General features: G+C 59.5%; 52 protein-coding genes, 1 pseudogene and 1 riboswitch (1 of these 54 running past the window's edge). Of the genes and pseudogenes, 28 read left to right on the forward strand and 25 right to left on the reverse strand.

Features of this window, described 5'->3' with window-relative positions; all coding sequences use genetic code 11:
* Positions 1 to 301: 301 nt before the first annotated feature.
* From ACTQXM_RS06245 to thiM, 3 genes are read right to left on the reverse strand one after another with little or no spacing between them, the layout of a single operon-like run.
* Entirely contained in the window at positions 302 to 997 is a 696-nt protein-coding gene (locus ACTQXM_RS06245) for a thiamine phosphate synthase (RefSeq protein ID WP_441537307.1), read from the reverse strand.
* Complete coding sequence (locus ACTQXM_RS06250) at positions 994 to 1335, reverse strand: thiamine-binding protein (protein ID WP_427719764.1); 342 nt, start codon at positions 1333 to 1335, stop codon at positions 994 to 996. The genes ACTQXM_RS06245 and ACTQXM_RS06250 overlap by 4 nt, the downstream gene beginning before the upstream one ends.
* A 3-nt stretch (positions 1336 to 1338) precedes the next feature.
* Complete coding sequence (gene thiM, locus ACTQXM_RS06255; RefSeq protein WP_441041834.1) at positions 1339 to 2178, reverse strand: hydroxyethylthiazole kinase; 840 nt, start codon at positions 2176 to 2178, stop codon at positions 1339 to 1341.
* A 51-nt stretch (positions 2179 to 2229) separates the two neighbouring features.
* Positions 2230 to 2340: riboswitch (TPP riboswitch) on the reverse strand.
* A gap of 161 nt (positions 2341 to 2501) precedes the next feature.
* Here thiM and ACTQXM_RS06260 point away from each other — a divergent pair.
* The 4 genes from ACTQXM_RS06260 (at position 2502) to ACTQXM_RS06275 (ending at position 7056) form a co-directional block, all read left to right on the forward strand.
* Positions 2502 to 3410 carry an HAD-IIB family hydrolase gene (locus tag ACTQXM_RS06260; protein WP_441537308.1) on the forward strand — a complete coding sequence of 303 codons (909 nt, stop codon included), beginning with the start codon at positions 2502 to 2504 and terminating at the stop codon, positions 3408 to 3410.
* Between the two features lie 10 nt (positions 3411 to 3420).
* Positions 3421 to 4317, forward strand: a complete 897-nt coding sequence (locus ACTQXM_RS06265; protein WP_427796141.1) for a LysR family transcriptional regulator — start codon at positions 3421 to 3423, stop codon at positions 4315 to 4317.
* A gap of 148 nt (positions 4318 to 4465) precedes the next feature.
* Complete coding sequence (locus ACTQXM_RS06270) at positions 4466 to 5599, forward strand: 5-methyltetrahydropteroyltriglutamate--homocysteine S-methyltransferase (protein WP_441537309.1); 1134 nt, start codon at positions 4466 to 4468, stop codon at positions 5597 to 5599.
* A gap of 122 nt (positions 5600 to 5721) precedes the next feature.
* A complete protein-coding gene (locus ACTQXM_RS06275) occupies positions 5722 to 7056 on the forward strand; it encodes a uracil-xanthine permease family protein (protein ID WP_441537310.1) in 1335 nt (444 codons plus the stop codon).
* Positions 7057 to 7115: 59 nt separating this feature from the next.
* Here the strand turns inward: ACTQXM_RS06275 and ACTQXM_RS06280 are convergent, their stop codons facing one another.
* The gene (locus tag ACTQXM_RS06280) at positions 7116 to 7781 is read right to left on the reverse strand and encodes an alpha/beta hydrolase (RefSeq protein WP_441537311.1); all 666 of its coding nucleotides are present in this window, start codon (positions 7779 to 7781) and stop codon (positions 7116 to 7118) included.
* A gap of 136 nt (positions 7782 to 7917) precedes the next feature.
* Entirely contained in the window at positions 7918 to 9228 is a 1311-nt protein-coding gene (locus ACTQXM_RS06285; protein WP_441537312.1) for an NCS2 family permease, read from the reverse strand.
* Between the two features lie 193 nt (positions 9229 to 9421).
* Here ACTQXM_RS06285 and ACTQXM_RS06290 point away from each other — a divergent pair, with 193 nt between their 5' ends.
* The gene (locus tag ACTQXM_RS06290) at positions 9422 to 9841 is read left to right on the forward strand and encodes a peptide deformylase (protein WP_427794243.1); all 420 of its coding nucleotides are present in this window, start codon (positions 9422 to 9424) and stop codon (positions 9839 to 9841) included.
* A 244-nt stretch (positions 9842 to 10085) separates the two neighbouring features.
* Positions 10086 to 11051, forward strand: coding sequence for a choloylglycine hydrolase (gene bsh, locus ACTQXM_RS06295; RefSeq protein WP_427719772.1), 966 nt, complete (start codon positions 10086 to 10088; stop codon positions 11049 to 11051).
* 79 nt (positions 11052 to 11130) lie between these two features.
* On the opposite strand, the gene ACTQXM_RS06300 is transcribed toward bsh, so the two are convergent.
* The 3 genes and pseudogenes from ACTQXM_RS06300 to ACTQXM_RS06310 form a co-directional block, all read right to left on the reverse strand.
* Positions 11131 to 11292 (reverse strand): hypothetical protein, encoded by a 162-nt coding sequence (locus tag ACTQXM_RS06300; RefSeq protein ID WP_441537341.1) that lies wholly within the window; start codon positions 11290 to 11292, stop codon positions 11131 to 11133.
* Positions 11293 to 11330: 38 nt separating this feature from the next.
* Positions 11331 to 11474: pseudogene (locus tag ACTQXM_RS06305) on the reverse strand (KUP/HAK/KT family potassium transporter); the annotation flags it as partial.
* Positions 11475 to 11741: 267 nt separating this feature from the next.
* The gene (locus ACTQXM_RS06310; protein ID WP_441537313.1) at positions 11742 to 12653 is read right to left on the reverse strand and encodes a DMT family transporter; all 912 of its coding nucleotides are present in this window, start codon (positions 12651 to 12653) and stop codon (positions 11742 to 11744) included.
* Between the two features lie 118 nt (positions 12654 to 12771).
* Here ACTQXM_RS06310 and ACTQXM_RS06315 point away from each other — a divergent pair, with 118 nt between their 5' ends.
* Positions 12772 to 13629, forward strand: coding sequence for a LysR family transcriptional regulator (locus tag ACTQXM_RS06315; protein WP_441537314.1), 858 nt, complete (start codon positions 12772 to 12774; stop codon positions 13627 to 13629).
* A 202-nt stretch (positions 13630 to 13831) separates the two neighbouring features.
* Entirely contained in the window at positions 13832 to 15313 is a 1482-nt protein-coding gene (locus ACTQXM_RS06320; RefSeq protein WP_427719776.1) for an aminotransferase class I/II-fold pyridoxal phosphate-dependent enzyme, read from the forward strand.
* 226 nt (positions 15314 to 15539) lie between these two features.
* On the opposite strand, the gene ACTQXM_RS06325 is transcribed toward ACTQXM_RS06320, so the two are convergent.
* On the reverse strand, positions 15540 to 15950 hold the full coding sequence (locus ACTQXM_RS06325) for a peptide deformylase (protein ID WP_441537315.1): 411 nt from the start codon (positions 15948 to 15950) through the stop codon (positions 15540 to 15542).
* A gap of 270 nt (positions 15951 to 16220) precedes the next feature.
* Here ACTQXM_RS06325 and ACTQXM_RS06330 point away from each other — a divergent pair, with 270 nt between their 5' ends.
* Positions 16221 to 17570: an MFS transporter gene (locus tag ACTQXM_RS06330; RefSeq protein WP_441537316.1), complete on the forward strand. Its 1350-nt coding sequence runs from the start codon at positions 16221 to 16223 to the stop codon at positions 17568 to 17570.
* Between the two features lie 152 nt (positions 17571 to 17722).
* Complete coding sequence (locus ACTQXM_RS06335; protein ID WP_441537317.1) at positions 17723 to 18622, forward strand: hypothetical protein; 900 nt, start codon at positions 17723 to 17725, stop codon at positions 18620 to 18622.
* 390 nt (positions 18623 to 19012) lie between these two features.
* Here ACTQXM_RS06335 and pdxT read toward each other — a convergent pair whose 3' ends face one another.
* Entirely contained in the window at positions 19013 to 19600 is a 588-nt protein-coding gene (gene pdxT / locus ACTQXM_RS06340) for a pyridoxal 5'-phosphate synthase glutaminase subunit PdxT (RefSeq protein ID WP_441537318.1), read from the reverse strand.
* 20 nt (positions 19601 to 19620) lie between these two features.
* Positions 19621 to 20511, reverse strand: coding sequence for a pyridoxal 5'-phosphate synthase lyase subunit PdxS (gene pdxS / locus ACTQXM_RS06345; RefSeq protein WP_441537319.1), 891 nt, complete (start codon positions 20509 to 20511; stop codon positions 19621 to 19623).
* Between the two features lie 145 nt (positions 20512 to 20656).
* Here pdxS and pdxR point away from each other — a divergent pair, with 145 nt between their 5' ends.
* Together pdxR and ACTQXM_RS06355 are read left to right on the forward strand one after the other, a co-directional pair.
* On the forward strand, positions 20657 to 22087 hold the full coding sequence (gene pdxR, locus ACTQXM_RS06350; protein WP_441537320.1) for a MocR-like pyridoxine biosynthesis transcription factor PdxR: 1431 nt from the start codon (positions 20657 to 20659) through the stop codon (positions 22085 to 22087).
* Positions 22088 to 22632: 545 nt separating this feature from the next.
* Positions 22633 to 23505, forward strand: coding sequence for a hypothetical protein (locus ACTQXM_RS06355; RefSeq protein ID WP_441063709.1), 873 nt, complete (start codon positions 22633 to 22635; stop codon positions 23503 to 23505).
* 249 nt (positions 23506 to 23754) lie between these two features.
* Here the strand turns inward: ACTQXM_RS06355 and ACTQXM_RS06360 are convergent, their stop codons facing one another.
* Positions 23755 to 24315: a ferritin family protein gene (locus tag ACTQXM_RS06360; RefSeq protein ID WP_154517090.1), complete on the reverse strand. Its 561-nt coding sequence runs from the start codon at positions 24313 to 24315 to the stop codon at positions 23755 to 23757.
* 404 nt (positions 24316 to 24719) lie between these two features.
* Here ACTQXM_RS06360 and ACTQXM_RS06365 point away from each other — a divergent pair, with 404 nt between their 5' ends.
* The 6 genes from ACTQXM_RS06365 to ACTQXM_RS06390 all read left to right on the forward strand — a co-directional run bounded on the left by ACTQXM_RS06365 (position 24720) and on the right by ACTQXM_RS06390 (position 29791).
* On the forward strand, positions 24720 to 25235 hold the full coding sequence (locus tag ACTQXM_RS06365; protein ID WP_441537321.1) for an iron-containing alcohol dehydrogenase: 516 nt from the start codon (positions 24720 to 24722) through the stop codon (positions 25233 to 25235).
* Between the two features lie 8 nt (positions 25236 to 25243).
* Positions 25244 to 26623 (forward strand): aldehyde dehydrogenase, encoded by a 1380-nt coding sequence (locus ACTQXM_RS06370; protein WP_441055208.1) that lies wholly within the window; start codon positions 25244 to 25246, stop codon positions 26621 to 26623.
* 123 nt (positions 26624 to 26746) lie between these two features.
* On the forward strand, positions 26747 to 27073 hold the full coding sequence (locus tag ACTQXM_RS06375; RefSeq protein ID WP_117655201.1) for an HIRAN domain-containing protein: 327 nt from the start codon (positions 26747 to 26749) through the stop codon (positions 27071 to 27073).
* A gap of 18 nt (positions 27074 to 27091) precedes the next feature.
* A complete protein-coding gene (locus tag ACTQXM_RS06380; protein WP_441537322.1) occupies positions 27092 to 27271 on the forward strand; it encodes a hypothetical protein in 180 nt (59 codons plus the stop codon).
* Between the two features lie 51 nt (positions 27272 to 27322).
* Positions 27323 to 27883: a metallophosphoesterase gene (locus ACTQXM_RS06385; protein ID WP_427719591.1), complete on the forward strand. Its 561-nt coding sequence runs from the start codon at positions 27323 to 27325 to the stop codon at positions 27881 to 27883.
* A 150-nt stretch (positions 27884 to 28033) separates the two neighbouring features.
* On the forward strand, positions 28034 to 29791 hold the full coding sequence (locus tag ACTQXM_RS06390; RefSeq protein WP_441537323.1) for a DUF2130 domain-containing protein: 1758 nt from the start codon (positions 28034 to 28036) through the stop codon (positions 29789 to 29791).
* A gap of 79 nt (positions 29792 to 29870) precedes the next feature.
* Here the strand turns inward: ACTQXM_RS06390 and ACTQXM_RS06395 are convergent, their stop codons facing one another.
* The 3 genes from ACTQXM_RS06395 to ACTQXM_RS06405 all read right to left on the reverse strand — a co-directional run bounded on the left by ACTQXM_RS06395 (position 29871) and on the right by ACTQXM_RS06405 (position 34740).
* Positions 29871 to 32552 carry a DEAD/DEAH box helicase gene (locus tag ACTQXM_RS06395; RefSeq protein WP_441537324.1) on the reverse strand — a complete coding sequence of 894 codons (2682 nt, stop codon included), beginning with the start codon at positions 32550 to 32552 and terminating at the stop codon, positions 29871 to 29873.
* Positions 32553 to 32819: 267 nt separating this feature from the next.
* Complete coding sequence (gene trmB, locus ACTQXM_RS06400; RefSeq protein WP_154517108.1) at positions 32820 to 33701, reverse strand: tRNA (guanine(46)-N(7))-methyltransferase TrmB; 882 nt, start codon at positions 33699 to 33701, stop codon at positions 32820 to 32822.
* 118 nt (positions 33702 to 33819) lie between these two features.
* The gene (locus ACTQXM_RS06405) at positions 33820 to 34740 is read right to left on the reverse strand and encodes a class I SAM-dependent methyltransferase (protein WP_441547625.1); all 921 of its coding nucleotides are present in this window, start codon (positions 34738 to 34740) and stop codon (positions 33820 to 33822) included.
* Between the two features lie 219 nt (positions 34741 to 34959).
* Between ACTQXM_RS06405 and ACTQXM_RS06410 the strand changes: the two genes are divergently transcribed.
* From ACTQXM_RS06410 to ACTQXM_RS06425, 4 genes are all read left to right on the forward strand, one after another.
* Positions 34960 to 35676, forward strand: a complete 717-nt coding sequence (locus ACTQXM_RS06410) for a helix-turn-helix domain-containing protein (RefSeq protein ID WP_441044869.1) — start codon at positions 34960 to 34962, stop codon at positions 35674 to 35676.
* Positions 35676 to 36572: a DUF4097 family beta strand repeat-containing protein gene (locus tag ACTQXM_RS06415; protein WP_441537326.1), complete on the forward strand. Its 897-nt coding sequence runs from the start codon at positions 35676 to 35678 to the stop codon at positions 36570 to 36572. Before ACTQXM_RS06410 ends, ACTQXM_RS06415 begins: the two co-directional genes overlap by 1 nt.
* Positions 36573 to 36669: 97 nt before the next feature.
* Positions 36670 to 38577, forward strand: a complete 1908-nt coding sequence (locus ACTQXM_RS06420; protein ID WP_441537327.1) for an elongator complex protein 3 — start codon at positions 36670 to 36672, stop codon at positions 38575 to 38577.
* Complete coding sequence (locus tag ACTQXM_RS06425; RefSeq protein WP_441537328.1) at positions 38578 to 39453, forward strand: spermidine synthase; 876 nt, start codon at positions 38578 to 38580, stop codon at positions 39451 to 39453. It begins immediately after the preceding gene.
* Between the two features lie 204 nt (positions 39454 to 39657).
* On the opposite strand, the gene ACTQXM_RS06430 is transcribed toward ACTQXM_RS06425, so the two are convergent.
* The 9 genes from ACTQXM_RS06430 to ACTQXM_RS06470 form a co-directional block, all read right to left on the reverse strand.
* A complete protein-coding gene (locus ACTQXM_RS06430; protein ID WP_441537329.1) occupies positions 39658 to 42102 on the reverse strand; it encodes a DEAD/DEAH box helicase in 2445 nt (814 codons plus the stop codon).
* A gap of 116 nt (positions 42103 to 42218) precedes the next feature.
* Positions 42219 to 43517 carry an ATP-binding protein gene (locus tag ACTQXM_RS06435; protein ID WP_441537330.1) on the reverse strand — a complete coding sequence of 433 codons (1299 nt, stop codon included), beginning with the start codon at positions 43515 to 43517 and terminating at the stop codon, positions 42219 to 42221.
* Positions 43510 to 45270 carry a TerB N-terminal domain-containing protein gene (locus ACTQXM_RS06440; RefSeq protein WP_441537331.1) on the reverse strand — a complete coding sequence of 587 codons (1761 nt, stop codon included), beginning with the start codon at positions 45268 to 45270 and terminating at the stop codon, positions 43510 to 43512. The genes ACTQXM_RS06435 and ACTQXM_RS06440 overlap by 8 nt, the downstream gene beginning before the upstream one ends.
* Positions 45271 to 45358: 88 nt before the next feature.
* Complete coding sequence (locus ACTQXM_RS06445) at positions 45359 to 46075, reverse strand: DUF554 domain-containing protein (protein ID WP_154517132.1); 717 nt, start codon at positions 46073 to 46075, stop codon at positions 45359 to 45361.
* 88 nt (positions 46076 to 46163) lie between these two features.
* Positions 46164 to 47555 (reverse strand): hypothetical protein, encoded by a 1392-nt coding sequence (locus ACTQXM_RS06450; RefSeq protein ID WP_441537332.1) that lies wholly within the window; start codon positions 47553 to 47555, stop codon positions 46164 to 46166.
* Between the two features lie 39 nt (positions 47556 to 47594).
* Entirely contained in the window at positions 47595 to 47786 is a 192-nt protein-coding gene (locus ACTQXM_RS06455; protein ID WP_441547626.1) for a hypothetical protein, read from the reverse strand.
* Positions 47787 to 47835: 49 nt separating this feature from the next.
* On the reverse strand, positions 47836 to 48438 hold the full coding sequence (locus tag ACTQXM_RS06460; protein ID WP_441537333.1) for a hypothetical protein: 603 nt from the start codon (positions 48436 to 48438) through the stop codon (positions 47836 to 47838).
* A gap of 87 nt (positions 48439 to 48525) precedes the next feature.
* Positions 48526 to 49035: a hypothetical protein gene (locus ACTQXM_RS06465; protein ID WP_441537334.1), complete on the reverse strand. Its 510-nt coding sequence runs from the start codon at positions 49033 to 49035 to the stop codon at positions 48526 to 48528.
* On the reverse strand, positions 49032 to 49328 hold the full coding sequence (locus ACTQXM_RS06470; protein ID WP_154517147.1) for a hypothetical protein: 297 nt from the start codon (positions 49326 to 49328) through the stop codon (positions 49032 to 49034). Before ACTQXM_RS06470 ends, ACTQXM_RS06465 begins: the two co-directional genes overlap by 4 nt.
* A gap of 344 nt (positions 49329 to 49672) precedes the next feature.
* Between ACTQXM_RS06470 and ACTQXM_RS06475 the strand changes: the two genes are divergently transcribed.
* The 3 genes from ACTQXM_RS06475 to ACTQXM_RS06485 are packed head-to-tail and all read left to right on the forward strand — an operon-like array spanning position 49673 to position 53298.
* Positions 49673 to 51274 carry an FAD-binding oxidoreductase gene (locus ACTQXM_RS06475; protein WP_441537335.1) on the forward strand — a complete coding sequence of 534 codons (1602 nt, stop codon included), beginning with the start codon at positions 49673 to 49675 and terminating at the stop codon, positions 51272 to 51274.
* Positions 51275 to 51276: 2 nt separating this feature from the next.
* Positions 51277 to 52092: an electron transfer flavoprotein subunit beta/FixA family protein gene (locus ACTQXM_RS06480; RefSeq protein ID WP_154517150.1), complete on the forward strand. Its 816-nt coding sequence runs from the start codon at positions 51277 to 51279 to the stop codon at positions 52090 to 52092.
* Positions 52093 to 53298: an FAD-binding protein gene (locus ACTQXM_RS06485; protein ID WP_441537336.1), complete on the forward strand. Its 1206-nt coding sequence runs from the start codon at positions 52093 to 52095 to the stop codon at positions 53296 to 53298.
* Here ACTQXM_RS06485 and ACTQXM_RS06490 read toward each other — a convergent pair.
* Positions 53295 to 54107 (reverse strand): HD domain-containing protein, encoded by an 813-nt coding sequence (locus tag ACTQXM_RS06490; protein WP_441048478.1) that lies wholly within the window; start codon positions 54105 to 54107, stop codon positions 53295 to 53297. The two genes, ACTQXM_RS06485 and ACTQXM_RS06490, sit on opposite strands and share 4 nt — an antisense overlap.
* Before the next feature lie 514 nt (positions 54108 to 54621).
* Between ACTQXM_RS06490 and ACTQXM_RS06495 the strand changes: the two genes are divergently transcribed.
* From ACTQXM_RS06495 to ACTQXM_RS06505, 3 genes are all read left to right on the forward strand, one after another.
* Complete coding sequence (locus tag ACTQXM_RS06495) at positions 54622 to 55644, forward strand: 2-keto-3-deoxygluconate permease (RefSeq protein ID WP_427794188.1); 1023 nt, start codon at positions 54622 to 54624, stop codon at positions 55642 to 55644.
* A gap of 150 nt (positions 55645 to 55794) precedes the next feature.
* Positions 55795 to 56130 (forward strand): hypothetical protein, encoded by a 336-nt coding sequence (locus ACTQXM_RS06500; RefSeq protein WP_441537337.1) that lies wholly within the window; start codon positions 55795 to 55797, stop codon positions 56128 to 56130.
* Positions 56118 to 56813 carry the 5' portion of a GGDEF domain-containing protein gene (locus ACTQXM_RS06505; RefSeq protein WP_441547627.1) on the forward strand. 132 nt of this gene lie beyond the right edge of the window, so the window shows 696 of its 828 coding nt (coding positions 1-696); its start codon is at positions 56118 to 56120; its stop codon lies beyond the right edge, outside the window. The genes ACTQXM_RS06500 and ACTQXM_RS06505 overlap by 13 nt, the downstream gene beginning before the upstream one ends.

The following is a 56813-nucleotide window of genomic DNA, read 5'->3' on the forward strand; positions in this document are numbered from 1 at the left end:
CGATACAATACGGAGAGGCGCAGCGATGCGCTCGGCGGCCGCACGCCGGCCGAGTTCCGCGCCGCGCTGGGAAGGGCCGCGTAACGGTCCAAGAAATCGTCCGCAGTCCCCGCCCAGAACGGGACACAGTTTCCCAGACGGCGGATTCCGGAAAGTGCATCCCGGAATCTACGTCTAGACTGGGACACAGTTTCCCGCTGACTCTCTATATGGAAAACGCATCCCAGAATGGAGGTCCAAACTGGGATGCGCTTTGCGCTATTGAAGATATGAGGCTGCGAATCAGCTGCTCGGCCTATGCCTATGCCTGCTGCCAGGTGTCGACAAGCTCCTTGGCTGCGGCGTGGGGGTCGTCAGCGCTGCAGACGGCGCTCACCACAAAGAAGCCGTCGACGCCGGTGGCCTTGAGCTGCGGCAGATCGGCTTTTTTGACGCCGCCGCCGACCACGATGGGAACGGGGCTTGCCTCATGGAGCGCAGCCAGGTCCTCAAAGCTCTTGGTGATGATGGAGCCATCTGCCGCGCGTCCACAGTCGCGCTTGGTCTCGGTCTCGTGGAGCGGGCCGATGCCCAGGTAGTCGACTAGGCTCATGTCGGCGGTCTTGACGTACTCGAGCATTTCCTCGCAACGGGCCGAAAGGCCCACGATGGCATCGGGGCCCAGAAGCTTGCGGCAGACATCGACGGGAATATCGCTCTGGCCCACATGCACGCCGTCGACGGCGATACCCTGTTCGCGTGCGGCGAGTACGCAGTCCAGACGGTCGTCGATAAGCAGGGCGACCTTGCCGGTCTTGCCGGCGCGAGCGATAGCCTGCGCGGCGTCGCCCGTCAGCGCGATGATCTCGCGGGCACTTGCCACCTTGGAGCGCATCTGGATGCAGGTAAAGCCGGCATCCAGCGCCTGCGCTACCACATCGCCCACGGGACGTCCCAGCGTGTTTTCGGGGCCGAGTACCAGATAGGCCGAGATATCAAGGTTGTCGCGGATGCTCATCGTGCTTCCTCCTGCTTTTTGATCTGCGCTTCCATGCGCTCGAGTTTGCCGGTCATGGTGTCGGTAAACCCGGGTCGAATATCGGCTTTGAGCACGACTTCGGTGCGGATGCCCTTGCTTGCCAACACAAAGGTTGCGTCGCGTACGACCTGCATGACCTCGTCCCAGTCGCCCTCGATCTCGGTGAACATCGAGGTGGTGCGGTTGGGAAGGCCGCTCTCGCGAATGACGCGCACGACCTCGGCGACCTCGGCGGACAGCTCGTCGCCTGTGCCGCACGGGGCGATGGCTACGGCGACGAGCGTGTTCATGTCGGCAGCGGTTGCGGGTTCGGACATGGCTTATGCCTCCTCGAGCTCGAGGTGGTTATTCGCAATATCCTGAGCGGTCGCGCGGTAGAGTTCGTCGATAAAGGCGACCTTAAAGCTTGCCGGGGCATCGGCGACAGAGGCGGCACGCGTGCCGGCAACGTTGTAGACAGCGGTACCGCAGATGGCTGCCGTAAACGGATCGGCGGCGCAAGCGTACACGGCCAGGACGCCGCCCTGCGAGCAGCCACAGCCGGTAATCTTGGACATGAGCGGGCTGCCGCCGTGGGACTTGGCCACGGTCGTGCCGTCGGTAATCAGGTCGACTTCGCCCGAGACCACTACGGCGCCGCCGGTGTAGCGGGCGAGTGCCACGGCAGCGCCGCGGGCGGCGTCGACCGTATCGGTGGTATCGACACCGCGCACGCGGCTCAGGTCAGCCGCCTCGCCTTCAAGACCCCATAGGCCGGCGAGCGCGATGATCTCGGAGGCGTTGCCGCGCACGATGGCGGGCTTGTACTGCTTGAGCTCGTTTACCAACTGGGTGCGCAGACTACCGATGCCCAGGCCCACCGGATCGAGCACCCAGGGCTTGCCGGCGTCGTGTGCCGCCTTGGCCGCACGGGGAATCGTCTGCTCGTAGATGGGGAAGAGCGTGCCCATGTTGAGATAGATGGCGCCGCCGCCGGCAACGAGCGCCTCGCCCTCGTCGGGCAGATAGACCATGGCGGCCGAACCGCCTACGGCGAGCTGCGCGTTGGCGACAAAGTCGATCGTCACCGTGTTGGTGATGGAGCCGGCCATCGGGTTGGTGGCGCGAATCTCCTCCACGGCCTTGACCACATTTTGTTTAAGCTGTTTCGAATCAATCACTGCACATGCCTCCTTGGCATAGAAAAGGGGCGCTGTGCATAGACAGCGCCCCTGTAAAGGCGGCATGCTCCCTACGCCAGCATTAACTGACAGGTTCAAAGGATTGGGCCCCATGCCCTCTCAGCCTTGTGGTTTGCACCGCCGGCACTCCCGCATCGAATCTGTTGTTCCCTATACTAGCGCACCTGCCAAAAAGGGACAGGTTTATTTTGGTAGGTGGCAACTGGGGCGTCGCATTTTCCCAGATAAAACCTGCCAAAATAAACCTGTCCCTTATTGGCAGGTCGCTACAATGGATACGGTGAAAATGACTGGGGGACTCTATGATCAAACTTGTGCTGACCGATATGGACGATACGCTGATTCCAGCCGGGCATGACGGCGCCAGCGACTACGCCATCGAGGGCATTCATGCCATGCAGGCGGCGGGCCTGCACTTTGGCCCGGTTTCGGGCCGTCAGCCGTCCGCGATGGGCTGGATGTTTCGTAATCGCTCCGAGTGCTTCTCGACCGGTGCGTTCTGCAACGGCCAGGTCATGTTTGTCGACGGCGAGGTGGTAGCCTCGCATGCGACCGACAACACCGCCCTTATTCGCTTGGCTGACTACTTGGAGCAAGAGACCGATGATACCTATCTGAAGGTCTACAGCCTGGGCGATGACTATTGGGACAATGACGCCTATTGCGTGACGAGCGACCCCGAGCGCGTGCGTCGCGCTATGGAGTCGGGCGGCAACGCGTGGCTCAAAGGCGAAGAGGCCCCGTGCCGTCCCGTTGTCGGTGACGCGCCGGTGTTCAAGGCGAATATCTGGAGTGCCCGTTCGCGTGAGGGGCTCGCGGAGCTACGCGAGCGCGTTGCCGCCGAGGTGCCGGAACTCTCGCTTGTGTTTCCCAACAACCGAGTGCGCCTGTTTGACATTCTTCCGGCTGGTTGGGACAAGGGCTGTGCCACGCTGGAGCTGGCGCGTGCTTTGGGCCTAACGCCCGACGAGGTGGCGGTGTTCGGCGATTCCGATAACGATCTGCCCATGATTAATGCCGTTCCCAACTCCGTTGCAGTCGCCAATGCCAATGAGGCCGTCACGGCTGCCGCGCGTTGGCATATCGGCGCTGCGGCAGACGATGCGGTTGCCGGGGCTCTGCATCAGATTGCCGCCTGCGCCGCGACGGGGGAGATGCCGTCGTTTATGCGCCAGATGGGCGCGACGGGTCTTGGCGTCACGAACGTCTAGGGAGAAAGTCATGAAGCTTCAGCAGCTCAGGTATGTTGTTAAGGTTGCCGAATGCGGCAGCATCACCGAGGCCTCGCGCCGGCTCTTTGTGTCGCAGCCTTCGATTACCGCCTCGATTCGCGATCTCGAAAACGAGATGGGTGTGCACATCTTTGAGCGCACCAACAAGGGCGTCATTGTGTCCGAGGAAGGCGAGACATTCTTGGGCTACGCGCGCCAGGTACTCGATCAGGCCGATCTGCTCGAGGGCAAGTACAAGGGCGCATCCGAGCAAGTGCCGCACTTTAGTGTGAGCTGTCAGCATTATTCCTTTGCCGTTAATGCGTTTGTCGACGTGATCCGTGAGTTCGATGCAGCGCGCTACGACTTTACCCTGCGCGAGGAACAGACTCACGAGATCATCGAAGATGTCGCGCACATGAAGAGTGAACTGGGCATTCTGTACTTATCCGAACATAACCGCGAGGTTATCGAGCGCATGCTGGCGGCCAACGAGCTCGTATTCGAAGGACTCTTCTGCGCCACGCCGCACGTCTTTGTATGCGCCGACCATCCACTGGCGGACCACGCCAGCGTGACGCTCGAGGACTTGGAAGACTATCCGTTCCTATCCTACGAGCAAGGCAGCTACAACTCGTTTTACTATTCCGAGGAACTGACCTCGACGTTTGAGCGCCGCAAGAATATCCGCGTGCGCGACCGTGCGACCTTGTTCAACCTAGCCATGGGTCTCAACGGCTACACGGTGTGTTCGGGCGTGATTAGCCACGAGCTTAATGGCCCCGGTATTATCTCGATTCCGCTCGATGTGGATGAATACATGGAGATCGGCATTATCACGCGCAAGAATACGACGCTCACGCGCTATGGACAGGCTTATGTCGAGGCCATCCGGAGGCATATCTAACCGGTAGCGTTTGATGTTGCTGTCTTGAGCTGTCGAAATGGATATAGGAAAACTATATGGCAAACATATATAAACGCATATTTTACGATAACCAGGAGTGCGCTCATACTCTTGCTCGCCAAAGTATTCCATGCAAAAGGAGATTCCTATGAGCAATTCCACCCAGCTCAAAGCGCCGTTTCGCGCCGATATCGTCGGCAGTTTTCTTCGTCCGCAGGCCGTAAAGGACGCCCGCGCTGCCTATGCGGCAGGCGCGCTTGATGCCGAGGGACTTAAGGCAGTCGAGGACGAGGCCATTCGCGATTTGGTGGCAAAGCAAAAGGCCGCCGGCCTGCAGGTCATCACCGACGGCGAGTTCCGCCGCAGCTACTGGCACCTCGATTTTATGTGGGGTCTCAACGGCATCGAGCGCCGCACCTCGCGTACGGGCTATATGTTCCACGATGAGGAGACTACCGCCGACACCGCCGTGGTGACCGGGCCTATTAGCGGCGAGAACCATCCGTTCGTCGAGCACTTCAAGTTTGTCAAGGCGCTTGAGGGCGAGGGCCAGGTTGCGCGGCAAACCATTCCGGCGCCGATCCAGACGTTCTCCGAAGTCACGCTCGACCGCTGCGATGGCCAGCAGGAGAGCCTGCGCGCCGTCTACAAGACCGACGAAGAGCTCGCCGATGCCATCACCGCAGCATACCGCACCGTGATTGCCGATCTGTATGCCGCGGGTTGCCGCAACATCCAATTTGATGACTGCACCTGGGGCATCTATTGCGATACTGACTTTGTGTCCAAGACCGGCATGAGCCCGGTTGACCTGCAAAAGGTGAGCGAGCTGGGCGTGGCGCTCAACAATGCTGCCATCGCGGGCAAGCCTGACGACTTGGTGATCAATACGCATGTATGCCGTGGCAACTACCACTCTACTTATGCCTTTGAGGGCGGCTATGATCCCATCGCCCCGTACCTGTTTGCGCATGAGGACGTTGACGCGTTCTATCTGGAGTTCGACACTCCGCGCGCCGGTGGTTTTGAGCCGCTCAGGTATGTTGCGCCCGGTAAGAAGGTCGTGTTGGGCCTGGTGACCACCAAGGCAGCCGAGCTCGAGGACGAGGACGCGATCGTCGAGCGTATTCATGAGGCAGCAAAGTACGTGCCGCTTGAGAATCTGTATCTGTCTCCGCAGTGTGGCTTTGCCAGCTGCGAGATTGGCAACAAGCTGACCGAAGGCGAGCAGTGGGCAAAGATCGCGCTGGTCAAGCGTATTGCCGAGCGTGTTTGGAAATAGCGGTACCGTTTGCAAGTGACGGCGCGTGCGAGACATGGCGTATCGCGTACAATGGTTCGGACCGTATCGTTCGGGCAGGTTATCCGCTATGCCCGAGCGCCCTTCCATTCGAAAGGACATCCATGTCCCAGTCCTCGACGCCCGCCGTCACCGATGCCATCTACGACGCTTCGTCGCTCGGCCGCCCGCGCATGTTCCTGCTCGGTCTGCAGCACCTGTTTGCCATGTTTGGTGCCACGGTGCTGGTGCCCGTGCTCACCGGCCTTTCGGTATCGGCAACGCTTTTGTTTGCCGGCTTGGGCACGCTGCTATTCCACTTCCTGTCACGCGGTAAGGTCCCCGCATTTTTGGGCTCATCGTTTGCCTTTATTGCCGGCTATGCCGCAATCGCGCCCAACGGCGAGGCCGAGCTATTGCCCTACGCTTGCCTGGGCGTTGCCTGCGCCGGTTTGCTCTACCCGGTGCTTGCGGCGCTCTTCCGCGCGTTTGGCGCCAAGCGCGTCATGCGCTTCTTCCCGCCGGTGGTGACTGGCCCCATTGTCATTTCGATCGGTCTGATCCTGGCGAGTTCCGCTATTGCCAACTGCCAGACTAACTGGCTCGTTGCCGTGGTTGCCGTCGCCGTAATCGTCATCTGCAATATTTGGGGTCGCGGCATGGTCAAGATCGTGCCGATTTTACTGGGCGTCGTGGTGAGCTATGCCGTTGCGGCTGCGCTGGGCGAGGTCGATTTCTCCGGCGTCGCAGCCGCTCCCTGGCTTGGCTTGCCTGTCGTGTGGGACAACACGGTGTTTGCACTCTTTGGGCCGCAGTTCGATAGCGGCCTTGCCACGACGGCCATCATCACCATCATGCCGCTGGCCTTTGCAACCATGATCGAGCATATCGGCGATATATCCGCTATTGGCTCCACCTGCGAGCGCAACTACATCGCCGATCCCGGCCTGCATCGCACGCTGCTCGGTGATGGTCTCGCCACGATTCTGGCTTCGCTCTTTGGCGCTCCGGCCAACACCACGTATGGCGAGAACACCGGCGTGCTCGCCCTGACGCGTGTGTTTGACCCGCGCGTGATTCGCATTGCCGCGTGCTGCGCCATCGTGCTTTCGTTCTGCCCCAAGTTCGCTGCCGTGATCGCCGCCATGCCGGCATGCGTTATCGGCGGCGTGTCGCTCGTGCTCTATGGCATGATCAGCGCCGTGGGCGTCCGTAACCTCATCGAGAACCAGGTCGATTTCCAGAACAACCGCAACGTGCTGGTGGCCGCTCTGGTGCTCGTGCTTTCACTCGGCATTGCCTACAGCGCCGCCGGTGGCATCGTGCTGGAGCTGGGCGGCGTGACGATTTCGCTTTCGGGCCTTGCCGTGGGCTCGCTGGTGGGCATCGTGCTCAACGCGATTCTGCCTGGCAACGACTTTGAGTTCGCCGTTTCCGAACTTGAGGAGACTGTCGAGTAGTAGTTGTGTTCAGCTAAATCAAAAAAAATGGCGCCCGTGCGTACGCGTGGGCGCCATTTTTAATGCGTCAGTATCCAGTGTATGCCGCGGGCCATGCGCACACCGGTTTGGGCAAAGTGGTTACCGGGGTTGAGCTCGAAGGTCGCGGGGATGCCTCGGTCGCTGAGTAGTTTCTCCATTGCGCGCGTGTCGTCGAGTACGTGCCGCATCATGCGGTTGGGCGTCTTGGTCTCCTTTTTGCCGAGTGATAGATAGACGGCGTTGGGCGCGGCTGGCATCGTGTGCCCGTGTGCGTAATCGACAAATCCGGGAAACCATAGGGACCCCGATGCGCTTGCGGCACGGTTAAAGGCATCGGTCTGCCAGAGCGACCAAAGCGAAAAGAGGCCCGCCAATGAGTAACCGGCAATGCCGCGCCAGGTAGGCGGGCAGGGAAGTGATGGCTCGACCTCTGGGATTATCCGATTCAGCAGTTCATCGAGAAACCCGGACGCCTGACCACCAAAGGGCTCGGCATCGCGCACGGTTCCGTCGCATTCCCAAGGGCTCAGCTCGCGATTCCAATTGAGCCCGCCAATGGCGACCAGGGTGAATGGCGGGCAATCAAGCTCAAGACAACGGCTATAGACCTCGGTGCCGTCACCCATGACCGCGGGAAGGTAAATGACGGGCGCGCTTTCGACATGCTTTGAATGAATGGTTATCTGCTTTTGACGCGCTTCCATGACAAGCTTCTCTCTGCATTTCGACATCTACAAATACGATTGTCGCACGTCGGCGTAGGGACCGTCGCTAAAAGAAAGGCGCAGAGCCGCTTGATACGACTCTGCGCCTTGAGGTTTTGCTTTGGCAGCTTTGCCCTTACGCTACAAAGAAGTAGACGAGGAAGGCGAGTGCTGCGATCCACATGAGCGGCTTGATCTTGGAGGCCTCGCCCTTAAAGAGTGAGACGACCACGTAGGCGATAAAGCCCAGACCGATGCCGGCAGAGATGGAGTAGGTGAAGGGCACGCCGGCGACAATCATGAACGCTGGGAAACCCTGCGACACGTCGGACCAGTCGATCTCGGAGGCCTCGCTCATCATGAGGTAGCCGACGTAGACCAGAGCACCGCAGGTGGCGGCGCTGGAAACGATGGTGACGATGGGGGAGAAGAACGCGGCGAGAATGAACAGCACGCCGGTGGTGACGGAGGTGAGGCCCGTGCGGCCACCGTCGGCAGCGCCAGAGGTGGACTCGACGAAGGTGGTGATGGAGGAGACGCCCATAAAACCGCCCACAGCAGCGGCGGCGGAGTCGACGAGCAGGATCTCCTTGATATTCTCGACGTTGCCGTCGTCGGTGAGGAACTCGCCCTGCTTGGCCACGGCCATCGCGGTGCCCATGGTGTCGAAGAAGTCACTCATGAGCAGCGAGAACGAGATGACGAGGAGCGTGGGGTCGGTAAGGACCTTGACGATGGCGGGCACGCCGCCGGCGTCGGCGATGGGGCCACCGATGCTCGAGAAGTCGAGCGGGGCGATAATACCGGTCGGAGCATGGGTCACACCTAGGGGGATACCGGCGATAACGGCGACGATGATGCCGATGAGCAGCGAGCCGGGGACGTTGCGGCAGGCGAGGGCGACTGTCACCAGGATGGAGATAATGCCGACGATGAAGGTGGGGGAGGTGATGTCGCCCAGACCGACGAGTGTACCGGCGCCAGCGGTGATAATGCCGGCATCGCACAGGCCAATCATGGCGATGAACAGGCCCAGGCCCACCGAGATGGCGTGACGCAGGACAACCGGGATGGCATCCATGATGGCCTCGCGCAGGCCACAAAGCACGAGCAGCAAGATGACGACGCCCTCAAGGAAGATGACGCTCATGGCCACGTGCCAGTCACCGCCGCAGACGGTGGTGGTGATTCCAGCGATCATCGCGTTGACGCCTAAGCCCGACGCGCAGGCGAGCGGGCGGTTGGCGAAGATGCCCATGCAGATGGTCATGATGCCGGCGCCCAGGCAGGTGGCGCAGGCGAGCGCTCCCGCATCGATGCCAGCGCCCGAGAGCACCGCGGGGTTGACGGCGATGATGTAGGCCATCGCCAGGAATGTTGTCAGTCCAGCGCGGAGTTCGGTCCCGATTGTGGACTTGCGCTCGCTGACGTGAAATAGTTCGTCCATGCATACCCTTTCCTTGTTCGGCCCCGAGTTTAGGCCGATTGACACGAACTTACCTACTATATCGCCTTTGGAAGGTCGATGCTTCTCGCATGTTGAAGTTCGGCGCTTTGTAACAGGCGGACGGTATTTTTCGCATGAAAATATGTAGGTACCGTATACTTAAGCAGTTACATTGAACTCTTTGGAGGAACGTATGATTAAAGAGCTCTGCCGCGACGAGGCTATCCTGTCCCAGCGTTGCGAGGTTGCGACTGTCGAGGACGAGTCGGTCGCACGGGATCTGATCGATACCATCAAGTCGCTCGAGGACGCCGGCTGCCTTGCCGCCAACCAGATTGGCGTCACCAAGAAGGTCTGCGTCTATCTGGACGACGCCGGCGAGCCCCACGTGCTCTACAACCCCCGTCTGGTGTTTGGCCTGGGCGCCAGCAAGATGGAGGAGAGCTGCCTGACGCACGACGAAATCACCAAGTCCACGCGCTATATCAAGTGCAAGGTTGCCTTTGACCAGATCGTCGACGGCAAGATGAAGGAGTGCCGCCGCGACTACACGGGCTTTGAGGCACAAATGATCCAGCATATGATTGATCACTGTCTTGGAAAATTGGTCTAAGGGGACCAAAGCGCCGCACCTTGCCGCTCAATCTTCGCTCGCGTACCTTAAGTACGCTTCGCTCCTCTTTCGTGGCAATCTGCGGTATTTTGACTCCTTAGACGACCTGCGGGGTTGACTTGGTTGAGTTTATCTTGCTTGTGTGGTCCGGGCGTGACGTTATTGTCATGTCCGGGCTTTTGTGTTTAGCGCCTATTTGTTTGGTAACAATGAGCTTAACAAGGACGTATGGCTAGGAGGCGCCATGTGCACGAGCATTCGATTTACCGATAATTCCGGCAACATGTATCTGGGTCGCAACCTCGACTGGAGCTTTAGCTACGGCCAACAGGTTCGCGTGATGCCCCGCGGGTTCCATATCCCGTATTCGTTTATCGACGATGCGTCGGCGGCACACGCGGTAATCGGCATGTGCATCGATTACAAGAACTATCCTATGTTTTTCGACTGTGGTAACGATGCGGGTCTGGCTGTGGCAGGGCTCAACTTTCCCGGTTATGCCGAGTATGCCGAGGACCCGGTTGATGGAAAGACCAATATCGCGGCCTATGAGTTTCCCCTGTGGGTGGCAGCGACGTTCTCGACGGTCGACGAGGTAGAGGCTGCGCTGCGCGACACGGTGATTGTTGCCAAATCTGCCGGAGAGGGGCTGGGTGTGTCGCTGCTCCATTGGATTATCGGCGACAGCCGGCGCAGCATCGTGGTCGAGATGATGGCTGACGGTCTGCATGTATACGACGATCCGGTCGACACCCTTGCCAATCAGCCGACCTTCCCGTGGCACATGGAAAACCTGCGCACCTATATCACCGCCACAAGCGATTTTCCTCAGACGGCGACATGGCGTGGCGCCGAGCTCAAGCCCTATGGCGCGGGTGCCGGCATGCGCGGTATTCCGGGTGACTGCTATTCGCCGAGCCGTTTTGTAAAGGCGGCATACCTCAATGCCAATTACCCGCAAAAAGACAGCGAGGCCGAGAACGTCATTCGCATGTTCCGCTCGCTCGAGGGGGTGGCGATGATCGAGGGTGCGTCCAAGATGGGTGACGGCAAGTTCGAGAAGACTATCTACACCGGATGCTTTAGCGCGCGCACGGGCAATTACTATTACTCAACGTATGAGGATCCGTCGATTCGCTACGTGAGCCTGATGGATGCCGAGGGCGCGAGCCCCGATAGGCTCGTGGTTCCCGAGCCGCGTCGTTCGTAGCCGGCGGTTTTACTGCAATGCAAAGCGGCCCTGCGCCTCCCGTGAGGCGCAGGGCCGCTGTCGTCGACGCGCGACGTCGTTAGAAGTTGGCGTCGTTGAGTTGTTCGCTCTCGAGGCCGTCGAGCTGTTGCTGTTCGGGCGTATCGGCGACGCTCCCGAGCAGCTCGGTGGGGTCGAAGTTCATGTCCCTACCGGCTTCGTTGCTGTTGCCAAGGTCGTTCGAGAAGATATCGACATCCATTTCCTCGGCTTCCTCGATCTGAACTTTGAGCTGGAGTTATTGGCGAGCAGCGCCGCGCCGCTGATCATGGCAGGTAGAATCAGCCACGGCGCCACTTTGCGCACCAGGCTAAACAGGGCGAAGATGCCGCTCTCGTTGTGGTTGTCGGCCTTCATGGCGATTACCACGTACTTGACCGTGCTGGTCTTGGAGGTTTGCCTCCAGTTTGGCGTGCGCCACGTGGACTCCCTTGGACATCCGGTTATCTGTCTTGGACAGATAACTTTTATGCCGTCTTTATACATACAAGAGCTGTTTGGCACATCGGGTAATTTTAGACAATAATCCCCAGCTGAGGATTATTTATGTACGCAGGTAGCATTTCAAAACAGGGGCGCATCCGCTGTATGGCTTTGCTGCAATGTAATAACCGCGGACGCGCTCCTGCTTTGAAACTGAAGAGGGAACTTTTAGACGCGTGCTGCCTGAGCGATACCGGTCTTGGCGCCTGAGCGTTTACCGGCGAGTTCGCAAAAGATCGCGCCGCCGATGATAAGCACGGCGCCCATCAGGCGGACCGGTGTTATGACTTCGCCCAAAAGGGCGGACGAGAACACGACGGCCGAAAGCGGCTCGAGGTAGCCGACGACAGCGACGGTCTGCACGGGCAGTTTGGCGACGGCGCTAAAGTAGAGCAGACAACCGATGCCGGTGTTGACGACGCCGAGCATAGCGACGGCGCGCCAATCGATGGTTGCGGCGATGCTGGCGGACAGGAATGAGGGGGTGCCTTGGGTGACGAGTGTAAGGACCAGCGCGGTCACAAAGGCGGCGCTCACCTGGAGCGCGGAGTTCTCGAGGCCTTCGATGTGCGGCGCGCCCTTGCTGGCGATGACCATCAATGCATAACAGAAGGCCGAGGCGATTCCGCAGACGATGCCCGCAATGGGCATATTGCCGCCTAGACCTTGCGCTGCAATGAGGAAAGCGCCGCAGGCGACTGCGATAAACCCGGCGATTTTGCCACCGGTTAGTTTTTCGCCAAAGATAAACGGCGAGAGGGCCATGACGATGATGGGGCCGCAGTAGTACAGCAGCAAAGAAACGCCGACGCCGATCGTCTGATAAGCGCGGAACAGAAAAATCCAGCTGGCGCCCAGCGCGGCTCCCGAGAGGAGGAGGGCTGCGGCTTCGCGGGGGCGAGAAGGCGCATGCAGCTTATGGCGTTGGGTAATGGCGAGGATGGTGACAAGCGAAAGGGCTCCCAGAAAAGTGCGCAGCAGCACGATATCGGAGCTCGGGAGTGCGATGGCCGCAGCGATGATGCCGTTGGAGCCAAACAACAACAATGCTGCTAAATACGTAATCAATCCGTTGTCCATGCGCTGCCGTCCCCTCTATATCCGTGCATGCTCACTATGGGTGAACTGGCTTTAGAAGAAAAGCGAATATAATGTATGGAAAACATGACAAAAACTCATGCGAAGGTGGAGGCATGTCGTGGAAACGAATATTCAAAAGATGCAGGTGCTGCTGGAGACCGTGCGCGCTGGAAGCTTTACGCGTGCTGCCGAGCGCCTGAGCTACTCGCAATCGGGCGTGAGCCGCATGGTGGCCGATCTTGAGGCCGATTGGGGCTTTAAGGTACTCGACCGCAGTCGTGAAGGTGTTGCTCTTTCTGCCGACGGGCGGCAGGTCATGCCGGCTGTCGAGGCGCTCTGCGAGGAATTCGTTCGCTTGCAGCGACGGGTGGATGAGATGCGCGGGCTCATGCGCGGCAAAGTCTGCATCGGTACGTTTTCGAGCGTGGCGACCCACGTGCTGCCGCCGGTGATTGCGCGTTTTCGTGCTGATCATCCAGACGTCGATTACGAGTTGCTGATGGGCGACTATTCAGAGATTGAACAATGGGTGGCAGAGGGTCGCTGCGATCTGGGCTTTATCCCTCGTGAGCCCCGAGAAAACGGCATGACATCGCTGCCTTTGGTGCGCGACGAGTTAATGGCGGTAGTGCCGTCAGGCTCGTTGTTTGCCACGGCGGAGGTCGTCTCTCTTGCCGACTTGGCCAACGAGCAGTTTATTCTGCTAGAACGCGGCACCGATGACGAGATTACGCCGCTGTTTCGTCGGGCGGGACTGGCAGTGCACTCAAAACTGTCGACCTGGGATGACTATGCGATTATGGCTATGGTCGAGGACGGCCTGGGTGTGAGCATTCTTCCCGCGCTCATCATGCGCCGCTGTCAGTTCGATGTTGCCGTGCGTCCGCTCGAAGGGCATCCCCATCGGCAGATCAACGCCATATATCGAACGGCCGATGTTTCGCTTGCCGCCGCCCGTTTTCTCGAATACCTCTAAATGGGCGCACGTCGTTACCGCCTTGGGATAAATCTTGAGGTTTGGGTCATGTTATTTTTGAAATTGAACTTTTAGAAATAGCACGGCGCTATACTGCTTGCTAAATTGAACCTTGGTTCAATTCGTGTTCTATAAATTGAACTTTGCCAGCAAGGAGGTTCCTGTGACCCAAGAGACGTTTAGCGATCGCCTGCGACAGGCTATGTCCGATCGCGACGTTCGCCAGTCGGACGTAATCCGCGCATCGGAGATGCTCGGCAAAAAACTCGGCAAGAGTCAGATGAGCCAATATGTGAGCGGCAAGACGATTCCGCGGCGCGATGTGGCAGAGCTGCTCGCCCGCATTTTGGAGGTCGATGTTACCTGGCTGCTCGCCGGTGACGCCGATCAAGGCGAGACATCATCGACCCACAACGTTTCCAAGCCCGAACCCTATCCCTCAGCTCAAATTGCAAGGAGCACCACCATGCGTACTTTTTCTAAATCCACCAAACTCGAGAACGTTCTGTATGACGTGCGCGGCCCCGTTGTCGACGAGGCAGCCCGTATGGAGGACGAAGGCGAGTGCATCCTCAAGCTCAACATCGGTAATCCGGCGCCCTTTGGTTTCCGCACGCCCGATGAGGTCATCAAGGACATGCGCCAGCAGCTGCCCGACTGCGAAGGCTATTCCAACTCGCGCGGTCTGTTCTCTGCGCGTAAGGCGATCATGCAGTATTCGCAGATCAAGGGCCTGCCCAATGTTCAGATGGAACATATCTACACGGGCAACGGCGTGTCCGAGCTCATTCAGCTTTCGATGAACGCGCTGCTCGACAATGGCGACGAGATTCTGATTCCCAGCCCCGATTATCCGCTGTGGACGGCGTGCGCAACTCTTGCCGGTGGACATCCTGTGCACTATCTGTGTGATGAGCAGGCCGATTGGTATCCCGATCTGCAGGATATGGAGTCCAAGGTCACGAGCGCGACCAAGGCCCTCGTCATCATCAACCCCAACAACCCCACGGGCTCGGTCTATCCGCGCGAGGTGCTCGAGGGCATCGTTGAGATCGCGCGCAGGCACCAGCTCATGATTTTTGCCGACGAGATCTATGACCGCCTGTGCATGGACGGCTACGAGCACGTCTCCATTGCATCGCTCGCCCCCGACCTGCCCTGCATTACGTTTAGCGGCCTGTCCAAGTCGCATATGATCGCGGGCTATCGCATTGGCTGGATGGTGCTTTCGGGCAACCAGCGCTGCATGAGCGACTTCATCATGGGCATCAACATGCTCTCCAACATGCGCCTGTGCTCCAATGTGCCGGCCCAGTCGATCGTCCAGACGGCGCTTGGCGGCCATCAGTCGGTCAACGACTACATCCGCCCCGGCGGTCGTGTCTACGAGCAGCGCAACTTTGTGTATGAGGCGCTCAGCAAGATCGACGGCATCTCGGTGGTCAAGCCGCGCGCGGCGTTTTATATCTTCCCCAAGATGGATGTTAAAAAGTTCAACATCACCGATGACGAGCAGTTTGCCCTCGACCTGCTGCACGAGAAGAAGATCCTCATCACGCGTGGCGGCGGCTTCAACTGGGCTGAGCCCGATCACTTCCGCATCGTGTACCTGCCGCGCATGGAAGTGCTCAAAGAGTCGCTCGAAGACCTCGCCGATTTCTTTGATCACTACCGCCAGTCCTAATTGGTTCCGCCGTTCTACCGAACGGCGAACCGCTTGACGCTACGCGAGCCGCATTCACGCCAATCTGACGTTCAATTTCGAGGGCGCGACCAGAAGGTCAGCGCCCTCTCATTTCACGTCACCTTGGCGCAAATGCGGCTCGCTCGCTGTCGTGTGCTCAGCCTGCGTCGTTACCATGATCCAAAGGGGACGGAGGAAAACAGATCATGTTCCTTGACTCGCGGAACTATATAACGACGCCGTTGCAGTGGTCGATTTCGTGCTGGATGATCTCGGCGGTGTAGCCCGAGAAGTTTTTGATGCGGTGGACGAAGTTCTCGTCCAAATACTCCACCTTAATGCGACGATAGCGGGTACAGGGACGCTCGCCGATTAGCGAGAGGCATCCTTCGCTGGTCTGATAGGCATTGACCTGCTCAAGAATTTGAGGGTTGTACATCAGGAGCGTCCTGTTGCCGTCCTTTACGCAGATGATGCGTTTGCGCACGCCGATCATGTTGGCGGCGAGCCCCACGCACTCGTGCTCATGCTCGTGGAGCGTATCCAGGAGGTCCTGCCCGATCACGGCATCGTCGGGCCTTGCGTCTTCGGAAGGCAGGCGCAAAAAGAACTCGGATTTCATGATGGGCTTAATCATGGCGGGCTCCTCATGTCTTATGCTTTGTGGACTTTTAATAATAGCGCGGAAGGAAAGCTGCGCGTCCGCGTTACAATCTTTCGACGTTGGACCATGTTGTCAGATTCGTCGCGTGCGGCGTCTGGCGTAAGTCTAGGGCTCATTTTTCGCCCCGGACTGTTCCTCTGGGGCGATGCGACTGTCGTTCCAAGAGGAAGGAAATGCATGGGGAGCAAATCTCAGCAACAAGTTCAAGTAGCGCCATCGGCCACTGCGGCGTTTCTCGTCGTAATGTATATTGCAGCCTTTGTCGCCGCGTTTAACGAGAACATTATTAACGTGGCGTTGCACGACATTATGGCGGCCTTTTCGGTGAGCGCCACCACGGCGCAGTGGCTCGTTTCGGGATACATGATCGTGACGTCGATCTTTACGGCCATCATGGCCTTTCTGTCCGGCCGTTTCTCGACACGCAAACTGCTGTTTTTCGCATGTGGATGCATGGTTGCCGGCGAAGTCCTGTGCCTGGTCGCCCCGTCGTTTGGCGTTTTGCTGCCAAGTCGTATTTTGCAGGCTGCGGGATCGGGCATCTTGTTCCCGCTCATGATGAACGTGGTGCTGTCTTGCGCCCCGCGTCAGAAGCTCGGTCTGTATCTGAGCTTGGGCGGTGCCTGCATTACGCTGGGGCCGGCGTTTGGACCCGTGATCAGTGGTCTTATGTGCACGTTGTTTGGCTGGAGGGCGGTGTTCGTAGTGCCGCTGGTGGGCGGCATTGCGGTCGCTGCGGCGGGCGTTAAGTTTGTTCGGAATGTCGGAGAGCGCTCGAACACCACGCTTGATATTCTGTCGGTTGTTTTGCTCGCCGCCGGCATTACGGCATTTGTGTATTCCGTTGGCGAGTTCTCGACCAATCTGATTGCCGGTATCGTGACGCTTTTCGCCGCCGTTGTGCTACTCGGCCTGTTTGCGGCCCGTCAGCTCAAGCTCGAGCATCCGGTGCTTAACGTTCGTCCCATGGCGAGCGTTCGTTTTTGGCCTGCGTGCCTGCTTGTGGTGGTGTCGATGATGACGACGTTCTCGATGAGCGTTTTGTTGCCGCTCTATTTTGAGGGCGCATACGGCATGACCGCACTTGTTGCGGGCCTGCTCATTTTGCCGGCGATTGCCTGCAACGCCGTGACCTCGATTGTGGGCGGACGCGTGATGGACACTCGTGGCGCATGGCCGCTGCTGCCGGTCGGCTTTGCCCTGATTGCTGTGGGGCAGACTTCCATCTCGATGACGGCGGCAAACATGAACATCGGCGTCGTCGTGGCACTGACCATTGTGGTGTATGCCGGAGTCGGTTTGGTGCTGAGTCCCTCGCAGACGGCCGGCTTGGAGACGCTGCCTGCCGCTGAGCATCCTCACGGAACGGCATTGCTCAACACGTGGAACATGATTGCCGCATCGTTTGGCCCATCCCTGTTTATCGGCCTGCTCTCGAGTTCTGCAGCGACTGCCGGCGCGGCTGGCGCTGCGACAGATGTTGCCCAGGCGATTGGGTTTGCAGCTGCCGTGCGTGTGGCGGCTGTAATTGCCGTGGTCGGGTTCGCGGCGTCGCTGGTGTACGCTCATCGCGAGTTGCACATGTCGCATTAATGTGTGCACATAGATTCTGCAGCTAGATTGGATGGCGACACCATAAACTAATGGACGTTTTGCCGAGAGGCATGAATGTTTAAAGCGCAAAGAGTGCGCGACGGGCCCCGCGAATGGGGCGATGATGCCCGAGAGGGCCAAGAAGGAGTCTCATGTCCGAGAACGAAAAGATCATGAACGAGACCGAGAACGAGACCATGGCTGCCGAGGTCGAGGCAGTCGAGACCGTGGAGACCGAAGCTACCGAGGTTGAGGCTGCTGACGAGGTTTCCGCCGAGGAGGAGGCCGAGGTTGTCGAGGCCGCCGTTGATTACGATGACGAAGAGCTGATGGACAAGATGCAGAAGGCCGCCCGCCTGCTGCGTAGCCGTCGCTTTGCTATTTCCAAGGAGGAAGAGGCTAAGGCCGAGCGTATGGCGAACATCGAGCGCGCCATCAAGCTCCTTGACCTCAAGCCCAAGATGGAGCAGAAGGAAATGTCCGATCTGCTGGGCATGCGCCTTCGTGAGCTCGATGGCCTGATGGCCGAGGCCGAGGCTGCCGATCTGGTCGGCCGCATCGACGACGCCGAGGGCGATATGCGCAAGATCGTCGTCTTCGCTGCCGAGGATGCCGCTGAGGGCCTGGTCGAGCTTGCCAACAAGAAGGAGAAGCTCCTGCCCGAGCTTTCTTACGAGGAGGCCACCGAGCTGATGGCCGCGCTCGATAAGGTTATCGCTCCGCTCGTCGCCATGGGTCTGGACGAGGATCGCGGTCCTCGCGGCGGCCGTGACGACCGTGGTGGCCGTGGCGGCGACCGTGGCGGTCGCGGCGGCTTTGGCGACCGCGGTAGCCGTGGCGGCGACCGTGGTGGTCGCGGTGGCCGTGGCGGCTTTGGTGACCGTGGCGGCGATCGTGGCGGTCGCGGCGGCTTTGGCGGCAACCGTGGTGGCTATGGCGACCGCGGTGGCAACCGTGGCGGCTTCGGCGGCAACCGTGGCGGCGACCGCGGCGGTCGAGGCGGCGACCGTGGCGGCCGCAACGGTGGCGGCTTCCGCGGCAACCGCTTTTAGTTACGGCGTTTTACCAAACGCCGTAACGGGCCGACGCTGCAAGCCCGCCAGAGCGGCAATCTGCCTTTCAACTTCGGCGGCATGACCAAAAGGTCAATGCCGCCTCGTTTCAAGGCGCCCTGCTCGCGTGTACGGGTTTTCGCTGTCGTTGCCAAAACATCGGCGTTGCCTTGATCCAAACCTGCCAAAAAGGGACAGGTTTATTTTGGTCGGTATTATCTGGGCAAACGTGGCCGTCTATCGCAATGTAGTCGTTGAGAACGTCCCCAACGACTACATAGCATGAGAGTGGATAATCTCCCGGTTTGAGCCTGCATCCAAGCTCAAAGTGGGAGATTATCCACTCTCATTTGCTATGCGTCCGAAAATCCACGTTCGTTTGTTTTCTGCCTACATTTGTAGGAACAGTTCGTGGAGACGGGTGTCGTCGTCGAGCTCGGGGTGGAAGGTAACGCCGAGCTGATTGTCTTGACGGGCGGCGACGATTCGTCCATCGACTTTCGCTAAGGCCTTGGCATTGCCGTGCACCTCGACGATGCGGGGTGCACGGATAAACGTTAACGGCACTTCACCGTCGATACCGCCTACCTGCCCCTTGGTGCGAAAACTGCCGAGCTGCCTGCCATAGGCATTGCGCTCAACGAGTATATTCATGGTTGCCAAGCGCGGTGTTCCCTTGTCATCGTGGGCGGAAAGGTCGCGCGCCAACAGAATCAGACCGGCACAAGTTCCCAGTACAGGCATGCCTTCAACAATGCGGGTACGAAGATCCTCGAGCATATCGAGTTCGGCAAGTAGCTTGCCCTGAACGGTGGACTCGCCGCCGGGAAGTACCAGACGGTCAAAGTTCTGCTGCAAATCGGCCGCCTGCCTCAGCTCAATACAGTGTGCGCCCAGCTCGGATAGTCTTGCTTCGTGCTCGGCAAAAGCGCCTTGGACCGCCAGCACGGCGACCGTTTGGTCTGCATAATCGCTCATGGGCGATCCTTTCTGCCGGACTAGCGCCCGCGCTCTTCCATGATAATCTCGATCTCGTCGGCGTTGATGCCCACCATGGCCTCGCCCAGGTCCTCCGAAAGCTCGGCGATGAGTTTGGCATCGGTGAAGTTTGCCACGGCCTTGACGATGGCGGCGGCGCGCTTGGCCGGGTTGCCGCTCTTAAAGATGCCCGATCCCACAAAGACGCCCTCGGCGCCCAGCTGCATCATCAGCGCGGCGTCGGCGGGGGTCGCTACGCCGCCGGCGGCAAAGTTCACGACGGGAAGCTTGCCCGTGGCGTGGACCTCGCGCACCAGCTCGACCGGAACCTGCAGTTGCTTGGCTGCCTCAAAGAGCTCGTCATCGCGCAGGGCAACAACGTCGCGGATCTGTTTTTGGATCTTGCGCATGTGACGCACGGCCTGGACGACATCGCCCGTACCCGGCTCACCCTTGGTGCGAATCATCGTGGCGCCCTCGGCAACACGGCGCAGCGCCTCGCCCAGATCGCGGGCGCCGCAGACAAACGGCACGTCAAACTGGGTCTTGTCGATGTGATAGACGTCGTCGGCAGGGGAGAGAACCTCGGACTCGTCAATGTAATCGATCTTGATGGCCTGCAGGACCTGCGCCTCGACAATGTGGCCGATGCGGCACTTGGCCATAACGGGGATGGAGACGGCCTCTTGGATGCCCTTGATCATCTTGGGGTCGCTCATGCGTGAGACGCCGCCTGCGGCACGGATGTCGGCCGGGATGCGCTCGAGTGCCATGACGGCGCAGGCGCCCGCCTCTTCGGCGATGCGTGCCTGCTCGGGCGTGGTGACGTCCATGATGACGCCGCCCTTGAGCATCTGCGCGAGCTCGCGATTGAGTTTGACGCGATCGGCCTTGCTGGTCTGTTCTGCCATGGTTGCTCCCTTGGTTGGCATGTGCATTGCTTGACGGAACATCCTATCGGGGAGCTGGGTATGGCGAAATACTCAGTTTTAGAGACAATAATAAGGCCAGACTAATACCAGATTGAATAACTCAATAAGGTCAGGTGATAAACTCATGCTTGACTACAATTTGGAAAAACGCGGCGAAGCATCGCTCTATGAGTATATTTACCAGCAAATTCGAGATGATATCGTTGCTGGACGCATTGCGGCGGGGGAGCATCTTCCGTCTAAGCGCGCCTTTGCCAATCATCTGGGAATCAGTGTCATTACCATCGAGAATGCATATAGCCAGTTACTTGCCGAGGGCTATATTTGCTCAATGCCGCGTCGTGGCTACTACGCTTGCGAGCTTCCGGATGCACCGGTTTTGGCTTCGGCTGCAGAGGGCATCGACCGGGATGCCGTCTCTGCGGGTTCTGGCGCGCATGATGTCAACGGACAGGTCGAGCGATTCGATGCACTTTCTCCTTCTGCTTTGGAGGCGGCGCGGCTTTGGCAAAGCGCGCTGCGGGCGACGCTGGCATCCGAAGACGAGCGCGAAATCTTTTCGACCGCGCCGGCACAGGGCACCACTCGGCTACGACGCGCAATTGCCCACCATCTGCGCGGGATAAGGGGCATGAATGTCGACCCCAACAACGTTGTTATCGGCGCAGGCGCCCAGCTGCTCGATACCATGTTGGTTCAGTTGCTTGGAGCCGACAAGGTGTATGCCGTTGAGGACCCGGGCTATTTGCGCCTGACGCGCATCTATCAGGCTATGGGTTGCAAAGTTCGACATATCCCGTTGGATGATGAGGGCGTAGACTTGAGCGCTCTGCTGAAAACGGGGACCGATGTCCTTCACCTGATGCCGTCCCATCAGTATCCGACCGGCCTTGTGACGAGCATTGCGCGTCGCTATGCGCTGCTGAGTTGGGCCGCCGAGCGACCAGGTCGATATCTCATCGAAGATGACTTTGATTGCGAGTTTCATCTGGCCGGCAAGCCGATTCCCGCGCTTGCTTCGATCGATGCCGCTCAATCGGTCATCTACACCAACACGTTTTCGAAGAGCCTTTCATCGGCGTTGCGTCTAGCGTACATGGTGTTGCCCGATGAGCTGATGAAGCGGTTTAGGTGCAACCTTGGTTTCTACGCCTCGTCGGTGAGCTCTGTCGACCAGGTCGCTTTGGCTCGTTTGCTGGAATCGGGTGATTACGAGCGACATGTGAACCGCGTGCGCGTTCGTGCTCGTGAGGCGCGTGATGGCCTGGTGGCGCTTGTACGGAATGCGTTTCCAGCAGGAGAGGTTTCGATCGAGCATGCAGACGCAGGTCTTTACTGCACCGTGGTTGCGGAGCGGGGAACGGGCGGAAGCTCTTTTGCGCAGGCCCTCACGCGCTCGAGCATCCCTTTTATCGATATCAGTAACTGTTATTGGTGTGCCGATGGCGCATCTGTCCCTGAAAACTCAACTCAAATTCTTGTCCAGTATGACGACCTGAGTCCGGAGGTGCTTAATACCCTGGAATCGCAGATAATGGGGCACTCTGTAACCTAAGTGAGTAGACTTTTGGCACTTTGGCGACCAGACAGTTTTGTAACAAGCTATCTACCTGTGGTTTTGAGAAGTGGGATCATCGGTCTGCTCGGGATGTCCCAAAAAGTCTACTCACTTGCCGCGCAAAGCTTCCGCATGAGAAAAAATGGGGTTTTCAACAGGGCTTCGTCCAGTTCTCGGTAAGCTTTTGGCCAGTTGGGGAGGGCTGTTGAAAACCTTGCAGTTCGTTCGGAGCCATTTTTGGTGCGTTCGCGCCAATGAGAGACCGACTGGGTTGAAATTCGTGCTTTCCTGTGCCTATGAAGGATCTACTTTGTGACATATCGGCTTTTAGGTACTGGCGTTTGCCCCCTCAAGTCCGCGCTTTGTGTCCTCCGCTTCCGCGGCCGGATGAAGACCGGCAGCGATATGACCTCGTCCGCAACCCGACGGCTGCGGTCGCGCTCGGTTTTCCGTTGTATACATTGGTTCGGACGAGAAACAAACGGACTTGCCCTGCCAACATTAGGCAGCGGCTGTTTCTTGGTGAACTCCCCAGGGAATCCGTGCTGGAAACGGAGCATGGATTTTTGGTCACGTCTCCTCTACTGACGGCATTTATCATGTCTCGACATCTGACGGATCTCCAACTTCTTCTGGTATTGGCGGAGATGTGCGGCTTGTTTGCGGTATGCGCCCTGCCGGCGGCACTTGAGGTGGTGCTTTCGCGTGCAATTGATTCGGGTGCGATTTCGACAACGTTGGGTTGGGTGCGCTGCCCGTCCGAGGGCGGCGCCGCCTCAAATTTATGGCGTCGCGCCGCTTTGGTTTCGGATGGGGACCTTGACCGTTTTTGTTCAGATGTTTGCGGGATGCGTTACGGCAATCGATTTATGGCGGTGTCGCAACTCGTTCCATTGGGTGCCGCTTCGCCTTTTGAGGTCGAGGCGTATTTGTTGCTTGGACTGCCGCGAGCCCTGGGAGGTGAAGGTTTTTGCGGCATAGAGCTCAATGTCAAAGTGATGTTAAGCACAAGTGCTCGAGCGATTGTAGGAAAGACCCGCGTATATATCGATCTACTTCTTTCCTCGCCGGACGGGAGGCGACAGGTGGCCATTGAATGCCAGGGAAAGGCCTCGCACGGGCGCGCGGGGGATGGCTTGCGTGACGCTGATCGCATGACGGCGCTTCAAGCCATGGGCTACGACGTGCTTCTCCTGACACACGGACAGATATCCGATGAGGATAGATTCCGTGCGATCGTTAAGGCCGTATGCAGGATGCTCGATGTTGAATATCGCGAAAAAAGCTCGGATGAGCAAAGGGTTGAGGCGTTACTCCGGTCTGAACTATTCGTTGACTGGACAAAATTGGGAGTAATCGACGGAAAGATGTCCATTGGACACAAAACAGCTCGATCGTGGACGGCGCGGATCTAAGTGAGTAGACTTTTGGCGTGATGGCGACCAGGCCGTTTTGCAACAAGTCATTTACCTGCTGCTTTATAGAGCAATATGGATGGTCTGCTCGGCAAGTTCCAAAAAGTCTACTCACTTAGTTTTTGACGAGAAGTCGATGCCGAAGGTGGCCCTATTTCAGGGCGTTAACGAGTTCATGAGACACGAAAAAAGCCCGAACCATGCGGTTCGGGCCCTTTAAAGTTAGAGATTATCTCTCAGGCGGTTGGCTTAGCCAAAGTAGCGCTTGAGCAGGCCGGCGAAAGCCTTGCCGTGGCGGGCCTCGTCGCGAGCCATCTCGTGCACGGTGTCGTGGATGGCATCGAGGCCAGCGGCCTTGGCGCGCTTGGCAAGATCGGTCTTGCCGGCGGTGGCGCCGTTCTCGGCCTCAACGCGCATCTCGAGGTTCTTCTTGGTGGAGTCGGTCACGACCTCGCCCAGGAGCTCGGCGAACTTGGCGGCGTGCTCGGCCTCCTCGTGGGCAGCCTTCTCCCAGTATAGGCCGATCTCGGGATAGCCCTCGCGATGGGCGACGCGAGCCATGGCCAGGTACATACCGACCTCAGAGCACTCGCCCTCAAAGTTGGCGCGCAGGTCGGCAACGATGTCCTCGGAGACGCCCTCCATCTTGGCGACGCCCACGACGTGCTCGGCAGCCCACTCGAGCTTGCCCTCCTCCTGCTTCAGGAAACGAGAACCGGGAACGCCGCACTGGGGGCACTTAAAATCCTCGGGCAGCTGGTCGCCGTCGAACTCTTCCACATAACCGCAAACGGGGCAAACAAATTTCATGATTCGATCCTTTCGATGGATGGCGATGGGGCGCTTGTCCGATCCCGTAAGGGCCCTCTCCGGACGTGCGTCTTGACGAGTTCTATTATCCATAAATGCAACAAAATGTGAAGCCTATTAGGAATGATTTTTGATAAAATAATTTTGAGAGATGAAGATGTTGATTGATTAACGATTGGCAGGCCGCCTGCGACCTCTGATGAGTACAATCGGTCGAACAAATGTTGACCAATCAACAAATGAGGGAGTTTCCTTTATGATCTAGCCCGCTGCGCCTGGTGCCGAACGTATCAAACGGTTTTTCGCATCGCATCGCCGGTGCTGCCCTATACCGAGCCACGCATTCTGGAGCATGCTGAGAGAGCGCCTGCCAGGCCATTATCGGCTTTGGCGGTGGCTCGGCCATGGACTGTGCCAAGGGCGTGGGAGCACGCATCGCGCAGCCAAACAAGCCCATCAACAAGATGCGCGGCCTGCTGCGCGTCCACCGTCTCCTGCCGCTGCTTATTGCGGTTCCCACTACCGCCGGTACGGGAAGCGAAGTTACGCTCGCGGCGGTTATCACCGATGACGAGACGCACTACAAGTACCCCATTAACGACTTTGTGCATATCCCGCGCTTTGCGGTGCACGACCCCGAGTTCACGCGCGGTCTGCCCGCCTCCATTACGGGGCAGACGGGCATGGTCGCCCTGACGCATGCCGTCGAGGCCTTTATCGATTGGGCCGATCGAATGAACGCCGCCTTGGACATTCCCAAATATGTGACGGGCATTCGCCGCTCTGAGATTCCCGAGATGGCGGCACATGCCGATGCCGAGGCCAATCCGCTGTACCCCGTTCCACTTTTGATGGACCGTTTGGAGCTGATGCGCATGTACGAGGTCGTCGCGGGTGGTATGTTTGAGGGCGAGAACTAGGAGGGTCCATGAACACCGAGGAAATTGCGCGCATCGTCGGAGACCAGCGCGTCTACTTTAAGACGCATGCCACGTTTGATGTCGATGCTCGACGTCGTGCGCTCGTGAGTTTACGCGATGCGGTGCGGGCCCACGAGGCCGATATTGCCCATGCGCTCAAGACCGATTTGGGAAAGTCGCATGACGAGGCGTATATGTGCGAGATCGGCACGTCGCTTTCCGAGATTCGTCATCAGATCGCGCATGTGGCTCGATGGAGTCGTCCGCGCCTGCGTCCGTGCGACCTTGCCAACGCCGTGAGTGTGTGCAAAACGCAAGCCGTGCCCTATGGCGTCACGCTCATCATGGCCCCGTGGAACTACCCGTTTTTGCTAACGCTCGAGCCGCTCGCCGGCGCCCTTGCCGCGGGCAATACCGTGGTCATCAAGCCGAGCGCCTATGCTCCGGCATCGAGTGCGGTGCTCAAGCAGATCTGCGAAGAGGCATTTGATCCGTGCCTGGTGACAGTTGTCGAGGGCGGGCGCGCCGAGAACGAAGCGCTGCTCGATGAGTGCTGGGACAAGATCTTCTTTACCGGTAGCGTTCCGGTCGGCAAGCTCGTCATGGAGCGCGCAAGTAAAAACCTTACGCCCGTGACGCTTGAGCTGGGTGGAAAGAGTCCCTGCATCGTGGATGCGACGGCAAACTTGAAGGTTGCGGCACGGCGTATCGCCTTTGGTAAATGGCTCAACGTGGGGCAGACCTGTGTGGCGCCCGACTACCTGCTGGTCGATACGCGCGTGCACGACGAGTTGCTGGGCCTCATCAAGGAAGAGGCGCGCCGTATGTTTGGCGAGCATCCGCTCGACAACGAGGATTACGGGCATATCGTCAATGCCAAGCATTTTGCGCGCGTGCATGGGCTAATCGATTCCGATAAGGTCGTGCTTGGAGGTGCTGCGCGCGAGGCTTCGCTCAAGATTGAGCCGACAATTTTGGACGGCGTGGCCCCCGATGACGCCGTGATGCAGGAGGAGATTTTCGGTCCCATCTTGCCGGTGCTGACGTTTGAGAGCCTAGACGAGGCCGAGACGTTTATTACGGATCGTCCGACGCCGCTGGCCCTGTATATCTTTAGCCAGGACCGTGAGGTTCAGCAGCGCTTTGTGCGTTACGTGCCCTTTGGTGGCGGTTGCGTCAACGACACGATCATGCACCTGGCTACGAGCCATATGGGCTTTGGCGGCATGGGAGCGAGCGGTATGGGGCAGTACCATGGACGCGAGAGCTTCGATACGTTTAGCCACAAGAAGAGCATCGTGAACAAGGCAACGTGGCTGGACGTGCCATTTCGCTATGCACCTTACGCAAACTGGAAGCACAAATTCGTGCGCATGTTTGTGCATTAAAATCAGATGGCGTAGGGACAAACGGTCGAAAAGACGCAGACAGGATGAATTTGTGTCCGTACGGACCCGTAGACTTCTCGGTAAGGTTAAGCGCCGGTTTATCCGGCCGTTAGGGGAGTTGCTATGTACGAGCCTTCACGGGTTCTTCTGTCGTTTCACATTGCAGGATTTCAGTATGCCGACGGCGCTTTGGTCCTGGGCGATCTTAAAGCGGGCGATAAGCTGACGCTGTGCGCCGAGCGCGATAATCCCCATGATCCCGAGGCGGTTGCGATCTACTACGGCAACACCAAGCTTGGCTATGTTCCGGGAAACGAGGTCGGTCCGCTGTCCTTGATGATGTATTACGGCCATGAGGACGTATTTGAGGCCCGCGTGCAGCAGGTTGCCCCCGAGCGTAGCCCGTGGCACCAGGTGCGCGTTGGGCTCTATGTGGTGGATGCCCGCTAATCGGTAAGGGAGGCTGCCATGTTTGATAACGACGACCTGTTCGATCTGACGGACGATCCGTTTGAGTGGGATATGCTACTCGATGACGATGAGCTGGAGCAGGACCGTAAGATGCGACAGGACAAGAAAACTCAGGGTGATGCGTCGAAAAAGAAAGACAAGCGCCGTCGCGGACTGTTTGGCGGGCTCTTTGGGTAACTGCCGCATCGCTGCGTCTGTATACTTAGCACGAGTTGGACGCGTTGCGAAATGAGGACTGAGACGATGATGTGGTTTACCGCCGACCTGCACCTGGGCGATACGAATATCTTGCACGACATGGACCGACCGTTTGGCTCGGTTGAGGAGATGAACCGCAAGGTCATCGATGTCATCAATGAGTGCGTGGCTGCGGACGACCGCCTCTATATTCTGGGTGACTTTACCTATCGTCTGCCCCTAGCGGATGCCGTGCGCCTACGCGAGCGTATCGAATGCCAGAACGTGACGCTCATCCGTGGTAACCATGACGGCGACTGGGAAGATCCCGACGTGCCGCAGATTTGGGAAGACGTGCGTGATTACCTGGAGATTGCCCCCGGCTATGCCAAGGGTCATCGTCTGGTTATGAGCCACTACCCCATGCTCAGCTGGAATGGCAAGGCACGTGGCGCCATCATGCTGCACGGGCATATCCACAGCAGGGGAGACCGCACCAATACGCGCAACCGCGATCGCGAACGTCCTATCTTTCGCTACGATGTCGGCCTCGATGCCAACGAGTACAAGCCCGTAAGCCGTGACCAAATCCTAGGCTTCTTTGGACTGTAATTCTCGAACCGTCACACAAACCGCCACAAAGGGGACGGGCACCTTTGTGGCGGTTCTGGCGCCGTTGCCATTATGGCGGCGGCGCTTTTTTTGTCCGCGCAGCGCGGTAGAGTGTAGGCGGTTGAAATTTGCGTCCAGCGAGGAGCTGCTATGAACGAGATCAAGTGCCCGCATTGTGGCGAAGTATTTAAGGTCGATGCATCCGGCTATGCGGATATCGTCAAGCAAGTGCGCGATGCCGAGTTTTCGCGCGACCTGGATGAGCGTGTGAAGGCGGTCCAGCGCGAGGGCGAGCAAGCGCTGGAGCTTGAGCGCTCGCGTTCGATGGCTGCCTTGCAAAAGGCAGAGTCCCAGCGCAACGCTCAGCTTACCGACCAGAAGAACGCTGCAGCTCAACAGCTGGCACAAGAGGTTGCCAAGCGCGATGCTGAGCTCGCCGAGCTGCGTGCCAAGCTCGAGGGCGCTGCCGCAGAGCGCGAGAGTGCAAGCCAGCGCGCGGCGGTAGAGGCACGAGCCAACGCTCAAAAGGAGAATGCCGAACTCCAGCGCGAGATTGACAATTTGCGTGCGCAGCTGGAGCGCAAAGATGACGAAGCCAAGCTCGTCGAGTCGGCGGCGCGCAATGCCGCTCAAAACGATTTAGCTGCACGTGATGCTCAGATTGCCGAGCTGCAGGCCAGGCTTGCCGCGGCGGACAAGGCCCAGGAGATGGCGCTTGCCGCTGCCGCGGCAGAGTCGCAGCGTGAGCTCGATGCCGCTCGCAGCGAGGCCGAGCGCGCGCTTGCTGACTATCGCGCGAAGGTACAAGAGAAGTTTTCCGCCGCAAAGGCTCAGTCTGAGCGCGAGGCCGAGGGCCTTCGTGCACAGCTTCGTGAGCAAGAACTTTCTGCAAAAATGGAGCTGTCGAAGGCGGTCGCCGCGGCGGAGCGAGAGCGCGATGAGGCGCGTGCCAAACTGACGAGCGAGCTGGCGGTGCGCGATTCTCGCGAGGAACAGGCCAAGGCGGCACACGAGCTCGAGCTTGCGCAGGCCAAGCGCGCGAGCGATGACCTGATTCGCTACAAGGATGAAGAGATCGAGCGCCTTAAGGACATGAAGGTCCGTCTGTCCACCAAGATGGTGGGCGAGTCGCTCGAGCAGCACTGCGAGACCGAGTTTAACCGTCTGCGCATGACGGCATTTCCCAACGCGTACTTCGAGAAGGATAACGATGCGTCCGAGGGTACCAAGGGCGACTTTATCTTCCGCGAGTGCGACGCGAGCGGCAACGAGGTCATTTCGATTATGTTCGAGATGAAAAACGAGAACGACGAGACCGCGACCAAGCATAAAAACGAGGACTTCTTTAAGAAACTCGATCACGATCGTCGCCAGAAAGGCTGTGAGTACGCGGTGCTCTGCACGCTGCTCGAGCCCGAGAGCGAGCTCTATAACGTAGGGATAGTCGACGTGAGCTATCGCTACGAGAAGATGTACGTGATTCGCCCGCAGTTTTTCATTCCCATGATCACGCTCCTTCGCAACGCCGCCATGGGCTCACTGCGCTATAAGCAGGAGCTAGCGGAGTACAAACAGCAGAATATCGACGTCACGAACTTCGAAGCCAAGATGGAGAAGTTCAAGAATGATTTCGGTCGCAACTACGAGATCGCGAGCCGCAAGTTCCAAACGGCAATCGATGAGATCGACAAGACGATTAGCCATCTGCAGAAAACCAAGGAGGCATTGCTGTCCTCCGAGAACAATCTGCGCCTAGCCAACAAGAAGGCCGACGATCTTACCATTCGCAAGCTCACGTGGGGCAACAAGACCATGAAGGCGGCGTTTGACGAGGCGCGCGGGGCTGCGCCAGAGACAAACGATGAGCCAGCCGAGGCGGATTCGTATGAGGTCGAGGATACCGAGTAAGGCATAGCGTATAGTGCAAAAACGGGGCCGCTGGCGATATTGCCAACGGCCCCGCTTCGTTTCGTTCCAGTATGTTCGACTAGTCCTCGAGCAGGTCTTCGATAAAGCCGACGCGGTAGTTTTTGAAGATGACTTCACCGCCGTCTTGCGTGGCGTCCAGATCGACATCGCCCATGATGCCAAAGTCGTGGTCGCCGTCCTCGTCGGCAAAGATCTGGTGCACGTGCCATACGTGCGCGGTCTTCTCGTCGGACTCATCGATGGAAAACATCGCGGCGCTGCGGGCATCTCCGTCGGTGAGGATTTCCTCGTGCTGCTCATGGTAGGCATCGAGGGCCTTTTGCCAGCGGATCTCGCTCATGCCCCAGTCGTCGTCGAGCTCGCCCAGGTCGCGAACGTGCTCACGGGCGGCAAGGGTCACGCGGCGGAAGAGCGCATTGCGCACCAGCAGCGTGCAGCCGCGGCGGTCCGCCACGACCTCGTCGATGCCCTGTGGCGGCGCGGCATCGAGGGCTGCCGGGTTGCCGGCGTTCTCCCACTCGTCCACCAGGCTCGAGTCCACCGAGCGCACCACAAAGCCCAGCCACGAGATAATGTCGCGCAGGCGCTCGTCGCGCTTCTCGATGGGTACGGTGCGGTCGAGCGAACGGTAGGCCTCTGCCAGGTAGCGAAGCAAAATGCCCTCGGAGCGGGCGATGCCGAGCTTTTGAATGTAACCCTTAAAATCGCTCGCGCTTTCCAGCATATCGCGCAGGACACTCTTGGGAGAGAGCTGGTAGTCGTTTGCCCAGGGCACTTCCTGGCAGTACTTGTCAAAAGCGGCGTCGAGCAAATCCTCGAGCGGCTTTTCGTACGTGACGTCTTGAATGCGCTCCAAGCGTTCCTCATACTCGATGCCGTCGGCCTTCATCTCGGCCATAGCGCGATCGCGTGCGGCGCGCTCCTGTGCGCGCAATACCTGCTTGGGGTCCTCGAGCGTGGCCTCGACCATCGAGATGAGGTCCATGGTATAGGTCTCACTTTCGGGGTCGAGCAGCTCCAGCGCGGCAAGCAAAAACGGCGAGAGCGGCTGGTCGAGCGCAAAGTCCTCGGGCAGGTCGACCGTCAGCGCGTAGTCGATGTCCGGCGCGGCGTCAGCCGGAGCGTCGGGTGCGGGCGGCACCTCGGTGCGCACGACGACGCCGGAGTCGATGAGCGTGGCGAAGATCTCGTCGGCGCGAACCTCAAGCTTGGCCTTTTCTTCGGGGGTCTGCAGGCTTGTCTCGATGAGGTCATGTACGCGGGCTCGGGCATTGCCGCCCTGCTCGACCACACTAATCACCATAGAGTGCGTGATGCGCAGGCGTGGCTTGAGTGTTTCGGGTGGCGTCTCGATCAGGCGCTCAAAAGTTTGCTTGTTCCATGAGACAAAGCCCTCGGGGGCCTTTTTCTTTTTAATCTTACGGAGTTTTTTGGGGTCGTCGCCCGCCTTGGCCATAAGCTTGGCATTCTCGATCTCGTGCTCGGGTGCCTCGGCGATTACCATGCCCTCGGTATCGAAGCCCGAGCGACCGGCGCGACCGGCAATTTGATGGAACTCTCGGGCGCGCAGGCGACGCATTTTGTAACCATCGAACTTGGTGAGCGCAGTGAGGACCACGGTGTGGATGGGCACGTTGATGCCGACGCCGAGCGTATCGGTACCGCAGATGACGGGCAGCAGGCCCTGCTGCGCCAAGCGCTCGACCAGCAGGCGATAGCGCGGCAACATGCCAGCATGGTGCACGCCGACGCCGCATCCAAGCAGGCGCTTGAGAATCTTGCCAAAGGCCGTGGAGAAGCTCGTTCCCTTTGCCGCTTCTTTGATGGCTTCGCGCTGCTCCTTGCTGGCGATGCCAAAATTGGCGAGCGACTGTGCCGTCGCAAGGGCGGCATCCTGGCTAAAGTGCACGATATAGAGCGGGGCCTCGCCACGGCGCATGGCGAGCTCGACCGTGCCCTCGAGGGAGGTCGTCACATAGTCGTAGCTCAGCGGAACAGGACGCGGGGCATCGACAACCAAGTCGCAAGCAGCGCCGGTGTGCTCCTCGAGCGAGGCGGCGATGGCGGTGACATCGCCGAGTGTGGCGCTCATGAGCATAAACTGCGTGTGGGGCAGGGTGAGCAGCGGTACCTGCCAGGCCCAGCCGCGGTCGGGGTCGGCAAAGTAGTGGAACTCGTCCATGGCCACGCAGCCCACGTCGGCGCCCTCGCCCTCGCGCAGCGCATCGTTGGCAAGGATTTCGGCCGTGCAGCAGATGACGGGCGCCTTGGTATTGATATGCGTATCGCCGGTGATCATGCCGACGTTATCGCGGCCGAGTACCTGTACCAGGTCGAAGAACTTTTCGCTGACCAGGGCTTTGATGGGGGCCGTGTAATAGCAGCGCTTGCCCTGAGCCATGCCCATAAAGAGCATGCCCAGCGCGACGAGCGATTTACCCGATCCGGTCGGTGTGCCTAAAATGACGTGATCGCCGGCGGCCAGGTCCATGAGGGCCTCTTCTTGGTGATCCCACAGCTCAATGCCACGGTCGCTCGTCCATTCAAAGAAGCGTTCGAAGGCCTGATCGGGCGTGAGCCATGGTTCGGGCTCGCTGCCGTCCTCGGGCTCCCACCAGGTGGGAGAGAGCGCGCCGAGCGAGCCAAACTCGGCTTCGGTTCCCGTGCCGCCCGAGAACGAGCTGGCGGCGCCGGCACCGGAGACGGTGCTGGCGGCGGTATCTGTCGTGGTCTGTGCCATGTGTTTGCTTTCTCTCGCGATTGTCCGCCAACTATTATGGCGTAGCGTCGCATCGATGCGTTCGCAGGCAAGAAAATGCAGGAAATGGGCGTTCTGCCCAGCTGTTTGGTGCAGTTGCCAGCTAAGTGAGTAGACTTTTTGCAATATCGCGAGCACATGGCTTTTGCACAAAGGCTCTACCTGCGGTTTTAGTATTGGTTATGCGGGTTGTGCTTGGCTATTGCAAAAAAGTCTACTCACTTAGATTTGAGGGTCGTTTGCTGGCGCCTATTTGCGCTTGTTTGCCGAAGCCGCGACCATCAGAGGCCCCTGGGACTCCTGCGGTAAGCGCTTCTTGCCCTTGCGGGCGCGGTTTTTAAAATTCTCGACGGCCTCTTCCATGCCGAGGGGCACGTAGGTGAGCTCATCGAGATTGTCGGGCAGGTAGCACGCAAGGCTTTGCTCCTGCGCGCGCCCCGCCGTGAGCTGTTCATCGCTGGGCAGCGCGTCGGGAGTGGCGCAAATGCCATAGACGGCGGCACCCATCTCGCGCGTGCGGCGCTCGTATTCGGTCTCGGGATGCTCGGGATGGTCGCGGCGAACGTCGTCACTTACCCAAAGTGTGTCGTAGCCGGCCGCGGCAAACTGCCCCAGGGCGTAGTCGCGCAATGGCTTGCTGTCGGTGCGCAGAGTGACGGTGGCGCCGGCTGAAAAAAGCGGGCGGTAGAGCATCAGATGGTCGACATGGACGAGTCGTTTTTTGGCGTACTTGGCCTTAGGCTGCGGCGTGGGAAAGTTGATGGTGATGGCATCGAGCTCGCCTGTGGCAAACAGCTGCGGCAACGATGCGGCGCCTCGGGGCAGGACGAGTGCGTTGGTCAGTTCCTGCTCGCAGATTTTCTGTGCGGCATAGGCGATGCAGATGGGCTCCTGGTCCATGCCGATAAAGAGCGTGTTTGGCTCGTGGGCCGCGCGCTCTACAAGGTACGTTCCCTTGCCGCAGCCAAGATCCAGGTGAAGGTGTTCGAAAGACTTGCTGCCTGCGGGCGCACAGGCCTCGCGCCAATCTCCGGCATAGATTTCAGGGTTCGTCTCAATCGCATCGGCGTAGCGCTCCAGGCGCTCTTCGAGCACAAAGTTCTTAGGCGTGCGAACGTGGACGGCTCCCATGAGGCTCCTTGGTCATAAGTATGGAACGCATAGCTGCGCGTTCCGTCAATGGGTTGAAAAAGGGTAGGCATAGCTTGCCCGAAAGATGCGGTGCGGCTCGTCGGCGGCTCGTCGGTGCCTACAGGCGCTTGAGGATTACGTAGCGGTTGAGCTCGCCACTGCGACCGTCGGCATGGAAGCGCTCAAGTTCGCGTACGGGGACCTCGCCGCTCTTGTAGAACGTGCGCACGCCGCGCACCAAGTCGGTGATCTGCTGATCGTCAAAGTGGTGGCAATAGCGGTAAGCATGGCGGTCGTTTTGCCAGCCAATGAGGTGGTCGCCGGCTTCAAACTGCGCTGAATCGTAACCCTCAAACGGCGGGGTGAGCTCGGCGCGGGCCTCGGCTCGAACGGCCTTGCGCGCCATGCGCTCGTCGTTCATAAACTCCCAAAAGCTAATGGCGATGATGCCGCCCGGGCGCGTCTGGCGCACCAGGGCGTCGAGCACGCGCACGCGGTATTCGCACGACGGCACGTGGTGCATAAAGCCAAAACAGACCGAGATGTCGGCGAGCGGGGCGTCGAAAAGCGCGTCGGGCGCCTCGGCGGGGTTGAGCTTCATGAGGGCATCGAGCACGTCGAGTTCCTGGAAGTGCAGGTTGGGAATGCGCAGGGCGTGACCGTGCGCATCGATGGCCAGGTCTTGGCACGAGTCGACGCCATAGAACTCAAACGGGCAGCTGGCGTCTGCCGAGGAGTTTGCGCCGTCGACGCCCTTGGCGGCAAGTGCGCCGCCGGCGGCAAAGTTCTCGAATCGCATATTGCCGCAGGCGAGATCGAAGACGCGGACGGGATGCTCGATTGTGGCGACGTCGAGCTGCTCGAGCGCGATATCCATGGTGCGTACCCAGCCGGGCCACGGGGCCTGACGCGTATCGGAAAAGGAGGCGGAGTGCTCGCGATAGAACGTGTTGTTGAGCTGGATGAGCGATGAGGCGAAATCGCGGTTCACGGCGCGGGACTCCCTCCGTTGGCGGTGCGGAATAAACAGTACGACCATACTACCGTTAACGCTGCAACGGGGACAACCAAGCTACGTGTCATTGCTTTGTTTGGACACATTTCCGCAGCTCATATGCACCCGCAACCGCCGGTTGTCAAAAATCTCACTAGAATAGGTGGCATGCTTTTGGCGGTGGCGGATAGATTTTTAACTGTGCAAGGCGCCTTAAGAACAAAAACGGTCCGGCGGCACGGCTGGCATCACATAGGAGGAACCATGAATGTAGAAACTGCGCAGCGGCTCGCCGACCTTCGCCGCAGCAAAGGCTTTAGCCAAGAAGGGCTGGCGCGAAAGCTGGGGCTGTCGCGCCAGGCGGTCAGTAAATGGGAGCGCGCGGAGAGCTCGCCCGATACCGAGAACCTGATCTCGCTCGCCAAACTCTATGGCGTGAGCCTGGACGAGCTGCTCAATCCGAGCGATGAGATCGAGGACGATATCGAGTTTGAGAACGAGGACCGCGCCCGCCAGCGCGAGGCCGAGGCGGCAGAGCGCGCCCGCACCCATGAGGCGGCGGCACGCGCCACCGAGGCGGCAACGCAGGCGAGTGATGCTGCGGCCAAGGCGGCACAAGCGGCAAGCTGGAGTGCGCAGGCCGCCAATGCTGCTACGGCGCAGGCGACGAGTGGCGGCGCAGTTGGCTCGACTCCGGTGAAGGGCCCGTTCCAGTCGTTCCCGTATTGGGCCGTGTGCTGGCTACTGTTCTTTTTGCTGATGTTCCCGTTTGGCGCCGGCCCCTTTGCCGCGCTGATCTTCTTTACGATTCCCATCTATCACTGGGTGGCGCGTGCGCTCGATGGCGATTGGGCGCGCGGTGATATTCAGGTTGGTCCGGCGCCGGTGACAGCTAGGGCTCAGAATGTTTCCGCTGCGGTTGATACTGACGTGGCTACCGCGACTACCGCTGAGCCGATTGCCAAAGAGGGTGATGAATGATGAAGCTTTCGCATGAATCCAAGGTACGCTTGGGCGTTGGCGTCGGAGCGTTTGTGCTCATCATTGGGCTTGTCTTTGGCATTTCGCGGCTATTGGCTCATTCCGATATGGTGCGTACGACCGGTATTCTATCTGGCCATTTGTCTGATTTTGACGATATGTTTGACGAGGACGATTCCTTGAATAGCGGTAACTATTCCGCTCGGCCTCAGCAACTTTCGAGTGTGACTTTTGATGCCGATGAGTTCCGCTACCTCGATTTCGATATCAATGCGGCTTCGGTGGACGTCAAGGTTGTTGATGGCAACAAGGCTCGCGTTATAGAGCGGGGGCGCGTTGCCGAGGGTATGGATGCCTCCAAGGCCGCGACGCAAAACATCGCATCCGTCGAGGACTCGACGCTCAAGGTTTCCCAGTTTGGAAGTGATGACGGTAAGGCAATCGATCGCTCAGTTACGGTTGAGCTGCCGCGCCGTGTTGCCGAACATCTGAAGGGAGTCAACGCGCACGTGGGCTCGGGTGATCTGCAGATTGCCGGTGTCATCTGTGATGGTTTCGACCTTTTCCTGGGTGCGGGAGATGTAGAGTTTTCGGGCAGCGTGACTGATGCGCTCAGCGCTGAGGTCGGTTCGGGCGATGTGACGTTCGAGCTTTACCAGGCCCCCGCGAAGTCGATGGACGTGAGCGTGGACTCGGGCGATGTGGAGATGACGGTTCCGAATTCTACGGGCTTTAAGGCGAGCCTTACCGTGGGCAGCGGCGACTTCGAGAGCGATTTCCTTCCGCTTGGCTACGACGGCGAGACCATTTTGAATCTTGAATTCGATAACGGTGACAAGTCTGCCTCGTATCGTTTTAAGGTCGGTTCGGGCGACATGTCGTTTGATTCGGAGTGACAGACGGTTTTCGGAGATCGGTACATATAGGCGTGCTCTTCGATGGAGGCGCCGGGGCCGTGACGGGCTCCGGCGCCTTTGCCTTTACAATGGGGGCATGGAACAGATTATCTTGAACATACTTGAGGCCCTGCGTCGCGGCGAGACCGTGGATGACAAAGCGCTCGTCAAACTGATACATGCCGAGGCACGCCGTGAGGGTGCCGACAAGCGCGATCTGGCCAAGCGCCGTCTGCTGCCGTTCTACCAGCGGGTTAAACGTGAGGATCCGGCTCGTTGGGCTGCGTGGAATGTCGATGCCGAGCTAGAGCGTCAACTGCTGCAGGTGCTACGCATGAAGCCGCGCCGCACGGCTTCGGGCGTAGCGACCATTACCGTCATCACCAAGCCGTGGCCGTGCTCGGGCGATTGCCTGTTTTGCCCCAACGACCTGCGTATGCCCAAAAGCTATTTGCATGCCGAGCCCGCGTGCGCCCGTGCGGAGCAAAATTGCTTCGATCCGTATCTGCAGGTGAGCGCTCGTCTGACCGCGCTTTCGCAGATGGGGCATGCGACCGATAAGATTGAGCTCATTGTGCTCGGTGGCACCTGGAGCGACTATCCGGAAGGCTATCAGACATGGTTTATGTCGGAGCTTTTCCGTGCGCTCAATGACGATGCCGTCGCCGGCGTGGCGGCCAACCCCATGTTGGCGCGTCCGGGCATCAGCCGTGCTGAGGCGGGGCGTCTGCTCGACGATGCACCCGCCGATGCGCTGCCGCCGGTGGTAGCGGAGCGCCGCGAGCGCTATCGGGCTGCCGGCATTGCGACAGACGAGGCCGAGCTCGCTGCCGGCGTTGCCGACGAGCAGGAGCGTGTGGATGCTGCCGTGGGCGGCTATAACCGTGCGGTGCGTCGTCTGTACGGCCCCGGTACGCCGTGGGGCGAGGTCACCGAGTGGCAGACGGCAACGATGGAGGAGCTCGAGCGTCAGCAGCACATCAACGAGACGGCGAAGCATCGCGTGGTGGGACTCGTTATCGAGACGCGCCCCGATGCCGTAACGCCGCAGGCGCTTACGCTCATCCGCCGCCTGGGCTGCACCAAGATCCAGATGGGCATCCAGAGCCTCGACCAGTACCTGCTCGATATCAACGAGCGTCGCATTTCGGTGGGGCAAATCGAGCGGGCGTTTTCGCTTGCGCGCCTGTTTGGCTTTAAGATCCACGCGCATTTTATGCTCAACTTGCTGGGTGCCACACCCGAGGGGGACAAGCGCGACTACGAGCGCTTTATGACCGAGGGGGCCTTTATGCCCGACGAGGTCAAGGTCTACCCGTGCGCACTCATCGAGGGTTCGCGTCTGGTGGGCTGCTACGAGCGCGGCGAATGGCGTCCCTATACCGAGGAGGAACTACTCGACGTGCTGGCCGACGATATCGTGGTGACGCCGCCGTTCTGCCGCATCAGCCGCATGATCCGCGATTTTAGCTCCGACGACATTATGGTGGGCAACAAGAAGCCCAACCTGCGTCAGCTCGTCGAGAACCGCCTGGCTGCTCGGGGTGACGGTGCGACGGTGCGTGAGATTCGCTATCGCGAGATCAGCACGGCGGGTGCCGACTTGGATGAGCTGACCCTTGACGAGGATGTGGCGTACGAGACGCCGGTGACGCACGAGCGCTTTTTGCAGTGGGTGACGCCGCAGGGCAAGATTGCGGGCTTTTTGCGCCTGTCGCTGCCCGACCATTCATTTGTTGCCGCGCATGCGGACGAGTTGCCGACGACGCCGGACGAGGCGATGATTCGCGAGGTGCACGTGTACGGCATGGCGGCGCGCGTGGGCGACCAGGGCCAGGCGGCGCAGCATCACGGGTTGGGGCGTTTGCTCGTAGAGCGTGCGTGCGAGATTGCCCGGGATGCGGGTTATACGCACATCAACGTGATCAGCGCGATTGGCACGCGCGAGTACTATCGCCATCTTGGATTTTATGACCATGGCCTTTATCTGCAAAAGGAGCTCTAGATGAACAAGCCGAGTGTTTCTGCCGGCGTTGTTGCCGGCGTTGCTCTGGGAGCCGCGGCGCTGGGCGCGGCTGCCGTCGCTGTTCGTGCTGCCTGTCTGCAGGTTGCGCGAACCCGCAATGGGTTGGCGCGTGTGAAACGCGTGCACGATGAGGGCGGCGATGAAGTCCGCGTATTGGTGCAAGGCGGTGTCTACCAAAGCGCGAGTTACGTCGGCGAGCGCTGGGCGGAGCCCGTCTTTGCGTATTATCGCGCGTTTGACGACGTGTTTGAGGCCGAGGATGCGATGCGTGACGTTTATGGTCACGGTATCAGCCGTATGCTTATGCTAGGTGGCGGCGGGTTTGCCTATCCCAAATTTGCGCTGATGTCGCACGAGGGCCTGCGCATGGACGTTATCGAGTATGACGGAGAGATTACGCGCCTGGCGCGCCGCTGGTTCTACCTAGACGAGCTAGAGCGCGCGGCGGGCGATCGCTTGCGGGTGATAACCGCTGAGGCTCGCTCGTATCTGGGTGTGACGAGCGTGGGCCATCGTCGCTACGACGTGGTCGTGAGCGATTGCTTTAGCGGTGCCGAGCCCGTACGCGAGCTGGCGACGGTTGAGGCGTTGCGTTTAGTGCGGGGCAGCCTGAACCCCGGGGGTATCTACGTTGCCAATATCGTGAGCACAAACGAGGGGAGCGATGTAACGTTCCTGCGCGACTGCGCTGCCACGGCACTCGAGATATTCGTCCACGCCTGGGTGGTCCCCTGTGGCGATACAGAGTTCGGCGGCGAGGAAAACTACCTGCTCATCGCCAGCGACGGGAACTATGCCTTTGCCGAAGCCGTGCCCTTTGACGCCGACTTCCTCGGCGCCGTCCTTCACGACTAGCGCGTCTTTCTGCGACCAGTCTTTCTGGGACGGGGCTTTTTAGCTGCTTTCGGATGCCGGCTCGCTCCACATCGGGAGCAGTCAATTTGGGACGGGGCTATTTTAGCTATCCCTGCCACTAATCGGCCAAACCTTTCGCTTTACCTGCAAGGGCAGCTAAAATAGCCCCGTCCCAAATTGACTGCTCATATAGTCAGCCCCGTTTTATGCGTGGTCGCGCCAGCTGCGGACACGCTGCTTCATGCCATCTATGTCGAGCACGCCTTCGGCAAAGCCCTTACGCACGAGCTCTTCGGGAACGAACTCATCGTAACGATCAAAGTAAGGCACCTCGCCGGGATAGACGAGCTCGATGGGATCGAAGTCCTTCTCGGCCTCGGCGGCGAGTACCTCAAAGAACGTCTCTTCGTCGGCCTTCATCTTAAACTGCATAAAGTACGGGCGCGACGGATCGAGTCCGCGAAGGCCCAGCTCCGCGGCACATTTAATCTTGAGCATGCGCTCGAGCGCCAAAAAGGCATAGCTGCCCAGCCAGGGGAAGAGCACCCAGGTGTCGCCGCCCAGGTTAATGAGTGGCCTAGTGCCCGCACCCGAAATCTCGGCCGTATGGCGAGCCTGCGCCAGACGGGCTCGCGCGTTGCCCATAAGGTACGGATACGCGGCATGTTCGTTGAGCGCTTTACGCATGCGCTCGAGTACATGCGTGTTGATGTCGCCGGGGCAGTCGCCAAAGTAAGCCGGCACACGGCCCTTGACCTGCGTGGCAAAGACGGTATGGCGCTTCCAGTCCACTTCCTCGACAATCCAGCAGTGCCCGGCGATGGCGATGCGTTCACCGGGCGGTGGGGGATTGACGATCGTGCCCAGTTCGGACGACTCGCTGCGGACGGTGAACTCCTCGTTTTCCTGGAACACGGCGTAGAACTTAAAATTGTTGATGATGCGCTCGCCCGCGAGGCCCACGATGAGTCCGCCGCCCTCGGTGACCTGGATATGGTCGATCTTAATGAGGTGACGCAGCAGCACGCGATAGTCATCGGCTGAGACGCGGTGGAAATAACTGAGCGTGAGCACGCGCTGGGCAAGTTCTGCCGGCGTGAGCTCTCCGGTGCTGGCAAGCGTCGACATAGTCTGGTGATAGAGCAGACTGTAGGGGAGTCGATCGAGCTCGGGCGGCTCGACCCACTTTTCCTCGCGATAGAGTTGTACGAGTGCGATGCCCTGCAGGAGCTTCCACGGAATGGTTTCGGGCATCATCGTACGCGGCTCGGGCTCTTCCTCGCGCATGACAAACCACATCTCGGGCGGAAGGTCGCGGCGTCCCGTGCGGCCCATTCGCTGCAAAAAGGAACTGACGGTAAATGGCGCATCGATCTGAAACGCACGCTCCAGACGGCCGATATCGATGCCAAGCTCAAGCGTAGAGGTGGTGACGGTCGTCTGTGCCTGCTCCTCATCGCGCATGAGCTCTTCTGCCGTCTCGCGCAACGATGCCGAAAGATTGCCGTGATGGATGAGGAAACGGTCAGGCTCGTGTCGGCTCTCGCAGTAGCTGCGCAGCATGGAACATACGGCCTCTGCCTCCTCGCGCGAGTTGGCAAAGACCAGACACTTGCGCCCGCGGGTGTGTTCGAAGATATAGCCCATACCGGGATCGGCGTTGTCGGGTGCGGTGTCGGTGGGGTTGAGGAGCGCTTGCTCGGCGGCCCGGGGGATGTCGACTTCGCCCTCGGGGGCCGAAGAAGTGCAGCGGTTCCCGGAGGTAACCTTACCCTGTGCCCGTTTGCAACGTTGACGGCGCTTGTCCTGTGTGGGCTGTCCGCTGTGGCACATGCCTTGGGTGTCGGCCGGCAGCGCCGTGGGCGCCGCTGCCTCAATGCGCTCGGAGGCAAGAACTTCGGCCTCTTGAGGACCCATGCTCTCGAATCCCCGCTGCTGTGCCTGGGGACCCGAGTTGTAGAAGTGCTCCATGGAGATGCGCCACACGCGGCGCGGTTCCTCAAAACGAGGGATAACGCAGTCACGTCCCGTTCCCTGTGAGAGAAAAGCGCCCGTGCGCTCGGGGTCGCCGATGGTGGCCGAAAGGCCAATGCGGCGAGGCTGCACGCCGGCCATGCGCGAGAGTCGCTCGATAAGGCAGAGCGTCTGCCCGCCACGGTCGCCGCGCATGAGCGAGTGGACCTCGTCGATGACCACATAGCGCAGGTCGCAAAACATGCGCGGGATCGCCATGTGCTTATGGATCAGGAGCGCCTCGAGTGACTCGGGCGTAATCTGTAAGATGCCGCTCGGCTTTTTGATGAGCTTAGCCTTGTGCGACTGCGAGACATCGCCATGCCAGTGCCAGACAGGGATATCGGCCTCTTCGCAGAGGTCGTTAAGGCGGACGAACTGATCGTTGATGAGCGCCTTGAGGGGGCCGATGTAGAGGGCGCCCACGCTCGCGGGCGGCTTCTCCCAAAACTCGGTCAGGATGGGAAAGAAGGCCGCCTCGGTTTTGCCGGAAGCCGTGGATGCCGTCAGGAGCACATTGTCTTGTGTGTTAAAGATGGCATCTGCCGCCGCAACCTGAATGGAGCGGAGACTCTCCCAATCGTGGGAGTAGATGAAGTCTTGGATAAATGGGGCGTAGCGGTCAAAGGCGTTCACGGGGCCTCCTTTCAAAAGCGAATCTCTCAGCGCGGCGGGCAGTGGCTTGCTGCATGACTGCTTCAATGTTTGCCCAGATAAAACCTGCCAAAATAAACCTGTCCCTTTTTGGCAGGTTAGATGGCGAATTCGGCGAAGTTGCGGTCGGCGCCTGCGGTGCCGGTGTCGTCTGTTGCGGCTGCTGGCGCGTCACCGCCGACGCTTTGCAGCAGCTCGGCCACGTTGGCGTCGGGGTTTTGGCATAGGATGTCGAGCAGCTCGATAAAGTCACGAATGACTTCGCGCGGCGTCAGATGCGTGTCGGCTCCCACGCGACCGAACTCAATCTTGAGGAAGTCCACCAGGTCGCTCTCGGTAAGCGTGGGCGTCCAGCCAAAGTAGCCGGCGTGAATTTGCATGAGTTTTTCGATCAGCACCAGCAACTCTTCGTAGGTGAGTGGCTGCAGACGGATGATGGGCGCGAGCATGTCCTTAAGGTCCTCGCGTGCAAAGCGGCCCTGAGCGAGTCGGCTGCGCAGGGCCTCGTAGGAGAACACACCGCGGCGGCGGTCTTCGATGGAGGTTGGCGTGCCGCCCATGATCATGCCCAGGTACTGCGCCTTGCCCTGGAGCGTGTCGTTGTACATGGTCAGGATCTTCTCGTAGTTGTATTGGCGCGTGATCGCGTTGGGAATCTTATACAGATTCACGAGTTCGTCGATGAGCACCAGCATGCCCTTGTAGCCGCTGCAGACCAAAAAGCGCGCAATGAGTTTAACGTAGTCGTACCAGTCGTCATCGCTGATGATGGTCGAGGAACCCAGTTCGGCGCGAGCCTCGCTCTTGGTGCGGTATTCGCCGCGGATCCATTTGGTTACGCGGCTCATGGCCTCTTCATCGCCCTCGGATACGGCCGTGAGGTAGCGGCGGAGCATGCGGGCGAAGTCGAAGCCGTGGACCATCTCCTCGAGCGGGGCCAGTTGGGCATTGACGACCGACTCGTCGACGTCGGCACACGAGGCGACCCAGCGATCCAGAATAAGGTTGAGCGCACCGCCCTCGGGGCGCGTCTTGGTCGATATGTTGCGGATGAGCTCACGGTAGGTGGCAAGGCCCTGCCCCTGACCGCCCTGCAGGCGGCGCTCGGGCGACAGGTCGGCATCGGCGACGACGAACCCCTCGCCCATGGCGTGCGTGCGGATGGTCTGGAGCAAAAAGCTCTTGCCTGCGCCGTAGCGACCGACCAGAAACCGGAAGCTCGCGCCACCGTCGGCGATGAGACTCAAATCGGTGAGCAGGGCGCGGATCTCGACCTCGCGCCCTACGGTGATATAGGGAAGGCCGATGCGCGGGACCACACCGCCCTTGAGTGAGTTGAGAATGACGGCAGCGACGCGCTTGGGCACGCGGGGTGCTGCGGATGCGGTATCACTCATGGTCTAGGTATCCTCTCACGTCTGCTTCGTAATCCTCGATAATTTGCGGTCCTGCCGCGCCGAACTCGATAACGGTGTCTCCCACCAGGTCAAAGAGCGTCTCGTTGATGCTGTCGACGAGCATATCCTCGCTCTGGCCCGACCTCTCCACTGCCGATGTCGCTTGCGCTGTGTTTTGCTCGAGGAGCGCGCGAAGAAAGGCATCTTCGGCGGGCGCGAGTTTGTTCGTAGCTTCGGCAGACGCGGGCGTTACGGGTGCGGGCGCAGACACGAGGAGCGGTGCCATGACGCCAAACTCTTCGGCGGAGACAGTCGGCTCGTCGGGTTCGTCTTGCTGAATGGTCATCTCGCCAGGTTCGGCAGTCATGCCGGGCGCAGACTCGCGGCCCGGCTGCTCGATAAGCGTTGCCTCGGCTTCCACGGGCGTGCCGTCCTCGCGCTCCTCATCAATCAAAAGCGCTTCACGCGTTTGCGCGGCGGCGCTCCGAATGTGCCCCAGCTGGCTCAAATCGATATCGATCTTGACGGGCTGGTGTGCGGCATCCCACGAAAGCCATGCCACGATCTCGTCATCGATGATTTTGGCCAGATATTTGGGGACCTTCTCCTCCTTCAGGGGGTGGGCGGGGGCTAGGGCCAGGCGCAGACGTTGGTCGCAGGCGCGCATCATCTCACCAAGCTTGCTGCTCTTTTGCCTGCTGCCGTGAATTCGCATGCATTCCCAAAAACCGTTTTGGCAGCGGTAGATATGGATGGGGTCAAGACGGTATTCGCAGTCCTCGTGGCGCTCGGGCGCAAAGAACACGGCCGAGGCAAACATGGTATAGGGCATGGCCGTCTCCTCCCCAAACAAGCTCGCCACGATACCGGTCTTTCGATGCGTGTCATAGTAGCGCGCCATGCGGACGTACACGGCACATGCCACGTGACGTAGGTCGCGATGGTGGCTGCGGTCGAGTCTAGAGTTATCGAGGTTATACGTGGAGAGGGCGTTGATGGCGGCCATGAGTCGCTCCTCGCCCGCCTCGTCGGGCGGGAGGGGGAGCGTAGGCTCGGAGGTCTTGCGACGCGCAGGCGGCAGATCCGACGGCGTCGGTGCAGGTGCAAGGTCTCGAGCCGCGCGCCGCAGCTCGATAAGGGCGTTATCGAACATGACGGTTTTAGAATCGCGAAGCAGTTTGGGGTCGAGCCCGTGGAAAACGGCGTAATCTTGCAACCACACGCGTGCAAACCGGTCGATGCCGGGCTCGAAGGCACGATAGGCGTTCCAAAAGGCCTTGATCTTGCTAAAGCCATCGAGTGGGTCATCTACGCCAATGCCGCAGATCAGCTCATAGAGATACAGGAAGGCAAAGGACGTAGACGTTTCCTCGACAGTTCCGCGGCGCACTTGGGCACGCCAGGTAAAGTAGCCGCGCAACTGTCGATCGCTCATGGCATTGTAGGTGGGAAAGTACGACTTAAAGGTGCCGTTGTAGGGACAATCGTCCTCGAAGTCGGCCATCAGCAGGCCTTGGCGGTAAAAGAGCTCCGCCTCCGATAGCCAACGTCCCGCGCCGCCTTTGGGATCATCTTGCCAGCGCGATATCTCGCGCATCTTGCGGTACTGGTCGGGGAGGAAGTTCTGCATCTGTCGACCGGTCTTGAGAATCGGCTCGTCAGCATAGATTTCGTTTGAGAAGTGGGCGGACTGATGGGTCCGGGCCTCGGCCATAATGCGCTCGATGAGCATCTTGACGTCCTGGTCGGCCACCGCTTCTCCTCTCCTAACGCAGCTTCGGTGACCTCATATCATAGCACAGCATCAAACAGGTGTTCGAGATATCGCTACGTAGATAGATTTAGAACAAGAGGGCGTAGATGACCGCCACGACGACGGAGGGGAGCATGTTGGCCGTGCGGAAGGTCTGAGGTCGAATAAGGTTAACCCCAACACAGAAGATGAGCATAGAGCCCACAAGCGAAAGGCTGTCGAGGGCTGCGGTGGTCATGATGGGGGAGAGTGCGCCGGCAAAAAGCGTGATCGTGCCCTGGAATACGGCAACGGGCAGGGCCGAGAAGATGCAGCCGCGGCCAAGCGAGGCCGTCATGGTGCAGACGATGATGCAGTCCAGCGCGCCCTTCAGGGCAAGCGTGGACCAGTCGCCGAGCAGACCGTCCTGAATCGATCCTACGATGGCCATGGCACCGATACACACGGTGAGCGATGCCGAGACAAAGGCGTTGGTGAACTCGTTGTCGCCTTCGCTGCCGGTTTTGCGCTTGAGCCATTCGCCGAGGTTCTCGATGGCGGCCTCCAGGTTGATGGCCTCGCCGATGAGCGAACCGAGGGCAAATGAGACGATAAGCATGGTGGTGCCGGTGGTCGCCAACGCCTCTCCATCGATAACGAGCATCTTTTGCATGGTGCCGCCCAGGCCGATAAACAGAACACACAACCCCGACGCCTTCATGAGCGTGTCTTGGATGCGAGGCGTAATGAAGCGCCCACCCATAAGGCCAAGCAGACCGCCCGCGATCAAAAGCGCGACGTTGATGATCGTTCCTAAACCCGGCATGAACCCTCCTGTAATTGATGCCAACGCGGCAATCGTAGCAGAACGGGGAGGGGGCGCTCAGTATCCGAGCCAAGCGGCGGTTAGCGGTCTAGGACAGGATGGGGCTAAAGTCGAAGCGCAGCGTCATGAGGTGCTGCGGGGATTCGATGGCTGCGGCAATGATGTCGGCATCTCGTGCGCGATCGAACCCTTCAAGTTCCATTTGATAGGGGACGTCTTCTTGGATACCGATGCGACGAGGAACCAAAAGCTTGGTTCCGTCGAATTCTTCGGTTCGCGTTCCGTCTGCTGCAACGGAATAAAGGTGTAACTTGGCGGTCGTTGTGGCATCAAGTGCCGAGATAGCTTGGATATCGTTCGATGCGCTCTTTGCTCCCACTGCTGTAAGTGCCGTAGGCGCGACGACTTCGCCCGAAGGCAAAAAGACGAGCTCGACGGTGTTGGGGAATGCGATGAGGATATTTTTGCGGCGGGGCGCATTGGCAGCGACTGGCTCAATGCTTGCAGCATCGACGGTTTCCGTGTGGTCGAGCGCGACCATCATGCAACAGTTGCCTTCGTCGACACCTGGGGGAGCGGCAAAGTCCAGGCTCTCTTTCGGTTGGGAATCGCCTAGTTCGGTGGCGCTGCCGCTTGGCTTCTCGAGAGGAACCGCAGCGTTGTCTTCTGATGATGCATCGTCAACATGTGCCGGTGCGTCTGCGACCTCGTCTTTGGGGGATTTGTCATTATCGCTCGATATAGGAGCGGCAATCTCGACGGACCCCACTCCGTGCCACGTCATTTGGAGCAGCGCCGGATCGGCGAGAATGCGCTGCACGCCCGGCTCCTGGGCATCGATATTGATGGGGGCGGGTTCTGATCCGCGCGTGAGGTTAAGCGAGCCCTTCTGCCTGGTGCTCTGAGCCTTTTGGTCGTCCGCGTCGCCAGCGTAGAACAGCAAAGGCGCATCTCCCGTTGCGATGGCTTCGGTGTCCGCCTTGGTCAGCCGCAGCGACGCCGTAAAGGAGATGATGGGCTGCGCGCCATCGGCATTCGAGGGAACGCAGCCCAGGCATACACCCCCTTCTTCTTCATGGGCCGCGCTGTCGAAGACGACCTTTGCCCCGTTCGCCGAGTCATCGACCGAGGCAATATCGATGCGCAGCTCTAAGTCGCATGGGTCGCCATCGGCGTCGACTGCAGCCGATTTCCATGTGCAGATGGCGCAACCTGTCTGGGGGCCGTTCTCCTTGTCCGGTCGATTGATATCCACGACTATCGAGTCGACCGTATTGCGGTGAAGGCATCCCGAGGTTCGAACCGTGGCATGTGCGAGCGAAAAACGTTGGCAGGCGACGATACCCGACGAATTCGACGCGGGGTTCAGAGCTTGCGGTAAGGAGCTTGCCGTGGCGGGCGTCGCCCAAGCGGCGAGAGGCGTACCGCTCGCCAGTGCGCTGCAGAGCGCGGCAACGGGCAAAAGGTTTTTGGGTGCCATGGTTCTCCTATCTATTCCGCGTACTCCGGTCGTGCTTGGCTATTGGTTGCGTTTGATGTGCAGGCCAAGGCACGTCAGTCCTGCTCCCACCGTGGCGACGCCTACCGCAATGAGTTGCCGGGTGTCGCTCGTCTGGACGAGCGGCTCGTGACGACTGCCGCGATTAAGGCCCGAAAGATCGACGGTCACTTCTGTGGCCGCCTGCGCTTGCTCTTGTTGAGCAAAGGCCATTGCGGGTGCGGACGCCAAGATGCTGACGATGGCGGCCAGTGCAATCGCCTTAGGACGTGGCGTGCGCACCGGGCTCGACCGTCCAGGTGATGCTTGCCACTTGATCTCCCGTACCGGTGGCGTGGTAGATGTCACGCGTGACGCGGGCGACGTGGCCACTCACATTGAGCCTAATTTTGTCCGTTCCGTCGGTAATGTCCTTGTACTTCATGTCGAAGCTTGCTTCTTTGGAAAGATCGAGGCCCGTAGTCTGAGTCGCCGAGCTGGCATCCTTTTCTGCCTCATCGGGGCCAACCTTAAAATCGATGGAGTTCTGGGCCGATCCCGTCTTTGCGTCTGCAACGATTGTCCAGTCGTTCTTGGCCGTGACCTTCATGTTGGTGACGTGGATGCCGTATGCCGAGAGGTTGTCGATGGTAATCGTGTTGTCGGAGGGTCCTACAAGCGTTCCGTCGGCTTTGGCGGCAAAGGGGATGACCGTTGGCGCCTTAAACGAAACATTGCTAATGTCGGCCTTCACCGTCACATCGGTGGTTCCAACGCGCACCTCTGCCATGGCCGCCGTTGGCGCGGCGCCCATCGCAAGTGCGAGCGTAAGCCCTGCGCCCACGGCGAGTGCCCTGGCTCCGGTCAGGTTCATGGGTGTGTTCATAATCGATCCTTTCTGCTCGTCACGGACTGTTTCCGTGATGGTTGGACGAATGGGGACAGGGTGCTGCCCCTGCGAGCGCGTCGGCCACTAGCCTTCTGCCTGTGCCACCCGCACTTTGACGCGCGTCGGATTGCCGTGGGTGTCGTAGGTCTTGGCATCGAGTGCCTGAATCTCGATATATGCCTCGCCTTCTTGGATATCGCCGGCGGGGCAGGTCTCAACCGTCTTGCCGGCTTCGACCACACCGGACTCATAGATGGTCTCGTCGTTTTGAATCACGCGGAAGCGCTGGGGAAACTTGTTGTCTTGGACGTTTTGCACGTTGACGCGCAACTTGCCGCCTTCCTGCAACTGTACGACCGGCGCGACCGAGATCGTCATCATGTTGTCGCGGACGATGGCGTCGAGCTCATCCTGGATTTCTTGGCGCGATTTACCTTCTGCCGTCGTGACTGAGGCGCCCGCTTCGGGCACGGGCTGCGACTGCCAGGCGTATAGCCCTATGGCGATGAGGGCGCAGACGACAGCCAGGCAGACAACGACGAGTTTCTTGCGACGCCCCAGTCCTGCAAGGCGGGGCGGCTTCTTCGCACTCATGCGGCGTCCTTGGTGGTGTAGACACGTGCGAACGTGGACGGGTCCGCTCCAAAGAGCATGTGAAGCATCAGGCGGCGCGAATAGATGAGCTCGTCGAAGTCGTGAGGGAGCTCGATGTTGTGGATACGCGCGATGTGGTGGGCGAGCGCCGAGAACGACTCGGGGTCGCAGATCACATCGGTAGTGACGTGGTAGACCTCCGTACCTGGAAATGCATCTTCGTCGAAAGGCAAGAGATAGGGGTCGTCATCGACTTCGATGGCGAAACCGTATTGGGGCCAGTAATATGCCATGGAAACCTCCCTGCTCTGGGGCCAAAACTCCTATTGGTTTGGCTGTCGATGCCGACCGTATCAGCCGCAACTTGCCCAATAACTAACCAATTGCTTGACGAGCCGATATCCCCGCAGGTAAAAGCATATGAAAAAAATCTCAACTATTTTTGACTGATAAATGCACATGTTGTGGCTGCGCGGCAACGTGTGGCAAAGGCGTCGCTTGTCTCGAAAATTCCACCGTTCGCCGAATTGCGCGAACGTTAAAAACGTCAATTATGGAGACGGTCTCGAACATGTCGGTGAAACGATGCGGTAACATTTCCCTGCAAACACTGTAGTTAGCTAAAGGGGGAGTTCGCGTGTCTGCAACCATCAAACCCTTCACCGACGAGTTCGAAGAGTATGGTCGCGATGAGTCTCGCACATCGGGCGAGGCCTCGAGCATCTCGTTTCCGACAACGGAGGACGAGGTCCGCGCCATTATGGAAAAGCTCCATGCCGAGCGTGTCCCGGTGACGGTTCAGGGCGCCCGGACCGGTCTTGCCGCCGGCGCCGTGCCTCATGGCGGTCACATTCTCAATACTTCCCGCATGAATCGCTACCTAGGCATTCGCCGCGATGAGCAGGGCCGCTTTCTTTTGCGCATGGCGCCCGGCGTCGTGCTGTCTGAGCTGCGCAAGCAACTGGGCAAGAAAGTGCTGCCGACTGCCGGCTGGGACCAGGTATCGCTTGAGGCCTACGAGGAGTTCCAGGAAGCTCCCGAGCAATTCTTTCCTACCGATCCCACCGAGGCATCTGCCTGCCTGGGCGGTATGGCGGCATGCAACGCTTCCGGCGCCCGTAGCTACGCTTACGGCCCCATGCGCCCTCACGTCACGGGCCTTCATGTCGTGCTGACCGATGGCGACCTGCTCGAGCTTCACCGTGGCGAGGTTTTTGCACAGGGTCGTCGCCTTTCGCTCGTCACGGTGCAGGGCCGCACGCTCGAGCTCGACCTTCCCGACTACACCATGCCCAAGACCAAAAATGCTTCGGGCTATTTCGTTGCTGACGATATGGATGCCATCGATCTGTTTATCGGTGCGTGTGGCACACTCGGCGTCATCACCGAGCTCGAGATTGCCCTGCAGGCGGCGCCTGCGGTCGTTTGGGGCGTGAGCTGCTTCTTTGACAGCGAAGACAAGGCCGTGTCCTTCACCGATTCTGTACGTCCCGTCCTGTCCCACGCGGCTGCCATCGAATATTTCGATGCGGGCGCCCTGGATATCCTGCGCCGTCAGCGTGAGCAGTCGACTGCGTTCGCCTCGCTGCCGGCGCTCGACAAAGACGCCAAGGTCTGTGTCTACGTGGAGCTCGACTGCGACGACGAAGCCCAGGCGACTGAGGAGCTGTATCACTTGGGGTGGGTACTGGAGCTTGCGGGCGGCAGCGACGATGCGACATGGGTCGCGCGCACCGAGGTCGATCGCGAGTGTCAGCGATTCTTCCGCCATGCGGTGCCCGAGAGCGTCAACATGCTCATCGACGAGCGTCGCCGCACGGACCACACCATTACCAAGCTGGGGTCGGATATGTCGGTGCCCAACGCACACTTGGCCGATGTCATCGCCCTTTATCGCCGCACGTTGGCCGAAAGTGGGCTTGAATCTGCCGCCTGGGGGCACATCGGTAACAACCATCTGCATGTGAACATTCTGCCGCGCAATGCGCAGGATTACCGCCGCGGCGGAGAGCTCTTTGCCCAGTGGGCTTCCGAGGTCACGGCCATGGGCGGCGCCGTCTCCGCCGAACACGGCGTCGGCAAGATCAAGGCGGGCTTCTTGGAGACGATGTACGGTCACGAGGCCATGGTCGAGTCGGCGCGGCTCAAGCTCCAGCTCGATCCTGCCGGGCAGCTGGGCCGCGGTAACCTGTTTTCGGAGAAGCTCTTGGATGAGCTCGTCCAGAAAGGGGGCGCGTGAAGATGAGCGATTTCCATATGGTGGTGTGCGTCAAGGCGGTGCCGGGCAGCACCGAGGTCAAGATGGACCCCAAGACCAATACCATCGTGCGCGATGGCAAGCAGGCGGTCATTAATCCCTTTGACGCGAGCGCTTTGGAGTGCGCGCTGGCGCTGAAGGATGACTTTATCGGCTTTGGCATGGACGTGCGCGTAACGGTGGTGTCGATGGGCATCCCCGCGACTGAATCGCTATTGCGCGACTGCATCGCCCGAGGCGCCGATGACGCACTGCTGCTAACCGATCGCGCCTTTGCAGGTGCCGATACCCTGGCAACCACCTATGCCCTCAAGTGCGGCATCGAGGCGCTCGACGAGGACTTCGACCTGCTCATCTGCGGCAAGATGGCGGTGGACGGCGATACGGCCCAGATTGGTCCCGAGCTTGCCGGTGCCTTCGAGATTCCCTGCGTGACCGACGTGAGCTGCGTGCAGAGTGCGGGCTTTACGACCTGTGGTTCACTGGCGCTTGTTCACGGCTGCGATGCCGGCGAGGAGACGGTCTATCTTGAGATGCCGTGCGCGATGACGACTGCCAAGGAGATTGGCCAACTGCGTATGCCGAGTATCGCCGGTATTCGTGCGGCCGAGGAGGCGGACGTGCGCGTGGTCAACGCTGCCGACGTGAACGCCGACCCCGCGCGCTGCGGTCTTGCCGGCTCGCCGACACAGGTCGTGCGATCGTTTGTGCCCGACCGCGACCAAACGTGCGAGGCCGTTGACGGAACGGCGTCCGAGCAGGCGGCGAAACTTGCCAAGATTATCGAGGGGATGGCATAGATGAGCGGACTGATTATCGATAGCGAAGCCTGTATCGGCTGTGGTCGCTGCGTTCGCGCCTGTGCCTCGGGCGGCATCGTAGTGGAAGGCGAGCGGCCCAACCGTTGCGCCCGCGTAACCGACGGCTGCATCCTATGCGGCGGGTGCGTCGACGCTTGCCCCGTCAATGCCATTTCGATCGAGCGCGACGAGGCCGCCGGCGCGGTTGACCTCGATGCATATCGAGACATTTGGGTATTCGCGCAGACCGACGAGCACGATACGGTGGCTCCCGTTGCCTTCGAGCTCATGGGCAAGGGCCGCGAGCTTGCGGATACACGCGGCTGTCGCCTGGTGGCGCTGGTCGGCATGGGCCCCGAGGGTTCTCTCGGTGACCTGGAGCATCTGGTTTGCGCCGGTGCAGACGAGGTCCTGATCTGTCGCGACGAGCGTCTGCGCCAGAACGATGTGGAGGTCTACGCTCGCCTCATCTGCGATTTGGTGGCAGAGCGCAAGCCCGAGGCCATTCTGTACGGAGCGACCGCCTTTGGCCGCGAACTGGCACCCGGCGTTGCCGTGCGTTTGCAGACGGGCCTTACGGCTGACTGCACCGTGCTTTCGATGGATACGGAGACGGGGCTGCTGCAACAGACGCGTCCGGCGTTTGGCGGCAACCTGATGGCCACCATCGTCTGCCCCAATCATCGTCCCCAGATGGCAACGGTGCGCCCCGGCATCTTTAAGGCGCCCGACTTTGACTACGGCCGCTCCGGCACGATCACCCAGATAGCACTTGCGGATGATGCTAAGGCTCGTGTCGAGATCTCGATTCCCGCCGAGGAGTGGGGACAGCAGGCTTCAATCGCCGATGCCGAGCGCCTGGTCGTGGTAGGTCGCGGCATTGGTTCCAAGAAAAACCTGCCGCTGATGCGAAGGCTCGCCGAGACTCTGGGAGCCGAGCTTGGCTGCACGCGACCCGTCGTGGAGGCCGGCTGGTTGGAGTATCGCCATCAGATTGGCCAGACGGGCGTATCGGTTTCGCCCAAGATGCTTGTGAGTATCGGTGTTTCGGGCGCCATCCAGCATCTTGCCGGCATCGGTGGGGCGGAATGCATTATCGCCATCAACGAGGACCCGGATGCCCCCATCTTTGGTGCTGCCCAGTACAAGGTTGTCGGTGATGCCGTCGAGGTCGTCGAGGAGCTGCTAGCCCAGCTTGAGCGCTAGGCGCGCGCCAGCCAGTCGCGCATCTCTTCCCTAAGACGGCTCCAGGCTGCCTGTGTGGCGGGGTCGGTAAAGGGCTGCGTAATACCAAAGGGCGCGTCGAGCAGGCGGTAGATATCGCCCTGCTCGCGCGCCAGCGCGCGGCTCGCCGGATAGACGAGCTCAAACATAAAGCAGATGAGTCCTACCAGGTAGTCCGCGGGCTCGTCGCGTTCATCACGTGCGACGCAGCGGTGCTCGTCAAAGGCGGCCAACGTCGGCGCCGAGAAGTGGCTGGCGAGAAATGCGTCCTCATCCACCTTGAGGATGGTGTCGACGGTGCTGTCGGCGATGGTGCGCATAATGTCGATTTTGTCGCCATCGCGCACGATATCGCAGAAGCACCGTGTACGCTCGTCGAGTTGTGCCGGCAGGCGAAAGTCACTGTGATAGGCGATGCTCGCGCGGATGAGCTCGTCTTCTGCCGGGCTGTCGATAAAGTCGCGGATACTTGTTGCCGCGGGCGCGTCTGCAGGGTTTTTGCCAAAGAGGACCTCGAGGCCCAACTTCGCATGGCTCATGCTCTCGGCATCCCTAAACGTGTCCCAGCGTCGCAGCTGCTCAAAGCGGCCCATATCGTGCAACAGCCCACAAAGCCACGCCAGGTCAATGTCCTGCGGTGCCCAGTCCTGCTTGCGTGCCACGGCATCGCATGCCTCGGCAACGTGGTACGTATGCTCGATTTTGAGCGCGATACGCGGATTGGCGGCATCGTAGGCATCGGTGTAGGTCCTGAAGGCCGCGATTGCCCCCGTTCGATCGATAGCTGTCATAATGACTTCCTAAAAAGCTGTGTCTTTCTGTGTCTTTCGATCCGGTGGCAATTGTAGGTGAACTCGGTTGCCGCCGGGCGATGATTCTGCCATGTCGTCGAATGCGGCTCGGAAAGCTTGTCGGGACGAGGAACGCCATGGTGCTCAAAATCGTTAAAACCGTCTGGCCGGTGATGCTTCCCAATGTTGCGATAGGTGCGCCGTTGTCGATATTCCCACCGCTATTGCGGGTTTTGTCTGCACATCGCTCTTTATTTGCCTGCTCTTTTCGCAGCGGCTGTCGGCGTCGTTGCGGTGGCAATCAAGACAAAGTCGATGTTGTGGTGCTGCGTCTCGGGTATCGGGCTCTATATCGTTTTGAGCCTCGTATAGGAGTGGGGTGCGTTTAGCGTCCGGGCCCCACGAATCGGATTTCTCACCGAGCCGGTCTGCTTCTTCTGGTACCATGGTCAAACTTTACTGTAGCAAAGCATGACGTGGGCTTTTGTCCTGCGTCGGCGGAAATGGGGGTTTCATGGCACAGGAAGCGATCGCCAACGAGCAAAAGAAATTCAAAGTACCGCGCATTCCGGGTGACATCATGATCTACCCGATGATCGTCGGCCTTTTGCTCAATACCTTCTGCCCGCAGGTCTTCGAGATCGGCGGCTTCTTTACCGCCGCCTGCCGCGGCGGTTCCAATACCATCGTCGCCGCGATCCTGTTGTTCGTGGGTGCCGGCATCAGCTTTAAGTCCACGCCGGGTGCCATCAAGACCGGCATCGTCGTACTGATTCCTAAGCTTGTGGTGGCAGCCGTGCTGGGCTTGAGCGTTGCGTATTTCTTTAATGACAACTTTTTGGGCCTGAGCTCGGTTTCCATCATCGGCGGCATTACGTTTTGCAACATGGCGCTCTACACGGGCATCATGGGCGAGTTTGGCGACGAGTCCGAGCAGGGCGCCGTGGGCATCCTGTTCTTCACGGCGGGCCCTGCGGTTACCATGATCATTCTTGGTGTCTCTGGTCTTGCCAACATTCCCGTTGGCACCATCATCGGTTCCATCCTGCCGCTCGTGATTGGCATGGTTTTGGGCAACCTCTTCCCGTTCATCAAGAACCTGCTGGTTCCCGGCACCAATCCTGCGATCGCCGTCATCGGATTTCAGCTCGGTGCGTCTATGAGCCTGTCGAGCTTTATCACCGGCGGCATTTCCGGCATCTTGCTGGGCCTTGTCACGTTGTTTGTCGTCGGTCCCATCACCTTTGCGTTCGAGCGCCTGTGCGGCGGTAACGGCAAAGCCGCCGTGGCTTGTTCCACCATCGCCGGCACGGCTATGACCACGCCGGTTGCTCTTGCCGAGGTCGCGCCGCGCTATGCCGATCTTGCGCCCACCGCATACGCTCAGATCGCCACCGCCGTCATCATCACGGCAATCATGGCTCCGATTCTGACCGGTTGGGTCGATAAGAAGTTCTGCCAGGGCAAGGAAGACCTGTCGCCCGCCGGTGTCGAGGCCATCGAGGAAGCCGTCGCGGCCGACATCGATGGCGAGTAGCCATCGGCGCCCATCAATGATGCTGGCGTGCAACTCGCGCCGTGAGAGCGCCCGGGCGCTCTGGTATTATTCCCTCATTCCCCTCTGGATTGGGGGAGTTATGGTGATGCGTGCGGCTCGGAGAAGCGCTGTCGGTTTGATGATGGGGAGATGGGCCTGGTGGTTAAGGCGCTCAAGATTGAGATATTCCTGCTAAGCATGATTGTTCTTATCGGGCTTGCCGTGCGGAGTCGTCGCTCCTTGTTCTCGAGCACCCAGCAGCTATTGTTTAGCACGCTTGGCTACACCTCTGCCGCGTACATATTATTCGATATGATCTGGGTGCTATTGGATGGTGTGGACGGCACGTTGGGCATTGCTGTCAACTGGATTTCCAACGTGGTTTCGTTTTCGCTCTTTGCCATCGTGTGTCTCATTTGGTTTATTATTCCGAGACGGTGCAGGGTTCTCGCCTTTTGGCCTCGCGCTATAGGGTGGTGCTTGTAGCGTCGCCTACGGTTCTGGTGGTCGTGCTGGCGTTTACCAGTTACTGGACGCACGCCCTGTTCTATATCGATTCGCAGGGCGTGTATAGTCGCGGCTCTGCTTATATGATCCAGCCCATTGTCAGCTACTGCTACGTTATACATACGTCCCTACATGCGTTTGTGCAATCTCGCAGGGTCGAGAGCCTGCAGACGAAGACCATCTATCGAACCTTGGCATTTTTCGCCATTCCGGCCCTGGTGGGCGGTACCTTTCAGGTCGTATACTCGGTGCCCGGCCTTTGTGTCGGCATAATGATTGGCATATTGTTGCTCTACATTGTCTTCCAGGAGCAGCTCATCTCGACCGACCCGTTGACTGGCCTCAACAATCGCAACCGTTTTGAGACCTATATACTGTCGCTCTTCTCAAATGTGGATCAGGCCGAAGACGTGTATCTGCTTATGATGGACGCCGACGGCTTTAAGCAGATTAACGATCGCTATGGACATGTGGAGGGCGACCATGCTCTTCAGGTCATATCCGCTGCACTCAAAGAAGTCTGCTCGGCGTCTGGTAGCTTTATCGCGCGTTATGGCGGCGATGAGTTCGTGGTGCTTCAAAAGGCGATGGCGGAGCAGGATATCTTGCATCTGTGCGCGGCAATCAACGACGAGCTCGCGTGCGCCGAGGTTCCGTATCTG

Source organism: Collinsella sp. LCP19S3_D3 (assembly GCF_052121455.1).
Lineage (GTDB): Bacteria > Actinomycetota > Coriobacteriia > Coriobacteriales > Coriobacteriaceae > Collinsella.

Bases quoted from the DNA above. Each gene is read 5' to 3' on its own strand.
- ACTQXM_RS06245 (WP_441537307.1), bottom strand. From the start codon at position 997: ATGAGCATCCGCGACAACCTTGATATCTCGGCCTATCTGGTACTCGGC.
- ACTQXM_RS06250 (WP_427719764.1), bottom strand. From the start codon at position 1,335: ATGTCCGAACCCGCAACCGCTGCCGACATGAACACGCTCGTCGCCGTA.
- ACTQXM_RS06260 (WP_441537308.1), top strand. From the start codon at position 2,502: ATGATCAAACTTGTGCTGACCGATATGGACGATACGCTGATTCCAGCC.
- ACTQXM_RS06265 (WP_427796141.1), top strand. From the start codon at position 3,421: ATGAAGCTTCAGCAGCTCAGGTATGTTGTTAAGGTTGCCGAATGCGGC.
- ACTQXM_RS06270 (WP_441537309.1), top strand. From the start codon at position 4,466: ATGAGCAATTCCACCCAGCTCAAAGCGCCGTTTCGCGCCGATATCGTC.
- ACTQXM_RS06275 (WP_441537310.1), top strand. From the start codon at position 5,722: ATGTCCCAGTCCTCGACGCCCGCCGTCACCGATGCCATCTACGACGCT.
- ACTQXM_RS06280 (WP_441537311.1), bottom strand. From the start codon at position 7,781: ATGGAAGCGCGTCAAAAGCAGATAACCATTCATTCAAAGCATGTCGAA.
- ACTQXM_RS06285 (WP_441537312.1), bottom strand. From the start codon at position 9,228: ATGGACGAACTATTTCACGTCAGCGAGCGCAAGTCCACAATCGGGACC.
- ACTQXM_RS06290 (WP_427794243.1), top strand. From the start codon at position 9,422: ATGATTAAAGAGCTCTGCCGCGACGAGGCTATCCTGTCCCAGCGTTGC.
- bsh (WP_427719772.1), top strand. From the start codon at position 10,086: ATGTGCACGAGCATTCGATTTACCGATAATTCCGGCAACATGTATCTG.
- ACTQXM_RS06300 (WP_441537341.1), bottom strand. From the start codon at position 11,292: ATGGATGTCGATATCTTCTCGAACGACCTTGGCAACAGCAACGAAGCC.
- ACTQXM_RS06310 (WP_441537313.1), bottom strand. From the start codon at position 12,653: ATGGACAACGGATTGATTACGTATTTAGCAGCATTGTTGTTGTTTGGC.
- ACTQXM_RS06320 (WP_427719776.1), top strand. From the start codon at position 13,832: ATGTCCGATCGCGACGTTCGCCAGTCGGACGTAATCCGCGCATCGGAG.
- ACTQXM_RS06325 (WP_441537315.1), bottom strand. From the start codon at position 15,950: ATGATTAAGCCCATCATGAAATCCGAGTTCTTTTTGCGCCTGCCTTCC.
- ACTQXM_RS06330 (WP_441537316.1), top strand. From the start codon at position 16,221: ATGTATATTGCAGCCTTTGTCGCCGCGTTTAACGAGAACATTATTAAC.
- ACTQXM_RS06335 (WP_441537317.1), top strand. From the start codon at position 17,723: ATGTCCGAGAACGAAAAGATCATGAACGAGACCGAGAACGAGACCATG.
- pdxT (WP_441537318.1), bottom strand. From the start codon at position 19,600: ATGAGCGATTATGCAGACCAAACGGTCGCCGTGCTGGCGGTCCAAGGC.
- pdxS (WP_441537319.1), bottom strand. From the start codon at position 20,511: ATGGCAGAACAGACCAGCAAGGCCGATCGCGTCAAACTCAATCGCGAG.
- pdxR (WP_441537320.1), top strand. From the start codon at position 20,657: ATGCTTGACTACAATTTGGAAAAACGCGGCGAAGCATCGCTCTATGAG.
- ACTQXM_RS06360 (WP_154517090.1), bottom strand. From the start codon at position 24,315: ATGAAATTTGTTTGCCCCGTTTGCGGTTATGTGGAAGAGTTCGACGGC.
- ACTQXM_RS06365 (WP_441537321.1), top strand. From the start codon at position 24,720: ATGGACTGTGCCAAGGGCGTGGGAGCACGCATCGCGCAGCCAAACAAG.
- ACTQXM_RS06370 (WP_441055208.1), top strand. From the start codon at position 25,244: ATGAACACCGAGGAAATTGCGCGCATCGTCGGAGACCAGCGCGTCTAC.
- ACTQXM_RS06375 (WP_117655201.1), top strand. From the start codon at position 26,747: ATGTACGAGCCTTCACGGGTTCTTCTGTCGTTTCACATTGCAGGATTT.
- ACTQXM_RS06380 (WP_441537322.1), top strand. From the start codon at position 27,092: ATGTTTGATAACGACGACCTGTTCGATCTGACGGACGATCCGTTTGAG.
- ACTQXM_RS06385 (WP_427719591.1), top strand. From the start codon at position 27,323: ATGAGGACTGAGACGATGATGTGGTTTACCGCCGACCTGCACCTGGGC.
- ACTQXM_RS06390 (WP_441537323.1), top strand. From the start codon at position 28,034: ATGAACGAGATCAAGTGCCCGCATTGTGGCGAAGTATTTAAGGTCGAT.
- ACTQXM_RS06395 (WP_441537324.1), bottom strand. From the start codon at position 32,552: ATGGCACAGACCACGACAGATACCGCCGCCAGCACCGTCTCCGGTGCC.
- trmB (WP_154517108.1), bottom strand. From the start codon at position 33,701: ATGGGAGCCGTCCACGTTCGCACGCCTAAGAACTTTGTGCTCGAAGAG.
- ACTQXM_RS06405 (WP_441547625.1), bottom strand. From the start codon at position 34,740: ATGGTCGTACTGTTTATTCCGCACCGCCAACGGAGGGAGTCCCGCGCC.
- ACTQXM_RS06410 (WP_441044869.1), top strand. From the start codon at position 34,960: ATGAATGTAGAAACTGCGCAGCGGCTCGCCGACCTTCGCCGCAGCAAA.
- ACTQXM_RS06415 (WP_441537326.1), top strand. From the start codon at position 35,676: ATGAAGCTTTCGCATGAATCCAAGGTACGCTTGGGCGTTGGCGTCGGA.
- ACTQXM_RS06420 (WP_441537327.1), top strand. From the start codon at position 36,670: ATGGAACAGATTATCTTGAACATACTTGAGGCCCTGCGTCGCGGCGAG.
- ACTQXM_RS06425 (WP_441537328.1), top strand. From the start codon at position 38,578: ATGAACAAGCCGAGTGTTTCTGCCGGCGTTGTTGCCGGCGTTGCTCTG.
- ACTQXM_RS06435 (WP_441537330.1), bottom strand. From the start codon at position 43,517: ATGAGTGATACCGCATCCGCAGCACCCCGCGTGCCCAAGCGCGTCGCT.
- ACTQXM_RS06445 (WP_154517132.1), bottom strand. From the start codon at position 46,075: ATGCCGGGTTTAGGAACGATCATCAACGTCGCGCTTTTGATCGCGGGC.
- ACTQXM_RS06450 (WP_441537332.1), bottom strand. From the start codon at position 47,555: ATGGCACCCAAAAACCTTTTGCCCGTTGCCGCGCTCTGCAGCGCACTG.
- ACTQXM_RS06455 (WP_441547626.1), bottom strand. From the start codon at position 47,786: ATGGCCTTTGCTCAACAAGAGCAAGCGCAGGCGGCCACAGAAGTGACC.
- ACTQXM_RS06460 (WP_441537333.1), bottom strand. From the start codon at position 48,438: ATGAACACACCCATGAACCTGACCGGAGCCAGGGCACTCGCCGTGGGC.
- ACTQXM_RS06465 (WP_441537334.1), bottom strand. From the start codon at position 49,035: ATGAGTGCGAAGAAGCCGCCCCGCCTTGCAGGACTGGGGCGTCGCAAG.
- ACTQXM_RS06470 (WP_154517147.1), bottom strand. From the start codon at position 49,328: ATGGCATATTACTGGCCCCAATACGGTTTCGCCATCGAAGTCGATGAC.
- ACTQXM_RS06480 (WP_154517150.1), top strand. From the start codon at position 51,277: ATGAGCGATTTCCATATGGTGGTGTGCGTCAAGGCGGTGCCGGGCAGC.
- ACTQXM_RS06485 (WP_441537336.1), top strand. From the start codon at position 52,093: ATGAGCGGACTGATTATCGATAGCGAAGCCTGTATCGGCTGTGGTCGC.
- ACTQXM_RS06490 (WP_441048478.1), bottom strand. From the start codon at position 54,107: ATGACAGCTATCGATCGAACGGGGGCAATCGCGGCCTTCAGGACCTAC.
- ACTQXM_RS06495 (WP_427794188.1), top strand. From the start codon at position 54,622: ATGGCACAGGAAGCGATCGCCAACGAGCAAAAGAAATTCAAAGTACCG.
- ACTQXM_RS06500 (WP_441537337.1), top strand. From the start codon at position 55,795: ATGGGCCTGGTGGTTAAGGCGCTCAAGATTGAGATATTCCTGCTAAGC.